The following is a 57671-nucleotide window of genomic DNA, read 5'->3' as shown; positions in this document are numbered from 1 at the left end:
CTCCGGCGGCTGCATTCCCGAATCCCTGGCCGACACCCCCGTGGACTACGAAGCCCTCGTCGAGGTCGGCGCCATGATGGGCTCCGGCGGCATGGTCGTCCTGGACGACTCCGACTGTATCGTGGAAATGGCCCGCTATTTCCTCTCATTCACCCAGGACGAATCCTGCGGCAAGTGCTCCCCCTGCCGCATCGGCACCATGCGCCTGAAAGAAATGCTCACGCGCCTGTGCAACGGCCAGGGCAAGGCCCAGGACCTGGAGCTCATGGAGCAGCTCGGCAAGGTCGTGAAGAGCCAGAGCCTCTGCGGACTCGGCAAGACCGCCCCGAACCCCGTCCTCACCGCCCTCATGTACTTCCGCGACGAGTTCGAGGCGCACGTGAACGGGAAATGCCCCGCCGGCAAGTGCAAGCCCCTCATCGACTACTGGGTCGAGGACAACTGCATCGGCTGCACCAAGTGCGCGCAGGTTTGCCCGGTCGACTGTATCGACGGCGGCCCCTACAAGATGCACCACATTGACTTGAGTATATGCACCCGCTGCGATTACTGCCTGGTGGCCTGCCCGGTGGACGCAATTAAGGCCGGGTCAAGAGGCTGACAGGAGCTATCCATGCCAACCGTGACCATCAACAACCAGGCGATCGAGGTCGAACAGGGCCAGACCCTGCTCCAGGCCGCGCGGCAACTCGGGATCGAAATCCCCACGCTGTGCTACTGGGAAGGCGTCCGCCCCATGAACTCGTGCATGCTCTGCACGGTGCGCAACACCAAGACCGGCCAGCTCCACTCCTCCTGCTCCACGCTCGCCCAGGACGGCATGGAAATCGAAACCGACACTGGCGATGTCTGCGAGGCGCGTAAGGAAGTGCTCGAACTCATCCTGAGCGAGCACATCGGCGATTGCGAAGCCCCCTGCGCGCACACCTGCCCCGCTTCGATGAATATCCCCGTCATGATGCGCCAGATCTACGAAGGCGAATTCGACGAAGCGGCGTATACGATCCACAACGGGCTGGTCATCCCCTGGACGCTCGGCTACGTCTGCCCCGCCCCCTGCGAGAACCCCTGCCGCCGCAAAAGCTACGACGAGACCATGAAAATCCGCATGCTCCACCGGAACGTCGCGGAAAAATCGCTCCAGGAGAACCCCGAACTCCTCGAATGCCCGCCCGATTCCGGCAAAAAAGTCGCCATCGTGGGCGCGGGCGCCACCGGTATGGCCGCCGCCTGGGTCCTGCGCAAACGCGGCCACGCCGTCACCATGTACGAGAAAGACGAGAAGGCCGGCGGCAAGCTGCGCGACTGGGACGATGACAAGCTCCCGAAACACGTGCTGGACACGGAGATCGCCTTCATTACGCGGATGGGTATCGACTTCCGCTACAACACCCGCGTCGACGAGGAGATGCTGGAGGCGCTCAAGGAGGATTACGACGCCGTGATCCTCGCCTGCACCAGCCTGGGCAAGGCCGCCGGCAAGGTCTTCCTGGCGAAGGAACACAAGCTCACCGTCATGGCCGTGGGCAACGGCAAGACCACCGCCGCCTGGGTCGACCGCTACATGACCAGCGTCGACCCCCAGCCGGAAAAGGAGCTCTTCGAATCGCGCATCGGCAAAATGGTGAAGGCGGAGATGGAGGACATGCGCGATCACAACGAAAACAAGGAGGCCATGCTGGTCAAGCCAATCCTGGAAGAAGAGCCGCTGGGCGATTCCAGAAAGGAAGCCGGCCGCTGCCTCCACTGCGACTGCCGCAAGCGCGTCACCTGCACGCTCCGCAAGTGGTCGCACGAATACGGCGCGGAGCAGCGAAAATACAACACCACCGAGACCAAGGATGTCCGCTTCGTCGGCCTCGGCGGCGATGTCTACCTGGAGCCAGGCAAATGCATCCGCTGCGGCCTCTGCGTCGAAATAGCGCGCATGCACGGCGAGGAAATCGGCCTCGCCTTCAGCGGGCGCGGCTTCGAAATGGAGATCAAGGTCCCCTTCGAGCGCTCGCTCGACGAGGGCCTGCGCAAGTCCGCCGCCGAATGCGTCGCGGCCTGCCCCACGGCGGCCATCGCCTTCCGGGACAAGGAAGACATCGAGAACTGCCACACCACGGTCTGGATCGAACTCTAGACCGCTCCCCCGCTGCGCCTCGAACCCTTTCTGAAACCAGGAGTACCCATCCCATGGCCCGTCTATGCGCTGTCCCCGCCCTGATCGTTCTGGCCGCCGCCGCAAACGCCGCCGATGCGCCCCAGTTCCGCGGCCCCGATCGTACCGGCCATTTCGAGGACACTGGCCTGCTGAAGGCCTGGCCCGAAGGCGGCCCGGCGCTGCATTGGGAAGTGGACTTCATCGGCATGGGTTACGCCTCGCCAACCGTGGTCGGAGACACCATCTACGTGCCCGGCATGCTGGAAGGGGACCAGGGCGTTCTCTTCGCCCTGAACCTCGATGGAAGCGAGAAGTGGCGGCTCCCCTACGGCCTCGAGAGCGACGACTCCCAGGCCCCCGGCGCACGCTCCACCCTTACCGTGGAGGGCGACGCGGGCTACCTCATCTCCGGGCCGGGCGTGGTCTACCGCTTCGACCTGAAAACGCCCGCGATCACCTGGCGGGTGGACCTCATGGACCGCTTCAACGGCACACAGATCCAGTGGGACATCGCCGAGTCACCCCTCGTGGACGAACGCTATGTCTACTGCGCGCCCGGCGGCCCCGATGCCGGCCTCGCGGCCCTCGACAAGCACACCGGCGAAACCGCCTGGACCAGCAAGGGCTTCAGCGATCCCTCCGCCTACTGTTCGCCCGACATCATCGTGCACAACGGGCGCCGCATCCTCGTCAGCATGTCCGCGAAGGGCCTGGTGGGCGCAAACCCCGACACGGGCGAGGTGCTCTGGACGCGCGACCACCCCGATCGCTGGGACATCCATGCCAATACCCCCGTCTACGAAAACGGAATCCTCTTCTTCGTCGCCGGCAGCCAGATGGGCGGCGTCGCGCTGCGCCTCTCGGAAGACGGCTCGGAAATCACCCCGATCTGGACCGACACCGAGATGGACACGCTGCACGGCGGCGTGGTCCTGAAAGACGGCTACATCTACGGAACCTCCCACCGCTCCGGCCGCGAGATCTTCTGCTTCAACCTGGAGACAGGCGAGATCATGTGGCGCTCGCCGGACGTCGCGGAAAGCGCAATCGTCTACGCCGACGGCATGCTCTACGCCTACGAAGGCCCCGCCAAAGGCATCGTGAACCTCGTCCGGGCCACCCCGGAAAAGTTCGAGCGAACCGGCCACTTCAAGGTGGAAAAAGGCGACGCAAAGCACTGGGCGCACCCCGTGATCGCCGATGGACGCCTCTACATCCGCCGCGGCGAATACCTCTGGTCCTACGACATCGCCGCAAAGTAAACCCGGGGACACAGACATACCCGCCACCGCGCACACTCAACCCGTCCGCAAAAAGTAGGATGGCCGTCCCGGCTGTCCAATGCGCCGAAGCCGCAAAGGATCGCGGACATTCGTGTCCGCGGCAACGTGAGCCCATCTCCAAAAGTTCCCCTGCCCCCCACCAAAACCACCTCGAAAGGAAAGTGGCACAGGTCCATGACGCGCCGGAGGCGGGCGTCCCGCCTGTGTACTGCGCCGAAGGCGCACAAGGCCCGCGAACATTCCGGTCCGCAAAAAGCAGGATAGCCGTCCGGCTGTCCACCGCGCCGAAGGCGCAACAGGGCCCCAGACATTCCCCCCGGCGCCCTACCAAAGACCCAGGGAATACCGCAGCGTGAAATAGAATCCCAGCCCGATGAAAACGGCCCCGGCAATCCGGCGCATCCACCGGTCCACCCCCCGCACGCGGCCCGCGAAACGCTGAAGCACGTTCGCAGCGAGCCCCGCAACGAGCACAATGCCGAGCACCGGCGCCGAGACCCCCGCCGCGTAGGCCAGCGGCAGCGCCACGCTCGACTCGTGCGACAGCGCCAGCGGGATGAGCCCCCCGAAGAACAGCGCGGCGGACGTCGGGCAGAACGCAATGGCGAATAGAAAGCCCAGGAGCACCGCCGTCGCGAAGCCGCCCCGTTTCCCCTGACGCTGTGCGAAGGCGCGAAGGCGGCCCGTGCCGAGATCGGCCCAGATCAATTCGATTAGAAACAGGCCCGCCACAATCAAGATCGGCCCCAGCACGCGAAACATGTACCGCTGAAGCCAGTACGAAACCGGCTCGATCGTCACCAGGCTCCAGATTACCGCGCCCGAGAGCAGCAGAAACGCCGCCGCCTGTCCCAGGGTGTACCCCGCGCCCGCCAGCAGGAGCAGACGAGGCCGATCAATGCGCCGCGCGATAAACGTGATCGCCGCGACGTTCGTCGCGAAGAGACAGGGGCTGATGGCCGTCATGATCCCGAGCAAGAAACACGGCCCGGCCGCCGCCAGTATCCCGCTCATTCCAGCGCCTCGGGATCGTCCAGAAAGCGCCTCACTTCGCGCTGGATATACGCCTGAAACGCTTCCTTGTCGTACACCAGCTCCCAGATGCGGCTGAGGCTCTCGTGGCGCACCGGATCCCCGTTCACCTGCCGAACCAGCACCACCGACTTCGTGTAGAGCCGGAACTCGCGAATATAGTGGGCGTTGGACGGATCATTCAGGTCGCGCCGGCGCCATTCGATGCGGCCGGACGCCAGCGCGTCCGCAAAATGCCGCTCCAGCGTCTCCCGGGTGTAGGATTCCAGGTAAAGGCACGTGGTGCAGTCCTTGCCCATGTCCATGTAGTAGACGATGAGATCCGGGGGCGCGGCCGGGTCCGCCGCGCCCGGGGACACCCCAACCGTTCGCGCGCCCCGCCCCGATTCCCCCGCCGGCCCACCGGCAATCACGTAGGCCAGACTTCCCGCCGCGAAAGCCAATAGCGCGCCCGCCGTTATTCGCTTGAGGAGAATCACTGGTACCGCCAATCCGGCCGCGGGGCCCCCGCCCGCACGCCCGGTCTGTTATTCCTGCTCTTACTTATTGGCGATGCAATACAGCGCGTCCGACGTGCGAGCGAAAAGCCTGTCGCCGGAAATCGCGATCGTGGCCTTGCACTCCCTCCCGCCGAGCATGTTCCGGGAAAGCACCTTGAATTCGTCGCCAATCGCCAGCGTAATCACTTGACCCTCCTCCGTCATACAGTACATCTTCCCGTCCGCGGCCACCGGCGACGCCCACACGCGGCTGTAGTTTTCGTTACTCAAGTCCCCGGTCCACAGCAGCTCGCCCGTCTTCGGGTCCAGGCAGAACAGGAGCCCGCGCACGCCGTTCAGCAGGTAAACCCGCCCGCCGTAATAGACCGGACACGGAACGTCCGTCGTCTTCTCGTCGAAGATCCACTTCGAATCCTTGTAGGCGATCGTCTTGCCTTCTTCCGGCAGGATCGCGAACGCGGCCTGGCCCCGCGGCTGCACCCCGATCACCAGCTCGTCCGCCGCCATCGGCGAGGGGATCAGCCGCCACATCCGGCCCATGTCCGGGTTGTGGTTCTGGCGCCAGAGTTCCTTGCCCGTCGCCGCGTCGTGCGCAATCACATAATTTGCGCCCTGGGTCAGAATCGCCGAAACGCCGCCATGCTCGTAGGGCATCGGGCTCGCGTAGGAATCCATCGCCTCGTCGCGCCCGTCGCTATTGCGGTGGGTCCGCCAGATCACCTCGCCGTTCGCCGGGTTCATGCAGATCACGTACGAGTCCTCGTCCGTGAAATCGTCGAGCTGCGCGCGATCCCACTGGCCGCGGATGATCATAATGTAAAGGTTCCCTTTGAACAACAGCGGCGTGGAGCTGTACCCGAATTGCGGGCTGATCGGGCCGTATTCCTTTTCCAGGCTCTTCGTCCACTTCACGTTGCCATCCAGATCACACGCGATCAGGTCGCCCGTGCCGAACATGAAGTACACGTGCGTGCCGTCGGAAACCGGCGAGGGGGACGCCAGCGTGTTCCGCCGCGGCTGCTCAACGCCCCGCACAAATTCCTTCTGCCACAGCACCTCGCCCGTGTCCCGGCTCAGGCACAGGCCGGAGAGTGTGGTCAGATCCGCGCTGTTGGAGGTGCAGAATATCCGGTCTCCGATAACGATGGGAGACGCGGAGCTTTGCCCCGGCATCGGGGTCTTCCAAACGATATTCTGCTGGTTCCACTGCCCCGGCAGGCCCGAGGCCTCCGCCGTTCCGTTGTGGTTGGGGCCGCGCCAATGCGGCCAGTCCTCGGCGCCCGCGCAGAGACCCGCGGCAATCGCCAACAAAGAGCACAATCCAGTCCGGTAGAGCGTTGAATACAGCATGAAGAATTCCTTTACCCGAATGGGGCTTGGTTTCCGCCCGTGTTTGGCGGACCCGGTTGGCGGCCCTGCTACCGGGCGCCCTATAATGACGCCAGAAGAGGCGGCGGAACACCCAAGCGACATACTGTGCCCGCAGCCTGAATACAACTCTAAAGGAACCGCGCCCGCGCCTGCAACATACCGCCAGCGCCCAAACGCCGCGGAATGTGCCGCAAGAACCCAAACGTCCGAGCGCGGCGCGGGAAATAAGGACACCGCCACGACATGAAGATTGTGTATATCGTTCCCGGCACCGGCGGCACCTTCTATTGCCAGAATTGCATGCGCGACATCGAGCTCGTGCGGGAACTGCGCCGGCAGGGCCACGAAGTGCTGATGGTGCCGGTCTATTTGCCGGTCCTGGTGGATTCGGACGAGTTGAGCAAGGGCGTGCCAGTATTCTTCGGCGGGATCAACTGCTATCTCCAGCAGAAATTCGCCCTCTTCCGGAAAACGCCGCGCTGGCTGGACAAGCTCTTCGACACCGCCTGGCTCCTGAAAGGCGCCGCGAAAAAAGAGGGCACAACGGAAGCCGCCGGCCTCGGCCCCATGACCCTTTCCATGCTCCAGGGCCCCGAGGGCAACCAGAAAAAAGAACTCGACCGGATGATCGCCTGGCTCGCCGATCAGGAGCGGCCCGATGTCGTCCACCTGTCCAACGCGCTGCTGCTCGGCATGGCGGGCGCCATCAAGAGCCGCCTGAATGTGCCGCTCCTGTGCAGCCTGCAGGACGAAAAGCCCTGGCTCGACGCGATCGATGATCCCTATAACCGGCTCTGCTGGGAGGCCATGGGCCAGCGCGCCGGCGACATCGACGCCTTTGTGGCCGTCAGCCGCTGGTATGCCGACGAAATGATGGCGCGCGTTGAACTCCCGCCGGAGAAGGTACACATCATCCACCTGGGCATCCAGTGCGATGACGTCCCGCAGGCCCCCATGACGCTCGAACCGCCCGTGATCGGCTACCTCTCGAAAATGACCGAGTCTCTCGGCCTGGGCACGCTCGTGGACGCCTTCATCGAGCTGAAACAACACCCGCGCCTCAAGAAACTGAAGCTCCGCGCGACCGGCGGCCAAGTGGGCGCGGACGTGACCTACGTCAAGTACCTGAAACGCAAACTTCACAAACACGGATTCGACGAAGACGCCGAATTCCTCGATGAGTTCGACGTGGAACACCGCCGCGCCTTCATACAATCGCTGTCGGCCATGTGCGTGCCAAACGCCGAGGGCGAGGCGTTCGGTCTCTTCATCATCGAGGCGTTGGCCGCCGGCGTGCCCGTCGTGCAGCCGCGCGCCGGAGCCTATCCCGAGATCGTCGAGGCGGCGGGCGGCGGCGTGCTCTACGAGGGCGGCGCACACGCGCTCGCGGCGGCGCTGGAGGGGCTGCTGCTCGATGCGGATCGGGCCCGCGCGCTCGGCCACCAGGGCCGGGAAGGCGTTGCCCGCAGTTTCTCCACCCGGCGCATGGCGGCGGACATGATCGCCCTGTATTCAAAGGTGACCCAAGGATGAAAGACAAACTGATTTCGATGGCGCCGTTTTTCGTCATCATGTTGATTGTGCTGCTCTGGGGCTTCTTCCAGGGCTGGTTCGCTCCCGTGGAGGCCCCCTCCCAACCGCCCGCAAGCGATTCCGTGGCCTCCAGCGACATGCCCCCGGCGGGCGCGCCCGATCCCGCGCCAGCGGAAGATCCCGAACCGCCAGCCGCGCAACAAGCTGCGCCGCCACAGCCGGTCGCCCTCCCCCCGGACGAGGGCCCCGATCGCGCCGCCGCGACCTGGTCCACCTATCACGGCGACGCCAACCTGGCCGGCCTCTCGAACGCGGAACTGCCCGACGCCCCCGCGCGCCTGTGGCGCTTCCAGACAAGCACGCCCATATTGCAGGGCCCTGTCGCATCGGAGTCACTGCTCCATTTCGCAACCAGCCGGGGCGAGGTGGTCGCGGTCGACTTCACCGGCAAGAAAGTCTGGTCAAAGCAACTCACGCGCCCCGCGATCAATGAAAACGCCGAGCAACCCGCGCGCATCGACGCGCCCGTCTCCTGCTTCGAATCCACCGTGTTCGTGGGCACGATGGCCGGCGTCGTGTACGCCTTTGACGCCGCTTCCGGCGACATCAAGTGGAAGCGCGACATCGAGAGCGCCATTCTCGGGGCGATCACCTACCAGCCCGCTTCCGAAGCCCTTCCCGAAGCGCGGGTCTATGTCGTCGGACAGGATGACGGCGCCCTGCACTGCCTCGCCCTCGCGGACGGGACCCCGCTCTGGAGAAGCGAGCCCATCGACCGATGTGATGGGTCCCCCGCCGCGGGTGACGGGATCATCGCCTTTGGAAGTTGCGCTTCCGCGCTGCACACCATCAGCGCGGCCGACGGATCCATCCTGAAGAACATGGCCGTCGGCGACGACTCCCAGGTCGCCGGCGGCGTGGCCATACGCGGCAATTCCGTTTTCTCCGGAAGCCACAGCGGAAGATTCATCCACGCCGACCTCGCCTCGGGCGAAATCGTCTGGACCAACGACGACACCCGCGCCGAAGTCTTCACCACACCCGCCGTAAGCCCGGATCGCGTCGTCTACGGCAGCATGGACGAGTTCGTGTATTGCCTCGACCGCGCAACCGGCGAGCAGCGCTGGAAATTTGACGCCAAGGGCCTGCCGACCTCCCCGGTCATCGCCCGCGACAAAGTGATTTTCGGCGCGGACGGCGTGCTCTACATGCTCGCGCTGGCGAGCGGCGAACTGCTCTGGTCCTACGAGGTCAGCGACGAAATCACCGCGCCTTCCATCATCAACAATAAGATTGTCGTGGGCGGTAAGGATGGATCCCTGTCGGCATTCGGCGCCCCGGGCGCCTGACACGCTGAAACCGCATCCAGGACCCCACACCATGACGAGAGGCTACAGACCGTGACCGATACCGCCCCCCTGATCGAACTGCGGGATATCAGCAAGACCTACGACCCGGCGGACCCCACCACCGCCGTATTGCAGGGCGCCAATCTGACCGTCACGACCGGTGAAACGGTCGCCATCGTGGGCCCTTCCGGCTGCGGCAAGAGCACCCTGCTGAACCTGGCGGGACTCCTCGACACGCCCACCAGCGGCGCGATCCTCTTTCGCGGCGACCGCCTCGACGGATTCGACGAGGCCCGGCGCGCCGCCTTCCGGAACAGCGCCATCGGCTTCGTGTTTCAGCACCACCACCTCCTCCCGCAGTGCACCGCGCTGGAAAACGTGCTCGTGCCAACCCTCGTCCAGCGCGACGCCGGCGACGTGGCGGATCGCGCCGCAAAGCTGCTGGAACGGGTTGGCCTGGCCGATCGGATGCATGCCCGGCCCGGCCAGCTCTCCGGCGGCGAACGGCAGCGGGTCGCCGTCGTGCGCGCGCTCATCAACCGGCCCGCCCTGCTCCTCGCCGACGAGCCCACCGGATCGCTCAGCCAGGAGGGCGCGGAGGCCCTCACGGATCTCATGCTCGAATTGAACGCGGAAGAAGGCATGGCGCTCATCGTGGTGACCCATGCCCCCGACGTCGCCCGGAAAATGGCGCGGATCTACGCCCTCGCCGGCGGCGCGCTGCGCGATGAGGCCGCCTGATGCTGCGCCTCGTCCTCGACAGCCTCCGCCACTACGCGCGCATGCACGCCGGCGTGCTCGCCGGGGTCACGCTCGCCGCCGCCGTCCTCACCGGTTCGTTGCTCGTCGGCGATTCCGTGGACTACTCCCTGCGCCGCTTCGCCGAGCTCCGGCTGGGCGGTATCGAACACGCCATCGCCACCCGCGGCCAGTATTTCGCCGATCGCCTCGCCCCGGCCATCGAATCGGAGGCCGGCGTAATGACCGCCCCGGCGCTCCACCTCCGCGGCATGGCCATCTACCAGGGCGAAACCGCTGACGAGCGCCAACAGATCAACCGGGTCGAAGTCCTCGGCGTGGACACACGATTCTGGGCGCTCGCCGCCGGCGCCGATCGCGCGCTCGGCCCCAACGAAACCGCGCTCGGCGCCAAGCTCGCCGAAGCCCTCGGCGTCGAGGCCGGCGACGAAGTCGATTTGCGGGTGGAAAAGCCCTCCCTGCTCCCGCGCGACGCCGGCCTTTCGGCCCGCGACGAGGATCGCTCCGTCCGCCGCGTGTACACGGTTGCCGCGGTCCTTTCCGACGAGGAGATAGGCCGCTACAGCCTCTCCGCGACGCAGGTCGCGCCTTACAACGCCTTTGTGGACCTGGCCTCGCTGCAGGGCTACATCGACTTGCCGGGTCGCGCAAACGTCCTCTTCGCCGCGGCGGGATCCGATACCGCCGCGCTCGAAAGCGCCCTGGCAACCGTCTGGACCCCGGAGGATCTCGGCCTCCGCTTCTCGGAGCATCCCGGCGGCATCGTGCAATTGGAGGCGGACCGGGTCTTCCTGCCCGAAGAGGCCGCCCGAGCCGCCCGCGGCTTCGAAGGGGCCCGGGGCACGCTCACCTACCTCGTCAACAGCCTCGAAACCGGCGGGCGCGCAACCCCCTACTCCTTCGTCGTGGCCGGCCCAGCCCCGGAAGACATGCGCGACGACGAGTTACTCATCAACCAGTGGCTCGCGGATGAGATCGGCGCGAAACCCGGCAATCCCATCACCATGGCCTACTCCGCGCTGTTGCCGAACAACGACTTCGAGGAGCGCACCCGCGATTTCGTCGTTCGCGCCATCCTCCCCATGGACGAGGTCGCCATCGAACGGGACCTGGCCCCCGAATTTCCCGGCCTGACCGATGTCGACAGTTGCGCGGACTGGGATATCGGCCTCCCGATGGAGGACGAGAAGCTCGCGGACGAGGCCAACGAGGAATACTGGGACGCCTACCGCCAGACCCCGAAGGCCATCGTCACCCTGGCCGCCGGTCAGGCCATGTGGGGCAATCGCTTCGGCGATCTGACCGCCGTGCGTTACACGGGCGGCGCGGATGTCGCCGAACGCGCGAAGGAACATCTCCGCGCCGAGATGGACCCGGCCTACGCCGGCATGGTCTTTATCCCCGTGAAGGAACAGGCCCTCGCCGCCGTCGATCAGGCCATGGACTTCGGCGGCCTCTTCATCGGCATGAGCTTCTTCCTCATCGCCGCCGCGCTGCTCCTCACCGGCCTCCTCTTCGTCTTCGGCATCCAGCACCGCATGGCCCAGATCGGCATGCTGCTCGCCGTCGGATTCCGCCACGCGCAGGTCCGCCGCCTCTACCTGGCCGAGGGCGCGGCGGTGGCGCTTGCGGGCGCCCTGCTCGGCGCGGTACTCGCCACGTTCTACACGCGCGGCCTGCTCTACGGCCTCGCCAACTACTGGCAGGGCGCGCTCGCGAACGCCTCAATTCAGTACCACGCCACCGGCTCAAGCCTAACCCTGGGCGCCGCCATCAGCTTCGCCTGCGCGCTCGCCACCATGTTCGCCGCGCTCCGCAAACACATGAAGCGGCCCGCCCGGGAGCTCCTCACCATCGACTTCTCCCAATCCCTCGTCGCGTCCGGGGCAGGGCGCGCGCCGCGCCTGACGTTCTATCTCGGGATCGCCGGTTGCGCGATCGCGATCCTGGTTATGCTCTTTCCGCTACTCTTCTCCGCCCACAACGCCGCGCTCATCGGCTTCGGCGCCGGCACGATCCTCCTGCTCTCCGCCTTCGGCCTCTGCCGCTATGCACTCCTCGCCCTGGTCCGCGATCGTGCCACAAGCCGGCTGACCCTGCCCGCGCTCGCCCTCCAGAACGTGGCCCGGCGGCGGGGACGCAGCCTGGCCACGGTCGCGCTGCTCGGCGGCGGCGCCTTCCTCGTCTTCGCCGTCTCCGCGATGCATGAAGACCTCTACGCCACCGCCCACCTGCGCTCTTCGGGAACCGGCGGCTTCGCGCTCCTCGCCGAGTCCACCTTTCCCCTGCTCGAAACGCCGGAACGCCTGAAGAACGACCCGGATATCGACGTCGCATCGCTGAAAGTGCGCGATGGCGACGACGCCAGCTGCCTCAACCTGAACCACGCGCAGCGCCCCGGGATCCTCGGCGTAAACGTGGCCGAGTTCGCGGCGCGCAAGGCCTTTGCTCCCGAAGACGAAGCCGAAGAACTCTGGAACCGCCTCAACACGCCGCTCGCGGACGGCGCCATCCCCGCGCTCGCGGGCGACGCGAACACCGCCATGTGGACCCTCAAGAAAACCGCGCACCCGGAGAAGGGCGACTACCTCGTCTACCAGGACGAAGCGGGACAGGAGGTCCGCGTGAAGCTCGTGGGCGCGCTGCCGATGCGCCTGAGCGTATTCCAGGGCAAGATTCTCATGAGCGACGAAAACTTCACGCGCCTCTTCCCCGCGGAGGATGGTTTCCGGATGTTTCTCATCGACGCGCCGGGCGATCGGCTGGAGACACTGACCCAGGAGCTAAACCGAGGCTTTGACCGCTTCGGGCTGGACTCCATCCCCCCCGTGGAACGCATCCAGGAATTCTACGCCGTGGAGACCACCTACCTCGCCATGTTCCTCGTGCTCGGCGGCCTCGGCCTCGCCATCGGCAGCGCGGGCATGGGCGTGGTCGTGCTGCGTAACCTGCTGGAGCGGCGCGGCGAACTCGCCATGCTCGGCGCGCTCGGATTCCGCCACGCGGCCATCGTCCGCCTGCTCTACCTGGAGTACGGTTTCCTCCTTGCGGCGGGACTCGGCGCGGGCCTGCTCGCCGCCTCGCTCGCCGTGATCCCCGCCATACTCGCCACCAACAGCCCCGTCAACGCCGCCACGCAGATCAACCTGGCCCTGCTCGTCTTCGCGCTGTCCGGCGGATGCACCGCGGCGGCCATCCTGCTCGGCTACCGGCGCGAACGCTTCGACGCGCTGCGTGGTGAGTGAAGGCGGCAATGAAATTGCAGTCAGCGCGGGTCTCCATGATACGATACCGTCCACGCATCGCGGCACGCCCCGGCGCACGCCGGCCCACGAAGGAATTCTCGACTTGAAACGCGCAAATATGGCCCGGCTTATCGACCACACCATGCTCCGGGCGTACGCCACCGAGGTGGACATCCGCGAACTCTGCGAGGAAGCCCTCCAGTACAAGTTCGCCACCGTAACCGTCAATCCCGCGTGGACCTCGTTCTGCGCCAAAAAACTGGCGGGCAGCGCGGTCGGCGTTAACGCCTGCATCGCCTTCCCCCTCGGCGCGAGCACCGCGCAGATGAAGGTGGAAGAGGCGCGCGACGCCGTCCGCAACGGCGCCACCGAAATCGACATGGTGATCAACATCGGCGCCCTGAAGTCGGGTTATCCCAGCTACGTCGAACGCGAGATCGCCGCCGTCGTCAAGGCCATTTCCGGCACGCCCGTCAAGGTCATTCTCGAGTGTAGCTACCTCACCCGCGACGAGAAGATCGCCGTCTGCGAGATGAGCCGCCGCGCCGGCGCCGCCTACGTCAAAACCGCCACCGGCTTCGGCAGCGGAGGGGCCACCGCCGAGGACGTGCACCTCATGAAGACCGCCGTCGGCGACGCGCTCGGCGTCAAGGCCGCCGGCGGTATACGCACCTTCGGCGATGCCATGACCATGCTGCGCGCCGGCGCCTCGCGCATCGGCACCAGCGCGGGCATCGAGATACTCGAAGACATCCCGGAGTAGCGGGCGGCGTTCGCGCCACAAGGGAGGATCGGGCCATTGGACAGGGCGCTGGCTGGCAAACGCGTGCTCGTGCTCGGCGGGCTGGGCTTCATCGGAAGCAACCTGGCCATCCGCTGCGCGGACCGCGGCGCGGAGGTCACGGTCTACGACTCGCTCCTCGACCACGGCGGGGGTAACCCGCACAACCTCGACGGTTCCCGCGACCGCATCCGCGTCATCCACAACGACATCCGCGACTACAACCTGATCAACCGCGCCGTCCGCGATCAGGATCTCGTCTTCCACTGCGCGGGCCACACCTCGCACAGCTACTCGCTGCAGGATCCCTTCCTCGACATCAACATCAACTGCAAGGGATCGATGAACGTTCTCGAATCCATCCGAAGGGACAATCCCGGCGCGCGCGTGGTCTATATCGGCACCAGCACGCAGTGTGGCGCGATGCGGGTCAGCCCGATTGATGAACTGCACCCCGAGTTCCCGCTGGACATCTACTCGGCCAACAAGAGCGTCGCCGAGAAGTACCACCTGATCTACCACCACGTCCACGGCGTGCGCGCGACCGTCGTGCGCCTGGCGAACATCTACGGTCCGCGCGCCAATATTCGCAGCAGCGACGCCGGCGTGCTCAACTTCTTCATCGGCCTGGCCCTCCAGGGGAAAAACCTCACCCTCTACGGCGAAGGCGCGCAGCGGCGCAACGTCCTCTATGTGGAGGACTGCGTGGAGGCCCTCATCGAAGTCGCCCTGGCCCCCGAGACCGCCGGCGAAGTCTACTTCGCCGCCGGCGACGACGAATACGCCATCGCCGATTTCGCCGAGAAGGTCGTCGCCGTCACCGGGCGCGGATCCGTCGTGCGCGTCCCCTGGCCCGACGACTGGAAGGCCATGGACGTCGGCGACGTGTCCATCTCCAGCGCGCGCATCCGCGAAGCCATCGGCTGGAGCCCCCGCGTACCGCTCGAAGAAGGCCTCGCCCGCACCCGCGACTACTACGCCGCCAACCTCAACGCCTACCTCGGCGAACGCTAGGTCGCGGAGCTGGGGAGACCTGAGCAGTGAAGCGTGACTGACGCGTTCCATGGTGCGCCAACGTGGGCTGAAAGTCCGCCGTAGGCGGATCAGGCATCTTGCCTGACACGGCGGCAGCCCAGGATCCCAATGCCCCTGCCTCCTGCCAATGCCACAGACGCATTTCGCGGTCCAGGATCGCGGGCATACCCGCAGCGGCGCAACCCCAATCCTCCAACATCGCGACAATCCCCTGTGCCACGCGATGGCGCCCCGGCGCCTTCGTGTGCCGGGAGCAACGATCACCAAAATTCCGCCAACAATCCCTCAAACGAGCGGCGCAACAGGAGGTTAGGCATCCCTGCCTGACACAACAAACGCTACAAGTCAATACAGCCGACACATTCGCCGGCAAAGTGGCGCGGCGCCATGGATACAAACCCCACGGCTGCTTTCTTTCCCGCGCTCACCTTGCGTCGGGCAAGATGCCCAACCTCCTTCGGCCGGGGCCGCGCAGACGAAATTCACGGCGAGTAATTTCAGGCCCAACGAGCCTCGCCGGATCCGGGGCGTGCCTTGCGTCAGCCTGGAAGGCTGACCCAATTTGGCCGCCCATGTAGAGACTGGAGTTATCTTCATTCGCCAGACACTAATCGGCGGTCCAAGTACGCCAAAATCGGATGAACCAGAAACCTGACCGCCGCCCGCAGCTATTCCGAATGCATTCGTGTGCATTGGTGTTCATTCGTGGTTAAAAAAAGCGCGCCGTCACTCAACCACCTTATCCATCTGCGTACAATAAATCACCCTATGCGCTCTTTGCGTTCTCTGCGGTTAAAGCGCTTCGCATTTCTTCTTCGCGACCTTCGCGCCCTTCGTGGTGATCCCCTTTTCGGTTGCGGCCAGCGGCTGCCACGTCCTGCATTCCCCACCCCCGCAACCCCCTCAATCCCCCGTCACCGTAACCACCACGGTCCGCCGCCGCGGCTTGATATCGCACTCCAGGTGAAAGATCTGCTGCCACGTCCCCAGCACCAGCGCTCCTCCGCGCACCGGAACCGTCAGATCCGGGCCCAGCAACGTCGCCTGCAAGTGCGAATGACCGTTCCCATCATGCCACGCCTTCTCGTGCCCGTAATGCGTTCCCGGGGGAAACAGGCGCCCCAGTTCGTGCGGCAGGTCGTGCGCCAGCCCCGGCTCAAACTCGATGGTCCCGATGGCCGCCGTGCTGCCCACATTAAACACGTGCGCCGTGCCCGTCTGGATGCCCGAAGCCCGCACGATCCGCGCGACCTCCGCCGTGATGTCGTGCATTTCTCCCTCGCGCCGCGTTTCCAGCGCGATATCGTCCTGGTGCGTCATGCCAATCCTTTCCGCCGCCCCCCGCCCGGCATGATACAATAGCGGGAAGAGGGAATGCAGCGCCGCCAGGCAGCCGGCGGACCACGCCGCCGAGGAGGCCACCATGACAAACGCCATGCTCGGATTGAAGGAATTGCTCGAAAACCACACGAGCACGGCCCCGCCCGCGCTCGCGATCCCCGAAAAGGACGGCGCCATACGCTGCGTCGCCTGCGGCCACCGCTGCCTCATCCGCCCCGGACGCGCCGGCGTCTGCAAGGTCCGCTTCAACCAGGGCGGCGCCCTCCACGTCCCCTGGGGCTACGTCGCCGGACTCCAGGTCGACCCCATCGAGAAAAAGCCCTTCTACCACGCCTTCCCGGGGCGCGACGCCCTCTCCTTCGGCATGCTCGGCTGCGACCTCCACTGCGCCTACTGCCAGAACTGGGTCACCAGCCAGGCCCTCCGCGACGAGGCCGCCGTGGCCATGCCCCGCTTCGTCACCCCCAAGCAACTCGTCGCGCGCGCCGTCCAGGAAGAGGCGCCGGTCATCGTCAGCACCTACAACGAACCCCTCATCACCGCCGACTGGGCGGCCGCCGTATTCGAGGAGGCGCACAAGGCCGAAATCGTCTGCGGCTTCGTCAGCAACGGCAACGCCACCCCCGAAGTCATCGAATTCCTCCAGCCCTGGGTCTCCCTCTACAAAGTCGACCTCAAGAGCTTCCAGGACCGCTCCTACCGCCAGCTCGGCTGCAAGCTCCAGACCGTCCTCGACACCATCGGACGCCTCCACACCCTCGGCTTCTGGGTCGAAATTGTCACCCTCGTTATCCCCGAATTCAACGACACCGACGAAGAGCTCGGCGACATCGCCCGTTTCCTCGCCGGCATCTCCCCCGACATCCCCTGGCACATCACCGCCTTCCACCCCGACTACAAGATGAACGACACCGGGCGCACCCCCGCCGAAACCCTCAAACGCGCCTGGGAAATCGGGCGCGAAGCCGGACTCAACTTCGTTTACCCCGGCAACCTCCCCGGCCAGTTCGGCGATCGCGAACACACCGCCTGCCCCGGCTGCGGCGAAATCCTCATCCGCCGCCACGGCTTCTACGTCGTCCAGAACCGCATGGCCGGACGCAACTGCCCCCGCTGCCAGCGCGATATCCCCGGCGTCTGGGAAGGCAACCCGCCCCTCGAAAGCACCGGAACCGGCGCCCCCCGCGCCCTGCACATCTGACAAAAGCCCCCACCCCCTTCGGGTGTGCCACGGCCAAGCGGCCCTGTCCGCCGCAGGCGGATTGACCGTGCCCTGTAGCATCCAGCCTAAAGCCTCCAGTCTAAAGCCTAAAGCCAACTGTCAACTGTCGATCTCGTTCCCACGGTCCCCCGTGGGAATGCATCCCGTTCCGCTCCTCGGAACACCCCAACAAGAACCATTCAGCATTCCGGCCCTGAAACCTCCAAAAAAAATTCAGTATTGCAATTCCCCGAAATCCGTGCCAGACTACCCAAGTACGGCAGTTGACGATTGCAAACTCAAGGTGAGGGAGTACTGCGATGAACAACCCGAGTACCCGATCCCGCCGAATCCCCGCCTTTGCCGCGATTCTCCTGGCCACCCTTCTCACGGCGGCCGCCAGGGCGCAATCGAATACAGATCTGGATCTCCTGAGATCGGTCATTGCACAGTGTGACGCAGCCCTGGACCGAACGGACCCCATGTATGTGGAGTTTACCTGGCGCAAAACATCCGGGGCCGCGCCCGATTCAACGGCCGTCAAAGACGCCCCCGACAACGCCATGATCTCCGAGGGGCACACCCGACTCTGGCGCCGGGGCGATTCCTACCATCAGGATCTGGACCTGAAGCACGTCTGGCGGGGAACCGGACGCACCAGTGATGTCAGTTGTATCGTGGTCGCAAACGACCGCTACCTGGCGATGTTCTGGAAGCGGCCCAAGTTCCTGCACATCTACCGCTATGACAGCCGGCAGGACCTATACATCCCCGTCGAGACCTTCCTCCCGATGTTTCCCAATCCCGACATACTCCAATTTGGCTTTAGCGTGGGCTCACTGCGTGTCAGCGAAGCCTATGAAATCCAAAATAAGTATGACCCCCCTATGTATAACTGGACCATAACAACTCAGGAAGCCGGCGCATCAACGCAATATCTGATCCGATCGGACCGCATCCGCGGAAAACGCACGGGACCCTGGTATGAATTCGTCGTGGATGCGTCTCGCGGCTACCTGGTGACGGAGTTCCGGGGATTTTCCCAATCTCATGAAACCACAACTGAACTACAGCAACTCCCGGGTGGACAGTGGTTCCCGAAATCCGGACGGATTTCCCGCTTTGCCAATACCGAAAATGCCGAGTTCACCGTCAACGCGGTGCGCCTCGGCGAGGAAATACCGGAGTCGCGCTTCACCATAGAGGCTATGGCCTTCGAAAAGGAAGAAACGCAACTGACCGACTTTTCCCCCGGCGGGCGGGAGCGCACGGAGAAAGCGTATTGGGCCGGAGAGTGGGTCCCTCTTGATAAGCTCCCTTCCGATGCGCGGATTGAGTTTGAAAAAGCGCGCGAGGAACTCATGCGGGGCGCAACCGATAGCTTCGGTCATGAGCCTTCGGCACTTCCTCCATTTCCTTGAATTCGGATCGAGCGCGGCGCACAAGACTGCGCTTTTGAGTACGTACCCCATGCCAAGCCAATTCGTCCCCCGGGGATATCCCGCGAATATGCGTTAACACCGAAAGCCGGAAGCCAACAATGAATACCAAGTGCTCTTGGAAACTGCCTTTGATTGCCGTGGCGTTCCTGGCCGCCGTATTCCTTCTTTATTACGCCGGGCGTGGTCGCGAACCCGAGCCGACGATTTCATCCACGGACACACGCGCAACCGTAACGCGGGCCGAAGGCGCTCCCACAAGCCAGGTTTCCGAGACGCCGCGGATCGATGAACGGAATACACCCAGCCCAACGGTTGAAGACCCCGGCGCGATCCACGGCGTCGTATATCGCCCGGACGGTTCCCTGGCCGTTGGGGCGCGGGTTCAAGCGGTGTTCGTGCCGCGAAACTGGCCGCCGGAGGCGCCCCGTGGAGAGCCGCCTGCCGCCGTGGCCGGCGACTCCGGGGTGTTCACCCTCGAATCGCTGCCGCTGGGGTGGCATCTGTTGCAGGCCAACCTCGGCGGCGAAGCGGCGCAGGAGACTGTCCTGCTGGAACCCGGATCGCCCGTCGCGAACCGCGCGATTGTGTTGCATGCGTCCGGACCCATCGCGGGCGTGGTGCTGGATCCGGCGGGAACCCCCGTCGCGGATGCAATCCTGTCGCCGCTGCTGCACGGCGGCAAGCGCATCTCCCCGCACCTCGTGCGCGGCGCTTCGGTACGCAGCGATCCGGATGGCCGCTTCGAGTTTTCCTATGTCAGCCCCGGAACCTGGGATATCGAGGCGGTCGCGGAGGGCTATGCGCCAAAGCGGATCGCGGAGGTCGCGTCCGGCACGCCGGATCTGGAAATCCGGCTCGAACCCGGGCTGGCCATTGCCGGCGCCGTCACGCTGGATGGAGAACCCGTGGAAGGCGCGCGGCTCCTTCTCAAGGGGGACGAGACGCCGTCGCCGGAGATCGCGGCCAACAGCCGCGCGGATGGGCGATTCATCTTCGGCGCCGTGGGGCCGGGCGACTACCTGTTGAGCGCGCGGAAAGACGGCAACGTAATGTCCGCCGCCCCGCTTCAGCTGACCTTGTCAAACCGTCCGATCGAAGATCTCGCTATCGAATTGACGCCCGGCGGCATAGTCCGTGGCCGCGTCTTGGACCAGGAAAGCGGGGCGGGTATCCCGGGCGTGGAAGTCACCGCGATGCCCGAGGCGGGCCGCAGCTTTCGTATCGTCTCCAGCCCGAGCGCTGAAAACGGCGCCTATGAAATCACCGGCCTGTCCGCCGGGAACTACAGCCTGAACCCGGGCCGCGTGGCCGGCTTTCCCAATATTGGCGGATCGAGAAACTTCCCCACCGCCGGCGTGGAGCCCGGCATGATCCGCGAAGGCATCGACATTTTTCTCCTGCGCGGTATCACGGTAAGCGGGCGCGTCCTCGACGCCGCCGGCGAGCCGGTGGCCGGCGCGGATGTGCGCGGCAGGGCCCAAGGCTGGCAGGACATGGGCACGAGCGGGCCAGATGGCGCGTATACGCTGGCAAACATTCAGCCGGGGCAGGAAATTACCATCCAGGCGACCGCGGCGGGCGCGGCAAGCAGCGTCTATGGCCCGCTGTTCGTTCCGCCGGAGGGGCTTGACGGGATCGACCTGGCGCTGGATGTGCCGCGGGACGGCCTTATCGCAGGCATGGTCGTGGACAGCCGCAATCGGCCCGTCGTCGCGCGGATGGCGGCCATAACGTCGGAAAAAGGGCACTTCGCCGTGCCCAACGCCACGCATACCGGCCCAGACGGGCGCTTCGTGTTTCCAAACATGCCCCCGGGCGCCTACGAATTGACCGCGACCCCGGGGCACGGCGAACAACAGACCCTGATGGCGCTCACCCTGAAGCCCGGCCAGCAAGTGAGGGATCTCCGCCTGATCTACAAAGGCGGTGACCTGCTGGAAATTTCCGGAACGACCGTCGACCAGGACGGCGCCCCTGTAATCGGAGCCTCCGTAACGCTGATGAAGGAATTGGGCGAACGCCAGTACCTGATGCAGTCCGGCACGCGATCGGGACCCGGCGGCGCATTCAGGTTTGCCGGCCTGTCGGAGGGAAACTACCGCCTCACGGCATCGCTCCAGGGCCACCCCACGAATCCTGGTGAACTGGTCTCCGCCGGCGACAGCGGCGTGGTGCTGGTGGTAAGCGGTATGGCCCGGTTGCGCGGGGTCGTCCTGCGCCCGGACGGACAGCCTGTAACCGCGTTCGAGGCCGCAGCCGTCGGGCGCGGCGCGATTCCAGGCGCCTACGGCGCCATGAACGCCGCCTGGAAGAGCTTCGCCAACGAGCACGGCGCTTTCGAACTCACCGTGGAAGCCGGCAGCCACGACATCGTCGCGCGCGCGCAGGGATACGCGGTGGGGCGCGCGCACCCGCCCGCTGCGCGGCCAGGCGGGCTGCAAGACGACATCGTCATCACGCTGACGCCCCGCGAAGCGGTTCAAGGCCGAGTAATCGGCCCAGGCGGCGCGGGCGTGGGCGGCGCCTTCGTCTTCCACGGGCCGCTGCCTCGAAACGCCATGGTTATGGCCAGCCACGCGCCCGCAACCTCCGGGCCGGACGGCGCCTTCTCCCTCCACGCCCCCGAACCCGGAAAGCCCCTGCACCTGAGCGCAATTCACCCGGTGGAAGGCGTGGGAGAGATTCTGCTCGCGAACACAGACGCGCCATTCGAAATCCAGTTGGTGTCCGCTGCGGAACTGCACGTCGCCGTCACACAGGATGGCCAGCCCGTGTCCCGCGCGATGGTGACGCTGACCTTCGACTCAGGGCCGGAAACAATCTTCACAAACGATGAGGGCGTGGCGCGCCGGCCAAATGCGCCGCCCGGACCCGTCCACATTCAGGCCCACAACGCGGATCGCTCGGCCAGCTCCACCGAAACCGAAGCGGAACTCATCTCCGGCCACGAGACCCGCGTGGAACTCGCACTCGACTGACAAAACGCCACGACGCAACAAGCCGCGAGGCCGCGTGGTCTTCTTTAGTCACCGCGAACCCCTGCCGCCCCTGCCGCCCCTGCCGCCCCTGCCGCCCCTGCCGTCCCTGCCGTCCCTGCCGTCCCTGCCGTCAACTGTCAACTGTCAACTGTCAACTGTCAACTGTCCACGCCCCACCACTTGTAAAACCGCCGCGCACGGGCTATGCTTAGCGCGGGGCCGCGCGAAAACGCGCCGGAGCCCGTGGACGCAGCCCGGAGGGGAAATTCCGACGTGTCGCCCGAACCCGCACCCGAACGCATGAGCATCCGCCCCGGTCGCGCGCAGATCCGCACGGCCTTCCAGCTTGCGGCCTACATCCGCCCCGTGCGCATCGCGGATCCGGGAGAAGTCCTCCGGGACTCCCGGCAGATCATCCTCGACTGGCTCCAGGGCAAATTCCCGGTGGACCTGCCGCCCGAGGCCTTCGCGGGCGAACCCTTCGAGTGCGACGAACACGGCCAGAAGCTGTCCGCCGCGCCCGTCCCCGAGGAGGGCGTGTGGGCCGTTCGCCTCGAACAGCCGGACGCCCCCCTGGCGGGGCAGGCCGCCGTGCCCGGGCGCACATGGACCACCGACATCGCCCTGCGCCGCGTGGAGAACCGGCTTTCCTTCGGCGTGCGCGTGCAGTGCGCCTCGCTGGACTACGCCCGCGATCCCATCACCCTGACCCGCCCCCGGGTCGTTGTGGACCTCGCGGCGCGCTTCCCGCTGGCCGAAGCGCGCCTGATCAACGGGCGCCCGTGGCATCTGGAAAACTTCGCCGCCCTGCAGGACTTCGAGGACTTCCTGCTGGACCCCACGCGCAATATGCCCGCCGTGCTCCTGACGCAGTCCGCCCGCGACGGCGCGCCCGCGTTCTTCATCGACCCGGAGAACCTCGCGAGCCACGTGCAGGGCTTCGCCTACGTCGCCACGCTCCCGCCGCACCTCGAGATGCACTGGTCCGACTTGGCGGGCGAGACCTGGGCCGCCGGACGCGGCGCCGTGCGCACCTACATGCCGGGGCTCGACTACGATGAGGACACGGCGGCCATGCACCCGCTCGCGCGCCCGGAGAAGATCCGGCGCTGGCGCCACGAAGACTACCGCGGCGAGCACGCGGGCCCAACGGCTTTCGAGCGCTTCCTCGTAGCGCGCCTGCGGGAACACGCCGCGAACAAACGGGTGAACTGGCGCGACTGCATATTCGTGCCGGAGGCGCGGACGATCCGCGCGGCCTATATCCGCAGACAAGGCGAGGACGGAGAGGCCTGGCGCGAACTCTACGAAAACGAAATCGAGGCCCTCCGGGAGCAGGCGCGGGAAGCCCGGGACGAGTCCGAAACGGCCATGGCGCTTGCCGAGACCGCTGAGCACGAGCGGGACTATTTCCGCGAGGAAAACGCGCGGCTCCGTGCGTACAACGAATCCCTGCGCGCCACACTGGCCACGCAGAATCTGCCGGAACCCGCCGCGGAGCGTCCCCTGCCCACGGAATATCGGGAGCTGGCGACCTGGATTGGCGAGCGCTTCGTGGGCCGCCTCGAACTGCACCCGCGCGCGGCACGCGCCCTGAAAAAAGCGGAGTACGACGACATCGGTCGCGTCTGCGCGGCGTTGGAACTGCTGGCCGGCCCCTACCGCGACATGCGCCTCGGCCACAACGGCGCGAACAAGCGCTGGGAGGACGGGCTGATGCGGCAGGGGCTGGAATGTAGCGGTTCCCTGCGAAAGCACCGCGCGGGCGAAGAGGGGGAGACCTATTTCGTGGACTACCCGCCACACTCGGGGTCGCGCCAGTTCCTCGAATCCCACCTCAAGCGCGGTAACGCCCGCGAGGCCATACATTGCCTGCGCATTTACTTCTTCTGGCACGAAGAGTCGCAACAGGTTATCGTCGGATGGCTCCCCAGCCATCTCGATACCCGCGCCACCTGACGCGCCCGGGCGAAGGGTCAGGCCATTACAAGTCCCGGCTCGGGCGCCGGATTGCAGATCGGGCAGAGCCCGCGAAAGATCACCTGGGCCTCGTCCACCGCAAAGCCCGGCCCGGGAAGGGACGCCTCGAGACAGGGCTTGGCATTCACCGCGCACGGCACATCGTAGATCTCGCCGCACTGCCGGCAGACAAAGTGGTGGTGCCACCGGTCATAGACTTCGTAGTAGGCCCGGCCCGGCCCCGCGTCGCACAGCATGATCAGCCCGCACTTGGTCAGGTCGTTCAACACGTTGAACACCGACGCCCGGGAAAGCCCCGCCCCCTGGACGGCCAGCCGCTGCACCAGATCGTCGGCGCTGTGGTGGCCGCCCAGGGTTTCAAGCAGCTTGAACACCTGAACGCGCGGGCCCGTGACCCGGAGTCCGGCCGTCCGGATCCGGTCTTCCACGGACACGGCGTCTATTTGTTTTCCGCCTGCAACATCCACAACGTTTTCTCCAGACCCGCCGCCGCGCCAATCAACAGATCGGCGCTGACCGGGTCGAGCTTTTCGGCTACCTCTATCCGAGCGCGGATACGCTTGACCACCGCGACTATCCGCTCGCTCAGCGCCGTCACCAGATCGCCCTTCTGGATGAAGTCCGCCGGCAAGGGCTCCACACCCGTGTGCTCGGCCACATACTGTACCTGACCGCGCGGCAATTCGCCCACCGCAAGCATGCGCTCGGCCGTCTCGTCGATCAAGGTGGCCAGTTCGGCGCCCAGTTCGTCCATGTATCCGTGGAAGGATCGGAACTCGCGGCCGACCACGGCCCAGTGGGCCTGCCGCGCCACGGACGCCAGACTGATATAGTCTACCACGGTCTCTTGAAGGGGTGCGGCCACCTGCCGGGCGATATCTTCGGGAAGGGTTTGAGAATGCAGTTTCATATTTCAGAACCTCCTTTGTTTGGACTGAATCTAATATAACATGCCCCAGCGCTTTTGTCAACTGCCCGATGACCAGGCGGTGGAATCGTGTTGGCGGCATTGAGGCGGCCGAAAGGTAGCGTGGAAGGGAAGCGGGAATCTTGCCTACCCGATATACATCGCTTATCCTTATTATTGTGTTTATTCCGCATATATTTCAATAATATCTCGTTTTAAGCCTCTATCGGTTCAACCGACACCGTCCTGGTGCGAGCCTGAAGGTATCCAAAATCATCGATATCGACGACATCCTGAATCGGTACCCCTGACTGTACTGCACTTGGCCGAATTCCTTGAAAATCGACATTTCATGTTGCCGACCTACTTATCGGTAAGTACCCCATTGACAAAAAGTGCCGATTCCATAATAATAGGGCTGAGCGAGGCGAATTCGGCTCCAGCTTTGGGGGCGTTGTAGTCGGCCTTGGACCGAAAGGAGGTGAATACTCAGCAAAGCGCCATCGAAGGCGTACCGGTCCGCCGGTGGGTTCAGCCTGACCGGATAATTCCGTGGTCATCATTGGTTTTACACTGTGTTCAACTGGAACTTATGCAAGGAACGAGAGTAATGAAACGCAAAGGCTTTACTTTGATCGAGTTGCTGGTGGTCATCGCGATCATCGGCATTCTCGCCGCGATTCTGCTTCCCGCGCTGGCGCGCGCCCGCGAGGCCGCGCGGCGCGCGAGCTGCCAGAATAACCTGAAGCAGTTGGGGTTGGTATTCAAGATGTACGCCAACGAGTCTACGGGCGAAAAGTTTCCGCGTATCGCCCAGGCTCAGGGCAAACCGGGCTACAACTGCAACGTGACCCCGGGCGTGCCGAACGCGCAGTTGCCCTTCACCGGTCGAGGCCGTACGGCGTACTTCGCGCAGCCCGATCACATTTTTCCCGAGTACCTGACCGATGCGAACGTCATTGTTTGCCCGTCGGAACCGGATCCCGGCCTGGTGAATAACCCGACCACGGGCGAACCCTGGCTGCACATCCCGTGCAACTCGTTCAGCCTGTCCAATTATGGCGGCCAGGCGGCCGGCTGGGCAGCGGCGGACGAGAGCTATTACTACATGGGCTGGCTGCTCGATCAAGCGGACGCCGAAAACGTACCCGGCGCCGTGCTGGTGGCCTTCGGCAGCGCGCCGCCTCCCGCGGGCACCATGATCTCCGGCCAGATTCTGGGTGCGTTCGCATACATCGCAGGCGTTCATGCGACGATTCCGACCGGCTCCGCCAACGAAGTCAATTACAATCTCCAGGCGGCGAAATTTGATTCGGACATCAACCTCTGCGGTACGGAAGTGAACGCTATAGCGGGCGCGCTGGGCGTTTCACTGTGCAACCAGAACTTCGGCAGCGGCGGTTCGGGCAACACCATCCTGCGCCTCCGTGAAGGCGTCGAGCGCTTCCTGATCACGGACATCAACAATCCGGGCGCGTCCGCGCAGGCCCAGAGCCAGATTCCGATGGTGAGCGACCTCATGGGTACGGTGCCGGAACTGTACAACCACATTCCCGGCGGCTCCAACATCCTCTACATGGATGGCCACGTGGCGTTCGAAAAGTATCCCGGTAAGGACTTCACTTCCCCCGCGATGGCGTGGGTGGTTGGCGCGGCCGGCTGATCGGTCTGCCTTGCGCGATTTCGCGGCTGGACGCCCCCGGGCGTCCAGCCGCTTTTTTTTCGCTATTCCTCGCCCAGGTGAACCGGGCTGCCGCCCCGGCGGCTGTGCAGCGCCTTTTCCCGCTCGGCCAACATGCGGTTGGCGATCTTGCGCACCTGGAGCCGGAGCCACATGGCGGTTTGGCTGTGGCTGGTGTAGTCGGCGGGGCCGTAGGCGTCTACGCGGTCCGCGTGAAGCAGATCCACGACCTGGGCAAACTGGGATTCCGATTCCTGCTGGAAAACCGCATACGCGAGGCCGCCGTGCTTGCGCACCACGGAAAAACTCGGGATATCGCTCGGGCCATCCGCCACGTAGATCATGTTCTTCATGGGCACGCGCCGGTCTTCCTCGGGAATGAGGTCATTCACCGACACGCCCTTGAGCTTGTGCACCCCCTTGTTGATTTCGAAGATGGCGCGGGTCTTCGTCGTGTTATCCAGAAAGCCGGCGATCTGTGAAATCGGCCCGGATCCGGGCATTCCGTCCAGGTCTTCGCCGGGCCGCGCGGGCGCTTCGATGAATTCCGAGGCCCAGATGCCGCTCAGGTAATCGGCAATGCGGGAACCGCGGATCATTTCCGCGATCCCCGTGCTCACCACGTAGTGCTCGAGCCGCAAGTCGCCCTCCTGGTACTCCGGCGCGAGCAAAATATCCTTCAGCTCCCCGAAGAGCTGCGGGATCCCGGGGAAGAACTCGATTTCAGCCCCGAGTTCGCGCAGGCGCGCGTTGGTGAGATCGGGCATGATGCCCTCCTTCACATACGTGAGGAGATGGCCAAGATAACAGGTGTCGGGATGCAGGTGCACCCCGGCGCGCTGGTAGAAGGCGGGGAGCCGGTTCACCTCTTTCCAGAACTGCTTCTCGTTCACGCCGTACGCACGAAAAAGCGGCGCCTGCATGTACTGCGGGGTCAGGGTCTTGTCGAAGTCCCAGATAATCGCAATGATGTTCTGAAGAAAGAGGCCCTTGTCGCTCATCGGCGGGATCCTTGTGAAGTGTTATCGGGTCGCATTACGGTAGCGCACGCCCGACTACGCTTCAAGCCCGGCCGCGTCGCGCCGCCGCGACCGCGTCACACGTCTGTGGGATCGACGGCGCTCAGAATCTCGAGCACGCGGTCCGGCGCCAGTTCGTCATCCACCATCTCGGCCGCGACGACATCGGGGTAGAGCACCTCGGCGCCGAGCTTCGCGAACCAGGCGTTTCGTTCGACCGCGCCCGGAAAATGGCGGGCCGCCCAGGGACTGAGATAGCCCATGCCCCCGACGCTCTGCAACACGGTGTGGGCGTGCAGGATAAACGCGCCCCGCTGGAAGCTATCGAACAGCGGCGCCATCTCGGGCGCGTCGAAATTGTCGGCGAAGGGCTGCCCGTGGGCGTTAAGCTCGGTGCCAACCATGACCGGCAGGTTGCGATCGCTCGCGATGCGCACGACATGGTGAAGGGCTTCCACTTTTTTCGCGCGCACCGCCGGATCGGCGATGTTCCAGTTGCGATCAGGAATGATGTTCAGCGCGGCGGCGCCCTTGCCCATCGCCAGGTCCAGCAACTCCTCGATGGCCTGTTCCCCGTCCGAAAGGCCATCGAGCCAGGTGTGCATGGGAAAGCCGCCCGACTCGACCGCGAACTGGTTCACCTGCTCCATCCGGGGGAAGTCCGCGCCATCCGGCTGGACATACCCCACGCCGCCGGACTTCATGGTCTTGGAGCGGATGAGCCCCTGAAGCGCGGGCCCGTCATCGAGAATTGCCGCAATCTTCTCCACCGGCGTATCGAGCTTCTTCGCCCAGTAGGCGGCGCGGTCGGCGGGATCGGGAAACGCGGCTTTCGCCCGGGCGTCGTATGCCGCGCATACATGCCGCTCGGTCGCGTTGCCGTTCGGCGTAAGCGGCAGCACATCGGCCTCGAAATCCAGGGCGGTGGCGTCGAGCAGGGTATTCACGCGCTCGACCAGATTGCGGGTGCGCCCGGCGGAGATCCGCTTGAGCTCGTGCACCAGGGCGCCGTCCGAAACGTTGGAGGTCGTAAGCCCGGACGCCATGTAGTAACAGATGCCCGGCTCGCCGGGAGAATTGATGACCCGGTCGGCGAATTCCGGAATGAAGATGCGGGTTTCCATGCCCGCGCCGGCGCGGATGCCCAGCAGCTTGCAGGCGGAGAGGAATTCGTCCACGCCGTCCACCACGTCAAAGTCAACGATACCCAGCGCGGACAGCCCTTTACACCGGGCGATCCAGGCGAGGGCTGTGGGTGAATAGCCGTAGCCGTTGAAGGAGAAAAAGGAGTGGCAGTGCAGGTTAAAGGCCCGGGTTGGTTCCGGCAGTTCAATGAGGCCGTCCGCGGCAAGATCGAGCAGCGCATCGAGCGCCTCCTCGCGCTTTTCGGCGGAGAAATCATTCAACTGGGCTTCGAGCGCGTCGCGGTTTGCGGACATGGAAACAGAACCTCGTGTGGGGATTATGTGTGGAATCACGCGCCACTGATCGGGCGCGTGGAGCGAACCGGTATTGTACCGTGTCCCGGGCGCCGGAATCATCCGCCGCGCTGAACCGCGCATTGAAGGCCGCGCGGCGTCTGGTGTATATCGGGGGCAGGAGATAGTCTGGAGGGTAGCCCCATGTTTCTTAACTTGGCCGTTGGCGGGCGTGAGAACAGCCATGCGCCGTTCCTCGCGCAGGCCCGCTGCTCCGAGGGGGAAGAATCAAAGCGCATGGGAATTTCGGCAACCGCATCGTTATTGAATCCCTATCCTCCCACAGCCGAACTATACCGCCCATAAGTGCCGGCCTGTTTCTGACCGCTTTCCTGGTGTACATCGCCGCACTGATTGCCCTGAGCGTCCGCCTCTCCCGCCGGCAGGCATCGGGGGAAGATTTTCTGCTCGGCGATCGCCGCGTGCCGCTTTTTCTCATGCTCGGCACCACCGTCGCCACGATGGTGGGCACCGGGTCGAGCATGGGCGCGATCGGTAAAGGGTACAGCGACGGCTGGGCCGGTTCCCTCTATGGCATCGGCGGCGCGGCGGGCATCCTGCTGCTGGCGGCGCTGTTTGGTCATGTGCGGAGGTACAATTTCATGACCTTTGCGGAGGAGATCGCTTTTTATTACGGCGCCAACAAGACCCTCAAAAGCCTGATCGCCCTGATCATGGTGCTTGCCTCGGCGGGCTGGCTTGGGGCGCACATCCTGGGCGGCGGCATGTACCTGGCCTGGGTTGTGGGCATCGACCTGCTCTACGCCAAGATCATCGTCGCCCTGGGATTTGGGGTTTATGTCGTTATCGGCGGCTACATGGCGGTGGTGTGGACCGACACCTTGCAGGCCGTCGTTTTGTTTGTGGGCTTCTTGCTCATTGCGGGCATGGCCGTCGCGGGGACAGGCGGATTCAGCGGAGTGGTCGACTTTGCGCAGCCGGAGCAATTTGCTTTTCTTCGGGGCGGGCAATTGTTGCCCTCGGCGTCACTGGCGTTCGCCATTTTTGTGGGCGTGATGGCCACCCCGGCATTTCGCCAGCGCATCTATTCGTCCGACTCCGAACAGACGGTCAAGAGGAGCTTTTACCTGAGCGGCCTCCTGTATCTTCTTTTTTCCTTCATTCCCGCCATCATCGGCATGGCCGCTTTCCAACTCGACCCCGGCCTCGAAAACGCCAATTTCGCCTTCCCCTTCGTCGCCTCGGAGGTGCTGCCCGCCGGCCTGGGTCTCGCAGTCCTGATCGCCGGGCTGAGCGCCACCCTGTCTTCAGCCAGTTCGGATGTCATTGCGGCGGTGTCCATCCTGCTGCGCGACGTATGGATCCTGTTTGCCGGTCGCATGCCCGCCCGCGAAAAGGCCGTCGCCGCGTCGCGCTGGGGTGTGGCGGGCATTACCGGACTGGCGCTGCTCTTTACCCTCGCCGCCACCGGCATCATCGACTACATCCAGTACATGATATCGCTGGTGCTGAGCGGCCTGTTTGTCTGCGCCATGATGGGCCGGTACTGGAAGCGGGCCACCTGGCAGGGCGGTATCGCCGCCTTGGCCGGTGGCGCCCTCTGCGCCATTGTAGTCCTGAACGTGCCCGCCTGGATCGCTTTCTGGGGCAACCCCAGCATACCGGCCGTGATTTGCGCGGCGCTGGCGGGGGTGCTGGGCAGCTACCTCAGCCCGCCCAATGCCGTACCGCCGGCGGAGGCGCTCGACATCCTGGCAAGAGAGCGCGCCGAGATGGAGATGCGGGGGGAGTGAAGAAATGGATCATCCGGTTTGAGCGTACGGGACTATTCACAGGCGTTTCTCCGTGCCCGAATTATCCGGAACCGCCAATGTATGCTGGTTGGGGCCTCTGTCGGAGTAATCGTATCGACTGGTCTTTCGGCCCGAAGGGCCAGTGCAGCTCCCAGCCCTGGGCAACGCCCGGGGAACACGGGGACACCACGTTCCCCGCCCTGAAAGGGCAGCGCAGTGGTGATCCAGTCCAGCGTTTCTGAAGTTCAACTGTGCTGCCCTTTCAGGGCGTACAACAAACCCGCCGCTCAAACCCCGGGCGTTGCCCGGGGCTGAAAACTGCGTTGGCCCTTCGGGCCGAAAGAATGCGTTTCTGCTGCCGAGTATACCGTCTGCGCTACAGACAAGCTCCAGAGAATCTTCTATCCGCTCATAGCATCGCCGCCCGGAAAAGAGAACCCAGCAAACTACTCCTATTTGCCGCCATCGTTGCCGATGTACCCTCAAACCGGATGAGCCACAGGAATGCCGGGCTATATCGCCATGGCATCGATATCCCCCACCGGATCGCCGTGCTTTCGCGCCTTCACAATCAACTCGCCCCGGGCGATGTACGCGTGGTCAAGGATTTCAAAACCCCGCGCCCGCAACGCGCTGGTGAGCGTCTCGAATGTATAGGGGTTCACGTGCTCCTGCCCATAGGCGTCCGGCACGACCCGGTCGTATACCCACTCCGTCACGCGCCATTCCCACCGCCCGTAGTCCGGCGTGCCGATGATCAACTCTCCGCCGGGCCGCAGCACCCGCGCGAACTCGTCGAGCAGCGCGCCGCCCTCGTCCGGAATGTGTTCGATGACCTGCGAATTCACGATGGTCCCCACGGTGGCATCGGCAAACGGCAGCCGGCAACCATCGGCCTGGAGCCGCGGCTTCCCGGACCGCCGCTGGAAGCGGAGCTTCCCCAGGTGCATATCCACCCCCACGGCGCCGGGCGGCAGCATCCCCAGGATTCGCGAACTCCCGCACCCCACATCGATAAGCGGGAGCTCACCGGCGGTGAAGCGCAGAATATGATGGACCCGCCGGTGGTGCCACCAGCGCTGCAACGGAATCCGGCTTCGGTAGGCGCGCCAGTCGTAATCGGGAAAGGTGCAGGAATTTCGTATGCGCCACATCTGGTGGAAGAGCCGGCAGTACTCGATGCCGAACAGGATGACGCGCGCGTTGGAGACGCCGTGGTCGCGGGGTGCGTATTGGAATGGGATTTCTGCGACGTCGCGCCCGTCCCGTAGCGCGTGGAGGAGGACTTCCACAAGCATCACGAAACTCGTGTATTTTGGCTCAAACCGACGAAAAACGCGGCTGTGATACAGTCGAAAACCGCTGGAAAGATCCGACGCAGGCAAATCCAGACCAATCCGAAAAAACGCGTTGAGCAGCTTGCTCAGACACAACCGGATAAAGGGCTGATCCGCGCTGCCGCCGACCGTATAGCGCGAGGCGATGATCAGATCCGCGCGCTCCCGCGCATGCCAGAGGTCGGAAATAAACCGTGCGGGATGTGAATGATCCGCGTCCATGGTCAGAATATACCTACCGAGGGCATGGCGCGCGCCGGTCAATATGGCGTTGCCATATCCTGTTCCCTGTTCCGCCAGGTATCGGGCGCCATGCGAGGCGACAATATCCGGCGCGCCATCGTCCGACGCCGCATCGACGACCAGGATCTCGGCGTGAATATCGAGTTCCCGCAGGGCCTCCTGAAGGGCGGGCAACAACGCGTCGAGGTTCGGCCCTTCGTTCTTGCTGGGTATGATGATCGATAGGTCGATGGCGGCGTTTTGGGTGGTGCGTGACATGGCGCACACTCTACCATGAGTGCGGTCTCGGGATCCGCCCGGGCCTGTTATACTGGATTATATTCTTTCGTTGCGGCGCCACTCGGGCATGCCCCGGGCGAAACCGCCGCCACTGTGGAGGCTTTGCAGGATGCGTATCGCCGAACTCCGCCGCCGGGCGCCGCTGGCCCTGATATTTGTGCTGGGTCTCGCCCCGGGCGCCTGGGCGCAGGGCCAACCCGATCCCGGCACGGGCGCGCCCGCCCTCGAAGGCGATTACGAGACGCCCCCGGTGCTGAACGCGGCGGACCTGCTCCCGGAGTACCTCCTGACGGGGGAGTTGTTCACCGTGGACCCCGAGGTTCGCAACGATGGCGCGACCAACCACTACGTGATCCGGTCGCCGCTGGGCGACGCCGAGGCATTGGGAAAAGACGCGCTGATCGTGGCTATCCAGGAGTTGCGCGCGCTGGACCTGCTTCAGGATACGCCCAAGCGCACCGGGGCCCTCGTGGGGTTCAACTACAGCATGAAGCAGCTCGCGTCAGCGCCGTACCGAAAGCTGAAGCGGGTTGTATTTGACCCGCTGTATGCGATCGAGGCGGTGCCCAGCGAAATCGCGGACTACGCGGGGAAACTTGCGGCGGCGGGTGACCTGTTCGAGTACGGGCCGCGGGTGTACATCCGCCGGAGCCTGGGGATAGATGGCGCGCGGAAGCTGCTTGCCCGACGGCTGAATGTGGATGACGATACGGACAACGCGGCCCTGCGCGACGAGTTAAGACGAGTCGGGTGGGGCGTGTGGATGGGCGGCCTGGTTCCCGAGGTGGGCGACGCCTATGTGGATATAACCTATGATCTCAGCACCGAGGTGGGAAACATCGGCGACGGCAACCTGGGCCGGGCCGTGGCCGCGCTCCGGAAGGACGTGTTTCCGCGCACGGCGCGGCGCATGCTCCGAAAAATCGACGTGCCGCGCGGCATGATTCAGGAGTTCCGGAATCACCCGCATTTCAGTGGACGGATGCGCGAGGGCGTCGCCGAGGCGTTGCGCGCGATGCCGGGCGTGGCGGATCGGGCGGCGTTTGTGGACTGGGCCAACACGATTGACAGCGCGGAATACGCACGGACCGCCGTGCGGCTCGCGCAGGTGCTCGCGCTGCACCACAACGGCGCCGAGCCCCTGGAACGCCTCCAGCACTGGGATGGCGTCCTGGTCTTCGAGATTGAGGACGGCCCCGTGGTCGCCCCCATGATTCAGGACTACCTTATCTGGACGCGCGAAGCGGATATCCATTTCTCCATGGCTTCGGAGATGGGGCGGGACTTCGCGCCCGACGCGCCTTTCGCGGTGTGGACGATGGGAGACTTTTCTCCGCGCCTGAAGCACGAGCTGGCCGCGCGCGACGTCGCGTTTCGGGTCGAGGTGGACGAGGACTACGGCCGCTTCGTGCGCCAGCGCAAGGGCCTCGGCCGCCTCGAACAGCGCTACGAGGATCGGATTGCCAACCCGATCAAACAGCAGGTCCGCGAGCGCCTGGACACGGAGGGCCGGCAGCGCCTCACCCTCCCGCCGCTCGGGCCGCAGTCCGCGACGACTCCGCCCCCCGGGTCCCCGGCGGGCCAGGTTTCCCGCCCATCCGCCCCCTCCGGATCGGTGAGGCCCGTCACGGCGCGGGGGGACCACGCGCCCGCGCACGCGGCGCATCCCGCGGGCTATCCGACGGCGGAAAAAGTCCGGATGCGGCTCAACCGGTAGCCGGGGTTGTGGCCGGTTGTGGGTCTACCGCGATTGAATGACCCGCGCGTACGTGGCGCACGTCTGCTCGGCGCAGCGCCGCCACGTGAATTCGGAGGCGCGGCGCAGTCCGGAGACGGACAGCCGCGCGCGCGCTTCATCGTCGAGGCAGATCGCGCGGATCGCCCGGGAAAGGGCCGCCTCATCGTTGGGATCGACCAGCACCGCCGCGTCGCCGGCGACCTCGGGCAGGCTGGAACAGTCGGCGGTTATCACGGGCGCGCCGCACGCCATCGCTTCGAGCACGGGAAGGCCGAAGCCCTCGTAGCGGCTCGGCCAGACAAAGGCGCGCGCGCCGCTGAGGAGCGCGGGCAGGTCCGCGTCTGGAATAAACCCGGTCAGCAGGATGCGTTCCCGGTGGCGCGCGGCGCGGATTGCTTCATGCAGGCCCGACGTCTTCCATCCCGCGCGGCCGGCGATCACCAGCGCGTCGGGAATGTCCTTCGCCGCGGCGTCCCACGCGCGAACGAGGGCGGCCAGGTTCTTGCGCGGCTCCAGGGTGCCCGTGTAGAGCACGAAGCGTTCCGGGAGTCCATGCCGCGCGCGCGCGGCGGCAATCTCCTCCACGGGCGCCGGGCGAAATCGATCGCTGGCGGCGAGCGGAACCACGTCAATGCGATCGCGCGGGATACCCATGTACGCCGCCACGTCGCCGGCGGTCGCCTCCGAATCGGCGATGATGCGCCCCGCGCGCCGCGCGCTCCGAAGCCCCGCCCAGCGGTAATAGCGCGCGCGTTCCCACCGGAACCATTCCGGATGCCGCATGAAAATGCAATCGTGGACCGTCAACACGACGTTGTCCCCCCCGTCCAGCGGGCCGATGCTGGCGGGGTAGTGCACAATGTCAAAGCGGTCGCGGGCCCGCTGCGCCGCCCGCTCCAGGGCAAGCCGGTTCCAGAGTCCGCGCCGCTGCGGGACGAGATCCACGCGATCGGCCCAGCTGGGCGCGGGCGCCCGCTCCGGCCACCACACGGTAAGTTCGGGCGGGTTCTCGAGCGCTAGCAGGTGCGGGATGAGCTCCTCCACGTAGCGGCCCGTGCCACTCTGGTTGCCAGCCTGCATGGCGTTGAACAGGACGCGCATCAGCGCACGGCCTCGTAGCCGCCCGGGACGCCCCGGGGCGAAAGCACCATCTGCCAGACGTTGTTGTAGCGCGCGCGGAAGGAGCCCGCGGTGTAGTGCAAAAAGTAACGCCACATGCGGTAGAAGCGATCGCCATACTGATCGCGCAGTTCGGGCCAGTGGCGGTCGAAATTCTCCCACCACGCCAACAGCGTCCGGTCGTAGTCCGCGCCGATGTTGTGCACATCCTCCAGGACCAGCCGCCGCTCCAGCGCCGCGCCGAGCTGGCTGGGCGTCGGCGTCATGCCATTGGGAAAGATGTATTTCGTGACCCACGGATCGCCCCGGCGCACCGGATAGCGCCCCACGATGCTGTGTACGAGCGCCAGGCCGTCCGGCGTGAGCCACCCGCGCACGCGGTCCATGTACGCCGCGTAGTTCTTGACGCCGACATGCTCCAGCATGCCGATGGAGACGACCCGGTCCCACTGGCCGTTGCAGTCGCGGTAGTCCTGGAGATGAATGCGGACCGGATGCCCCGCGCAGCGCGCTTCCGCCAGCGCCCGCTGCTCGACCGAGATGGTGATGCCGTCCACCTCCACCCCGTACCGTTCCGCCGCGAAGGCCGCAAAGGATCCCCAGCCACACCCGACATCCAGAACGCGCATGCCCGGTTGCAGCCCCAGTTTGCGGCAGACCAGGTCCAGCTTGTGTTCCTGGGCGGTCGCCAGATCCGCCGCGTTCTTCCAGTAGGCACAGGAATAGACCATGCGCGGGTCGAGCATCTTCTCGAAAAGATTGTTCCCGAGATCGTAGTGCCGCTCCGCCACCTCCCGCGCGCGCGATCGGCGCTGGGGGTTTTCGAGATGGGCCCGCAGCACCGGTATGATCACGCGCCACCAGTCCACGCGATCGGTGAAATCGGCGCGAAGCACCCGGTTAAACAGCTCCGCCAGGTCGTCGCAATCCCAATCGCCGTCCATATAGCTTTCGCCCAGGCCGAGGCGGCCCTCCCGCAGAAAGCGGCGGTAGACCCGCGGATCGTGCACGCGAAGATCCCAGGGACGATCGCCGTTCTCGCGGATGTCCACCGTCGCCAGCAGGTCCCGCACCGTATCCCGGGGCGAGCCGGCGGCGCGAAACACGATTGGGGCCTGACCATGATGTTCCATTCTGTACCGTACCTCCCAACCCAAAGCAACAACTAAACCCGATTGAACCCGACGAAGGCCTATCCTTATATCGACCGCCGGGCGCCCGGCGCAACGTGCCCGGCGACTGCGCGGGACCGGGGCGGTTGGCTCAGGGCAATCGAATTCAAACGTCCTGCCCGAGCCGAGCGCCATACGAACCACCTGAAATGTAAAAAAGAGCGCGTGTTGGAGCGCTGGCATCCTTGCCGGCAAAGATGCCGGCGCTCCAACACGCTCACTTTCATTGATTCAAGGCTCCAAATCAACTCAAGTTTACGCCCAAATACCTTGATCGGGCTTAAATGATTGCCCTGGCAGTTGGCTTGACACACCCTCGGGCGTATGTTAGACTTGGGTCAGCTGTTAGCACTCGAACAGGATGAGTGCTAAACCCAGGTACCCCGCCATGACGGATGTGCGCGATCTCAATGAACGTGAACAGCTTATACTGCAGGCCGTTGTAAACAGCTATATTCTGTCGGCCGAGCCCGTAGGCTCTCGCTCCGTGGTAAAGCGATTCGATCTCGGGCTCAGCCCGGCCACGGTCCGCAACGTGATGGCGGATTTGGAGGAGCTGGGGTTTCTCCAGCAAATCCACACCAGTTCGGGGCGAATTCCCACGGACGCCGGGTACCGCTACTATGTGAATTATCTCATGCAGGTGCATGAACTTACGATTCGCGAGCGGAGCCGCATCGAGGAGGAATTCACCGAACGGCTCAGCGACGCGGACGATGTGTTGCGGCATACGAGCCAGCTCCTGGCGCTGATCTCCAATCAGGCGGGGCTGGCCGAGGCGCCCAGCGACGATCACGCGTATGTGAAACGCCTGGAGGTTATGCAGGTCGGGCCCGAGCGGGTCGCGATCCTGATAGTGGACAACTACAGCCGGGTTCGGACGCTTACCGTCCAGTTGAAAGAGGGGATTTATCCCGAAGAGTTACAGAAGCTTACGCAGTTCTTGAATGATCACTTGTATGGCGCGCGGCTTGACGGGCTTGCGAAGACTATCGAAAGCCGGCTCAAGGACTTCCTGGACGAACAGCGCAAGATTGCCGAGTTGGCGCTCAGGGTGCTTGGTCTGGCGCCGCCCCAGCGGCCGGCGCAACTGTACCTGGAGGGCGCGTCGCACTTGTTTGATCAGCCTGAATTCCAGGACCTGGGCAAGGCGCGCGAGGTGCTGGGCCTGATGGAGGAGCGCACTGTTCTGCTGGACATGCTCCGCCACGCGCTCTCCGATCGGGATCGGGTCAACAGTTCGATTCATATCGGGCGCATCGAGGGCGCGTCCGGCCTGGACGACATCAGCGTGATTGCGTCGCCCTATTACTGTAAGGGCGAGCCGGTCGGCATGATCGGCGTGCTGGGGCCGCGCCGGATGCCCTATTCGCGGCTCACCGCCATAGTGGACTACACGGCCGGCATGGTCGGGCGGATACTGACGCGCCTGTCGCAATGAGCCCGCGCAATGTCCCCTACTCCCCGGCAGGACGCCGGTCAACAGAAGAGTTGTAATGAAGAAGCGCAAGAAGAAGAAAGCCATGGAGTTGAACGAGAAACTGGAAACTCGGCGGGAAGCGCCGCTGGACGAGGAAGCGCCCGGCGAAGCCGCGCCCGAGCCGGAATCCGAGGACGAGACCATCCCCGAAGCCGAGATATCGGAAGCGGGCGAGGGCGAGAACGTACTGAGCGCGGCGGAAGCCGCGCTGGAAGCGCTGGAGCGCGAGCGCGACGAGTTGAAGGATCAGTTGCTGCGCGCGCGGGCGGAATTCGACAACTACCGCAAGCGGATGTTGCGCGAGGGCGAGCAGCTCCGGAAAACGGCCGCCCAGGGCCTGATGCGCAGCCTGCTGCCGATTGTTGACAATCTGGAACGCGCGTTGAGCCATGCCGACATCAAGAGCGACGGCTTCGCGCAGGGCGTCGAGATGATTGTGAAGCAGTTTTCGAATGTATTGGCGGATCAGGGCCTGGAACCGATCCCGTCGGTCGGCGAAAACTTTGATCCAAACGTACACGAGGCGCTGACGCACCAGCCCTCGGACCAGTATCCGGCGGACACGGTGATGGAAGAATTCCAGCGCGGCTACCGCCTGGGCGACTACGTGCTCCGGCCAAGCCAGGTCGTGGTGAGCAGCGGCGCCCCGGCGCCCGTCACGCCCCTTGAACCGGACGAAGTCAGGGCGGGTGACGCGCCGGGCGGCGGCGAGCCGTAATCGCGCGTCCCGGCGGGCGCTGAACCCCGGTTGATATACATGCTAAACTTACAAACCCGGCTCGGGATGAATCCGAAGGAGGCTGAGAAACCATGGGCAAAGTAATTGGAATTGACTTGGGCACCACCAATTCCTGCGTAGCGGTGATGGAAGGCGGTGAGCCCGTTGTCATCGCCAATTCCGAGGGAAACCGCACCACGCCATCGGTGGTTGCGTTCAACAAGGACGGCGAGCGGTTGATCGGCGCCGTGGCCAAGCGCCAGGCGGTAACCAACCCGACCAACACCATCTTCTCGATCAAGCGATTCATGGGCCGCCGGCACGATGAAGTGAAGGAAGAGGAAAAGATCGTGCCGTACAAGGTCGGCGAGACCTCCTCGGGCGACTGCCAGGTCGAAATCATGGGCGAGAGCTACCGCCCGCCGGAGATTTCCGCCATGATCCTTCAGAAGATGAAGGAGACGGCGGAATCCTACCTGGGGACGACGGTGACCCAGGCGGTCGTCACGGTGCCCGCGTATTTCAACGACGCGCAGCGCCAGGCGACGAAAGACGCGGGCCGGATCGCGGGCCTCGAAGTGCTGCGGATCATCAATGAGCCCACCGCGGCGGCGCTGGCCTACGGCCTGGAGCGGAAGAAGGACGAGAAGGTGGCGGTGTATGACCTCGGCGGCGGGACCTTCGATATCTCCATTCTCGCGATCGGCGACGACAGCTTCGAGGTGCTGAGCACGAGCGGCGACACGCACCTGGGCGGCGACGACTTCGACCAGGTCATCATCAATTGGCTGGCCGAGGAATTCCAGAAGGAGCAGGGCATCGACCTGCGCAAGGACCCCATGGCCCTCCAGCGGCTGAAGGAAGGCGCCGAAAAGGCCAAGTGCGAGCTTTCGAGCGCGATGAGCACGGACGTCAACCTGCCGTTCATCACGGCGGACGCGTCGGGCCCGAAGCACCTGAACTACACGCTGACGCGCGCCAGGTTCGAGCAGCTGGCCGACCACCTTCTCCAGCGGAGCAAGAACCCCTGCTTCCGCGCGCTGGAAGACGCCGGCCTGAGCGCCTCCGACATCGACGAAGTCATTCTCGTCGGGGGCATGACCCGCATGCCCGCCGTCGGCAAGGTGGTGGAGAGCATCTTCGGCAAGGCGCCCCACCGCGGGGTGAACCCGGACGAAGTCGTGGCGATCGGCGCGGCGATCCAGGCCGGTGTGCTCTCCGGCGACGTCAAGGATGTGCTCCTGCTCGACGTCACCCCGCTGTCGCTCGGCATTGAAACGCTCGGCGGCGTCTGCACGAAGCTGATCGACCGGAACACCACCATCCCGGTGACGAAGCGGCAGATCTTCTCGACTGCGGCGGACAACCAGACGGCGGTCACGATCCACGTGCTGCAGGGCGAACGCGAGATGGCGTCGGACAACCGCACGCTGGCGCGCTTCGACCTGATGGGCATTCCGTCGGCGCCGCGCGGCATCCCGCAGATCGAAGTTTCCTTCGACCTCGACGCCAACGGCATCTTTCACGCCTCGGCGAAGGACCTGGCGACCGGCAAGGAACAGAAGATCAAGATCGAGACCTCCAGCGGATTGTCGGAGGACGAGATCAACAAGATGGTGAGCGAGGCCGAGGTCCACGCGGACGAGGACAAGGCCAAGAAGAAGAAGATCGAAACGCGAAACAACGCCGACAGCCTGGTGTACCAGACGGAAAAGCTGCTCAGCGAAAACGCGGACAAGATCGGGGCGGCGGAGAAAAGCGAGGTGGAGGCCGCCATCGCGGGCGTGAAGAAGGCGCTGGAAGGCGAAGACACGGCGGCTATTGAAGCCGCGGCCGAGAACCTGACGAAAGCCTCCCACAAACTCGCCGAGGCCATGTACAAGGCGGGCGGCGCGGGCGGCCAGGACGGCGGCGCGGCCCCGGGTCAGGCCGGCGCGGCGGAAGGCCCCGCTGACGACGCCGGCGACACGGTGGACGCCGACTTCACCGTGGTGGACGACGACGACAAGAACAAGTAGCGCTTGACACGCACTTGGTGTAGACTTGCCCATGGCCGGCCGCGCGCGGGCCATGGGTTTACCTTCTACAACGTGTCCTGGAACCGGAATCCATGCCAAAATCGACTGACCTATACGAAATTCTCGGCGTTGACCGGTCCGCCACGCAGGAGCAAATCCGCAAGGCCTACCTGAAACTCGCCCACAAGTACCACCCGGACAAGACCGGGGGCGACAAGGAGGCGGAAGAGAAGCTCAAGCAGATCAACGCCGCGTACGACGTGCTCAAGAGCCCCGACAAACGCGCCCAGTACGACCGCTTCGGATCCGCCGACGGCCAGGGCTTCAGCGGCTTCGGGGGCCAGGGCTTCGGCGGCGGGGGCGGGGGCGGCTTCGAGGCGCCATTCGAAGATTTCTTCGACATGCTCTTCGGCCAGGGCGGCAAGCGCGGGCCGGGTGGCTCCCAGGCGGGCAACGACCTCGAACTGCGCCTCTCCATTACGCTGGAGGACGCCGCGTTCGGCACGAAAAAGAAAATCCGCTACAACCGCCGGGAAGCGTGCGGCGACTGCAAGGGATCCGGCGCCGCCCCGGGATCCCGGCCGGAAACCTGCCCCCACTGCCACGGCGCGGGCCAGGTGCGCGTCGCCCACGGCTTTTTCAGCGTGACCCGCACCTGCCCCCACTGCCAGGGCGCGGGCAAAACGATTTCCAAGCCTTGCGGCGCGTGCAACGGCAAGGGCCAGACCAAAGGCACGCGCGAACTTTCCGTGGACGTGCCCGCCGGTGTCGATTCCGGATCGCGGCTGCGCGTCACGGGGGAGGGAGAAGCGGGCCACGGCGGCGGTCGGCGGGGCGACCTGTACATCTTCATCGAGGTCCAGAAACACCCGTTTTTCGAGCGCGACGGCGCCACCATCCACTGCGAGATACCGGTGACCTTCAGCCAGGCCGCGCTCGGGGCCTCCGTGCGGGTACCCACCCTCGAAGGCGAGGCGGAGCTCAAGATCCCCGCCGGCGCCCAGACGGGCGCCCAGCTCCGATTGCGCGGGCTGGGTATGCCGGATCTGCGCGGCTACCGCCAGGGCGACCAGATCGTGCGGATCGTCGTGGAGACGCCCCAGAAGCTTTCGAAAAAACAACGCGACCTGCTGCGCGAGTTCGACGAGCAATCGGATTCCCGAACGTACCCGCTTTGTGACAAGTTCACGCACGACGCGGAAAAAAGCCAGCGGCAATAGCGCGGCCCCACGGCCCGGCCGCGCATGCCCGGGGCGCGGGAAGTGCGCATGGAATTGTTAAACGGCGTAAACAGCTGTATAGCGATTCCGTTGATACCGTGGCGGATCCATTGTTAGAATCAACTCAGGCTGAGTCGATTTCGGCCCGCACATAACTTTGATCAGACCCGTGTCGCGGACTAACCGCGATAGACCAGGAGAATGTATCATGGGTTTTGTTGTTACCGAACCATGCATCAAGTGCAAATACACCGACTGTGTGGACGTGTGCCCCGTCGCGTGCTTCCACGAAGGTGAAAACATGCTCGTTATCGATCCGGAAGAATGCATCGATTGCGGCGTATGCGTCGACGAGTGCCCGGTGACGGCCATTTTCTCCGAAGACGAAGTCCCCGAGAAGTGGCAGAGCTACATCGAGCTCAACAAGCAGTACGCCGCCGAGTGGCCGCTCATCGAAGAGGGCAAGGACCCGCTCGACACCGCCGACGAGTACAAGGACAAGGAGGACAAGGCCTCCGAGTTCAGTCCAAACCCGGCAAGCTGAGCGGCGCGCCAGAGCGAGTAAACGCCCGCGGGGAAGCACTTCGGCTGCTTCCCCGCGTTCTTTTTTGCGCCTTCGGCGCCATGCGGGCGGGCCGTCCACCACGGCGCATCTTCGACCCGTGCTCCCATTGGCCCGCGCTGCCGTTGCGGAGCGGGTTTGTGTCGTGGAAGAATCAATCCAGACTTCATTCCGCTGAATGCTTACAACGATCCAGCGCCCAATTCAGTGCTATCGCCCGGTTATTTTTTGCGGCTGCGCGCCGCGCCGGGTACAATGCGCACAAAATGACCCGCAATTCTTAACATGTTGGGGAAGTCTCCGTTCACGTGCCGAATGCCGACGACAGCCTGCTCTGGGGGGCCACCCTGAATGCCCATGCCGTGGAGGGCCGGGATTTCGACTCGGACTGGTGGCGTTTCGAACAGCGCCCGGGCCGGATCGCGGGCGGCGCGACCTCCGAGGTTGCGGCGGATCACCTCAACCGCGCGCGCGACGACATCGCGCTGGCGCACAAGCTCGGGCTGAGCGTCCTTCAATACAGCCTTTCCTGGGCGCGCGTCGCCCCCGCGCCCGACCGCATCGATGAAAGCGTGCTGGCCCATTACCGGGACGTATTCCAAACGATGGGCCGCCAGGGCGTCACACCCGTCGCAGTGCTCCAGGAGCAAAGCCTGCCCGCGTGGTTCGCCGATGCCGGCGCTTGGGCGAATCCGGCGGCGGGGGATTGGTTCCAGGGCTATCTGGAGCGGGTTTTCGAAGCCCTCTCACCCCACTGCCGCCACTGGGGTCCGATACACGATCCCGCGTTGTGGCGGCGGATGGCCTATGGCGATTGCCGCTGGCCCCGGCCCGCGGGCGCCCGCCGATTCACCCGGAAGGCGGCGGCGCAACTTCGCGCGGTCCATCTGCGCGCGCGCAACTTCCTCCGCGAGCAAGGCGGCGCGCACCAGTTGGGCATTTCGATCGCCGCGCCTGCCCTGGAACCCCTCGATCCGCACAGCCCCTGGGATCTCCGGGCCACGCGCTGGCAGCAATGGGCCCGGGAGCGGGAATACGCGGATGCGCTGGCGGCGGACCTTGGCAGCGCGCCCCCCTTCGACTTTGTCGCCCTCTCCCTTCCCGGGCGGCGCTCGGTTTTCGCCTCCCCCACGCGCCCGGCATCGCGCTTTGCCCGGTACGCGGGCCCGGATGGACGCGCGGCATTTCCGGATGAAGGCCTCCCCGCGCCGGACGCTCTCCCGGGCGCACTGGATCGCGCCGGACACTGGAACGTCCCCATCCTGGTAACTTGCGGCATCGCCACCGAGGACGATGCGGAGCGCTGCGCCTTCATTGCGGACCATGCCACCGCCGTGCTGGAGGCGCGCGCAAGGGGCCACAGGATTCTCGGATACTGCCACCGTTCGCTGCTGGACGGCTTCGAGGGCTGTCACGGCTACCGGCGCCGCTACGGGCTGGTGCACGTGGATCGCGAGACGCTCGCCCGAACGCCGAACCCGAGCGCATTTCTCTTGAACGATATTGCGAAGCACGGGACGTTGCGCCCCGGCGCAATCGCGCGCTACTGCCCCGGCTGGAACGCGCCGGGCAGGGAGGCCTCCTGATGGGGTGGTATCTGGCAATCGAGGGCGGCGGCACGCGGACCACGGCCGGGCTCTACGACGGCGATCGCCTCGTGGCGGAGACCGAGGCCGGCCCTTCGAACCCGCTCGCCTACGGCGTGGCCACCACGGCCGGCGTTATCGCCTCACTCGCACGCGAACTCATCCCGTCGGATCAGACCGGCGTCACCGTGCTCGCCGGTATAGCCGGGGTCATGTCGCGGCGCATCGGGCAGGATATCGCCGCCCAGCTTGCGGCGGTTCCGCGCCTGGGCGCGCTTTGCATCACCACCGACCTGCATCCCCTGGCGTACGCGCACTTCCCGGACAGCCCGGGCATGCTCGTCATCGCGGGCACGGGCGCATCCATTCTCATCCACGACGGACAGCAGCACTTCCACCGCGTGGGCGGGCGCGGCCCGGTCATGGGCGACGAAGGCAGCGCGTACCACATCGCCGTGAGCGCGCTGCGGGCCATTGCGCGCGCCGAAGACCGCGCGGGCGCCCGAACATCGCTGGAGCAGCGCATCCCCGAAATGCTCAAGCTCGACGATACCGAGGAGTTGATCCCCTGGTCCCTGGCGGCGACCCGGCAAGAGCTGGCCGCCCTGGCGCGGACCGTCTGCGAGGCGGCGGACGAAGGCGACGCCGTTGCGCGCGGCTGTATCACGGCGCAGGCCCGGCAGCTGGCCTCGTTGACGCTCGCCGCCCTCTTCCAACTGCCCGGCGCCGATCCCGTGCCCCTGATTACGCAGGGCGGCGTCATCGAACATTGCGGCCTCTTCCGCGAAACCTACTTCAACGCCGTGGGTATGGAACGCCGCCTCGTGCCCACGCCCCTGCGCCACCGAAGCCACCGTGCCGCCGTCGAGCTGCGAAATCTGTCCGGCAATGAGGACTGGTGTCACCTGTTCTCCCCGGATGTCTCGGCGCAGTCCCCGACGGAAGGGGTGTGCCGTGGCCAGGATCCGATCGACAGCATGACGCCGGAGGCCTTCGTGGACGCGATGATCGGGCACGAAGCCATGGTCGGGCGCGCGTTGCGGCAACAGGCCCACAACCTGGCGGCGGCCGTGCGGCGCGCGGGCGACACCCTGCGGCGCGGCGGGCGGCTGTTTTACCTTGGCGCGGGCACCAGCGGGCGGCTCGGCGTGCTGGACGCCTCGGAATGCCCCCCGACCTTTGGCGTACCGGCGGATCGCGTGGTGGGTATTATGGCGGGCGGCGATGGGGCCCTGCGCGACGGGGCCGAGGGCGCGGAGGACGACACGGAGCTCGGCGTGAAGGATCTGTTCGCCCACGCGCCGGGGCCGGACGACTTCGTCGTGGGCATTGCGGCCTCGGGCACGACCCCCTATGTGCGCGCGGCGCTCGAAGCGGCCCGGCGCGCGGGCATTCCCACCGCCCTCCTCTGCTGCAACCCACAGATCCCGGAGAACACGGCGGATTACTGCATCACATTGCCCACCGGCCCTGAACTCCTGCCGGGCTCCACCCGCCTCAACGCCGGCACGGCGACGAAGGTCGCCCTCAACATCATTTCGACCGGCGCCATGGCCCTGGCAGGCTTCGTCTATGAAGGGCGAATGGTGTCCATGCGCGCGTCGAACGCCAAGCTGCGCCGCCGCGCCGAGGGTATGGTGGCCGCGCTCGCGCGTACCAGCCCGGAAGCCGCTCGGGACGCCCTCGAACACGCGGACTACCGCATTCCGGTCGCACTGATCGCCCTGATGCGCGGCGTTTCCATCGCCGAGGCTGATCGCCAGTTCGCGGAAGCCGGCGGTCAGCTGCGCCAGGCACTGCGGGACGCCCCGTGAGGAAATACGCCATTCAAATAATGCAGTCGTATGGCCGTATTGCGCGCCTGGCGTTTGCTGTGGCCCCCGTGGCGGCGATCCTTATTCTTTCCGGCTGCGGCCACTCCAGCAGCCCACCGCCGCGCCGCGATACCGGGGCCACTCCGCCGCCCACCCGGGAGGACACCGTGGAGGCCGGTTTGCGCCCGCCGGCGCGCGAGAGCTTCCGCGTCCGCTTGCAATACCTTCAGTCCACCCAGGAAGAAGTACTCATCGCGGAGCAGGAACTGGTGGTGTCCGCCCACGATATCGGCCTCAGACGCCTCCCGGCGGGAACCTGGAAGGTCTCCGCGCGGACACTGGGCCCGGCGAAGAAATCGTGGCCCGTCTTTGTGAAGGCCTTCGAACACCACGAAACGGCGGCGCTGCGCGATGCCCTGGAGCACTGGCGCAAGCAGGGTTTCGCGCCCAGCGTGACCACCATGGGACATGCGGTCGCCGGAAGCGGAGGCGCGCTGCACGACAACCGCCTCTACTGGCTCGCGGTGCGGCGCTGCGCCTCGGAAGCCGAGGCGGAGGCCCTGAAGAAGCAGTTGCAGGGCCAGAAGGTCTGGGCCTGGAGCCGCGAAGAAGTCGACAACCGCGCCCGGGCGAACATCACCTTCCGGAGCGCAACCGGCGGCGAGGTGCTGCACGCGGCCTCGCCGGTGACGGTTCGCTCCGAGGGCCTGCTGACCCTGCCGGACGCGCGCAAGGGCCATCCGCCGGTCACGGTTCCCGCTCCCATGGAAATTCTGGCCGATCATACCGGGCACACCGCGTTTCTGGGCGAGGTCGCGCTGGAGGAGTACCTCCGCGGCATCCTCCCCGCCGAGATGTACGCCTCCTGGCCGCTGGAGGCGCTCAAGGCCCAGGCGGTCGCCGCGCGGAGCGAAGTCCTGGTGCACGCGCGCGGAAAACACTTTTTCGACGGGTACGACTTCTGCATCGAGCAGCACTGCCGCGCGTTTGGCGGGCGCGGGCTCTACGATCCCCGCACGGATCAGGCCGTGAAGGAAACCGAGGGCATCATTCTCGTCGCGGCGGACAAGAGCATTGTACCGACCGTTTTTTCATCGAATTGCGGCGGCTGGACGGAAAGCAACGAGAACGTGTGGGATGGCGCGGCCCAGCCCGCGCTGCGCGGGCGGCCGGACTCGCGCGATGGCGAACGGCGGGGGTCCCATAACCACGCCGAGCGGTGGCTGAATTCGGGTGGCCATGCCTACTGTGCGGGCGACAAGGACTACTACCGCTGGACCCGGTCGATATCCCTCGCCAAGCTCTCGGCGCAATTCAACCGCGACTACGGCATCGGCAACCTTCGGTCGATTGAGGCGCTGGAGCGCGGGGTTAGCGGGCGCCTGAAGTCGGTTCGGGTGGTGGGTGATCGAAAGAGCGCGGTAATCAACAAGGAGTTGAACATCCGGCGGGCTTTCGAAAACCTGCCGAGCGCGCTGTGCACTTTTTCAATTCAAGGTGGAACAGTGCATATTCGCGGCGCGGGCCGGGGCCACGGCGTGGGCCTGTGCCAGCACGGAGCGAATGGCATGGCGCGGGAAAACCTGGGCTATGAGGCCATTCTGCGGCATTATTTTTCCGGGGTGGCCCTGGCGCGCCTGTAGGGGGACGCCCATCCGGGTGGCGCAACACCACGTGGCGTTGCGCTGGATTTTGGAACAGAAATTGACTTGACGCCTCCGCATATGCTATTAATAATCATTCTTATTTAGGAATGCGCCATGAATTCACCCCTACAGCGGATGACCCGGCAGCGAACGGTGATACTGGAGACGCTCTGCCGGCTCCACAGCCACCCGACCGCCGACGAGCTGTATGAGGAAGTCCGGCGGGAGTTGCCCAATGTCAGCCTGGGCACGATCTACCGGAATCTGGATGTGCTCGCCCGGTTGGGCCGGGTTCGGCGGCTGGAATCGGGTGGGGCGCAGGCGCGCTTTGACGGCGAGACATCGCCCCATTATCACGTGCGCTGCCAGCGGTGCGGCAAGGTGGACGATGTCCCCATGACGGCGGGCACGCGGATACGGCGTCCCCGGAAGAGCGCGCATGGATTTCAGATTCTGGAACACCGCATAGAATTCGAGGGGCTGTGCCCCGCGTGCCGATAGTTCGGCCGAGCAAACGTACCGGTTCAGCAAGAAGGGAAACGCCATGATCAGCCAGGCCATGCAGGATGCGTTCAACAAGCAGATCAACGAAGAACTCGCCAGCGCCTACATCTACGCCGCCATGGCCAACTATTTCGATCACTTGAGCCTCAAGGGCTTCGCGCACTGGATGACGCTGCAAACCCGCGAAGAACTGGGGCACGCGCAGCGCCTGGTCAAGTTCCTGAACGACCGGGGCGGCCGCGTTATCCTGGAGGCGATACCCGCGCCGCCCGCGGAGTGGCCCACCCCCCTCGCCGCCTTCGAAGACGCCTACAAGCACGAGTGCCATATCAGCAAGTGTATCAACGAACTTTCGACGATGGCGGTGAACGAAAAAGACCACGCGAGCCACGCCTTTCTAGAGTGGTTCGTGACCGAACAGGTTGAAGAGGAGTCGAACGCCGACGGCATCGTCCAGCAATTGAAACTGGTCGAGGGCGCGCCGAGCGGCCTGTTCCTCATCGACCGCGAGCTGGCGCAGCGCCAGGCCGCGGCGGATTCGCCCGCCGCGTGATAGACTGCCCCACCGGCGTGTCGGGGATGCCGGCCGGGGTTCCGTAATTACCTGCCATACGGGCGGGATCCGTCCGAACGCGGGGCAAGTGTGTAAACACCTCTTCCAATCTGGGAGAGATCTGTATCCAGATACCGTTTCAACGACCCAAAAGGAGTACGAATGCCATGAGTGTACATGTAACCAGGCCCGCGCCGGACTTCACCGCCACCGCCGTGATGCCCGACAACAGCTTTAACGAATCCTTCAGCCTGTCCGGCCTCCAGGGCAAGTATGTCGTGCTGTTCTTCTATCCCCTCGACTTCACCTTCGTGTGCCCGTCGGAGATCATCGCGTTCGACAAGAAGCTCGACGAGTTCAAGAGGCGCAATTGCGAGGTCGTGGGCGTTTCGGTGGACTCGCACTTCTCGCACTGGGCGTGGAAGAACACGCCGGTGAACAAGGGCGGCATCGGCAATATCCAGTACCCGCTGGTGGCCGATCTCACGAAGAACATCGCGCGTGAATACGGCGTGCTGGTGGACGACGCCATCGCCCTGCGCGGGCTCTTCCTCATCGACCGCCAGGGCGTTGTGCAGCACGCGCTGGTCAACAACCTGCCGCTGGGCCGCAACGTGGACGAGGCCATCCGCCTGCTCGACGCGCTCCAGTACACCGAAGAGCACGGCGAAGTCTGCCCGGCGAACTGGAACAAGGGCGACGCGGCGATGACGCCCTCCGCCGACGGCGTGGCCGATTACCTGGCGAAGCACGCTTCCTGATTTCGCTTACCGGCACGATAGTGCGCGCCGCGGGCCCCCGGGGTCCGCGGCGCTTTTGTTATCGGTGTAACATTTTAGCCGTATGAAGTGGCGTCAGTTTTTTTAGTTGTGTTGCCACGATCCTGCGACGAGAGTGCGCAAGGCTGGGAGCGCAGGTCGAAGACGCGCCGTGGAGGGCGTCCCCGCCTGCAATGCACCGGAGGTGCATGGAATGTCCGCAGGATCGGCACGTTTGACTGGCGAGACGATTTGGCCCGGGCTATCATCACGTATCTAATTCGCGCCTTCGGCGCGGTGCGGGCGGGCCGCCCGCGCTCCCATTGGTCCGCACTTACATTGCGGCGCGGAATTGTGCCTCAGACGATTCAAGCCAACTTCATTCCGCTAAAGTATTACTTGGGGGCCTATTCGATGACGAATTCCACAAAGCGCGTCTCGCCGGACGGTATTTCGACCGTGTACGGCGCGGGGAGCGGGACCGCGCCATCGGCGGTCCACTCGCGCGCCTCGCGGACCCGCGCGCGCGGCGTCAGCGTCACCGAGAGCGCCCGGGTCGGGTCAACCACCGCGGGCGTGTCGCGCTGCTTGATGACGCCGTCGTTGTTTACCAGTTCCACGACCCACCCGGCGGCGTTGCGGTTGATCTGGTACTGCACCGGGTCGCCCGACACCGCTACGGGAAGCAATTCCTCCACCAATTCGGCCAGGCGCGCGTTCGAGATCGCCGCGGGACGTCCCGTCGCCGGATTTTCCCATTCCTCCAGCACTTCGACGGTCCCCGTCCCCTGCAGCCGCGCGAAATCCCCGCCGAGCGCCTCGGCGTGGCGCGGGAGCATGAGGAGCCGCGTTCCCGCGCGCAATACGTCGAACAGCGACGCCACGAACCGCGGGTCGAAGTCCATATCACCCGCCAACAGCAGCACCGGATAGTTCGCGAGGGCTTTCGCCGGGGCCGAGCTCAGCAGTACATCAAAACTCCCGCCGTAGGGCGTCGGGCGCAGGTAGCCCGCCTCGGGGTTTTCGGGATCCACCGGCGGCGCGTGGAAGAGGTCCGTTCCGGGAAACAACTGCTCCTCGAAGAGGTCGGTGATCTCGGTGTCGCCCGGCGTGGGTTCCAGAATGCCCCAGGGCTTCGCCATGAACCCGTTGTAGCCCGCGTACTCGTCGAGCACCACGGCAATCGGTGTGTACGGCGTACCGCGGTCGTGGTTGCGCATGAAGGCAAACACCTCCTTTGCGCGTTCGCCGTGGGACGTCAGCCGCCACCTGGGCTCGCCGGGTTCGAAGAAAATGGCCAGACTATTCTCCGGCGTCACCATGGCCGCGCCCGCAAACCAGGCGTGGAGCCACATCCGCGTGTAGAAGCTGAGCGAATGGCCCGCGTCCAGCCCGCGCGCGCTGCCGCCCACCCCCGTGAGCGGCCCCGCCGTTGTGCAGGCGCCGTGGAACCACGGGCTTACCTGCACGGACCAGGGCACGCCCGATTGCCGGGAGGCGCCGCGCGCGAAGGCAAGCTTCGACTGCGCGAAGGCGATGTTCTCCCCCACTTCCAGGCCGATCAGCCGCGCACCCCACGCCGGCGCATAGGCTTCGTAGTGGGAGTGGCCCGTAACGCTCAGATTCCACCCGCGCATGGTCCGCTGCCGCGCGAGGAAATAGCGCCGGAGCACATCGCGGGCCTCCTTCTTGCTCGCGGGCATCGCGTCATAACCCGCCAGTCCCTTCGGCTTCATTTCGTGGCGGTACTGGTCCAGTTTGTCGCCGAACTGCGCGCGCCAGTAGCCTTCATCCATCGAGAGGTTGTGGAAGTAGTAGCCCCACTCGCCCAGCTGCACCGCGAGGAAGTTGCCCGACGCCGCAAAGCGCTGGAGCACGGCTTCGTCGGCGTCCGTAAACGCACAAACCCCGCCTTCAATCTGAAAGCCCGGATAGCCGGGATACAGCACTGCGGGCCAGCCAAGGGTGGCGAGGTATTCGAGTAGTTCCGCCGAATTCGCATGCGCCGCCGGGCCGGGGTCGAAGCCATTGCCCAATTGCTCGCGCTGCATCACGGCCACCAGTTCCTTCAGGCCGTCCAGGTCGCTGGGTGTACTGTACATCGTGAAGGTGAACTCGGAATGGCCGGGAAGGAGGATGGGCGTCCAGGCGTCGGGGATGGGGTGGGCTGAGGTTTGGGCGAGGGCGGTGAGGAGAAGGGCAAGGAGGGTGTGTCGCATGGGGGTACTTCCGGGTTTGGCGGCCATTTTGGAAAATGATAACAGAAGTAGCTTGTCTTGAAGGGGTATCCAGCAACCCGCACCCGCAGGCTTGCCACGAATGCCCCGCTCAAGCCCACCACGGGCGCCACCCTCAAGCGGAGGAGCGTAGCGACGGAGCTTGTGGGTGCGGTTCCCACGTTTACGGCCTGCCCCCTCAATACGGATAAGTATCAAGGTCCAACCGCAGATGACCGGAACCGGGTTGCTGCCACTCTCGGGCACTGGACCATTCCCACTGCGCGGGCTCTTCCACCAATCCTCGCCGTACCGGGTTGTTGTGGATGTAGCTCACCATGGTATCCAGGGTTTCCTTCTTCTTTCCATTGCGATCATAACCAGGGCCGTCCATCCAGAATGCATAGGGCGTGTTGGGCATGCCCGTGGCCAAATGTTTCAAACCGTCGGGATTATTACGCCGCAGATAATTAATCGCCCGCCGGGCGACGGACTGTTTGAAGGACTTCAGGAAGGCAGACATGTCGTACTCGTCCGGACGAGGAAAGACGATCAGGTGAACATGCTCCGGCATGATGACATAGGCCCAGAGGTCAAACTCGAATTGCCCGGGAAAGCGGGACAAAGCATCTATAACGTACCATCGCGTCCGATCTCTGTGCAGAAACTTTCGGTATTTGAAACACGTGAAGGTGAGTTCGTGGGGTTCGCCGGGGGTGTTAAATGTCTCGCGCTGCTTTCGGTGCGGAATGCGGTTCATAGGTAGCCACCCATATTGTGTGTAACAACCAAGCTGCCGTCTTGCAGACAATGGAAGTTTACTTCATGGTGTTTACACCCACAAGCTTACGCCGGTTCCCGGCGACGCTTGAGGGTGGCACCCTCAACCTCTCCACGGGCAACACCCTCAAGCCCACCACGGGTGCCACCCTCAAGCGGAGGAGCGTAGCGACGGAGCTTGTGGGTGCGGAGTCCGCCAACACCTGCTGCCCGGCTCAAGAGAGTCCCGAACCTGCAAGTGTGCCACGCGATCCGACAACGTCGGTCGAAGATTCGCCGCAGGAGAATTCGTGTGCCCGTTGTGAAAACCGCCTGGACCGCCAGCGAATGCCTGGACCAACCCTCTTGCAGCCCGGATGAGCGCAAGCCGCTCGCCCGCGCCAATTCCAAGTCTTGAGATCACCTGAACACCGGCACACGAATCGGCGTAGCCGAATCGCGTGGCACAGGTGATGGGTGGTGCGTCAGACTACCTGGCACACCCGAGAGCTCCATCCCGAAACACCTCCGTTCTATTCTGAAGCACCAGGCACAATCGCCCCGCCCTAAGTCGTTTATTTCCAATGACAAAACCTTGGCACGACTCTTTCTCCTATACAACCGAACAAAACTGCACGAGAGAGGAGCAGCGAACCATGAGACTTGACAAACTGACCATCAAAGCGCAGGAGGCCCTGTCCGAGGCGGTAGGCCTCGCTTCCGACGCCAGACATACGGAGGTGGCGCCGCTCCACCTGCTCCAGGCCTTCCTGAGCCAGGACCAGGGCGCGGTCGGCGCTATTCTGCAACGGATCGGCGTGAACGCCGGCCAACTGCGCCAGGCGCTGGCCGAGGCGATGGCGAAACTGCCGTCCGTCACCAGCGGCATGGTGCAGCCGCACCTGAGCGCGGAGTCGCAGGCGGCGCTGGAGGCCGGCTGGAAGGCCGCGCGCCAGCTCAAGGACGAATACCTCAGCACGGAACACATCCTGCTGGGCATTCTGGACCAGAAGCGGGATGCGGCGGCGCAGGTGCTCTCGCGCCTGGGCGTCACCGCCGATGCCGTGATGAAGTCCCTCAAGGAGATCCGCGGCAGCCAGCGCGTGACCGATCCCAACGCGGAGGCGACCTATGACGCGCTCCAGAAGTACAGCCGCGACCTGACGCAGCTCGCGCGGGACGGCAAGCTGGACCCGGTCATCGGGCGCGACGAAGAAGTGCGCCGGGTGATCCAGGTGCTGTCGCGCCGCACGAAGAACAACCCCGTGCTCATCGGCGAGCCGGGCGTCGGTAAGACGGCCATCGCCGAGGGCCTGGCCCAGCGCATCGTGGCGGGCGACGTGCCCGAGGGCCTCAAGCGCAAGCGCGTGGCCACGCTGGATATCGCCTCCATGATCGCGGGCGCGAAGTTCCGCGGCGAATTCGAGGAGCGCCTGAAGGCGGTGCTGGCGGCGGTGCAGGAGGCGGAGGGCGACATCATCCTCTTCATCGACGAGATGCACACCCTTGTAGGCGCGGGCAAGGCGGACGGCGCGATGGACGCGTCGAACATGCTCAAGCCCGCCCTCGCGCGCGGTGAACTGCACTGCATCGGCGCGACCACGCTCGACGAGTACAAGAAGCACATCGAGAAGGATCCCGCGCTCGAACGGCGCTTCCAGCCGGTCTTCGTGGGCGAGCCGGACGTGGAAAACACCATCGCCATCCTGCGCGGGCTGAAGGAGCGCTACGAACTGCACCACGGCGTGCGCATTCAGGACAGCGCGCTCGTGGCGGCGGCCTCGTTGAGCCACCGCTACATCGCGGACCGCTTCCTGCCGGACAAGGCCATCGACCTGATGGACGAGGCGGCGTCGCGGCTGCGCATTGAAATCGACAGCATGCCCTATGAGATTGACGTGCTCGACCGGAGCATCCGGCGGCTGGAAGTGGAGCACCTGGCCCTGAAAAAGGAGAAGGACGCGCCCAGCCGCGAACGGCGCGACGCCATCGCCCGCGAAATCGCGGATATGAAGGAGGTGCTGAACGCCAAGAAGGCGCAGTGGCAGGCGGAGAAGGACGTGCTCGACGGCATCCGCGCCATCAACGAGGAGATCGACGCGGCGAAGGTGCAGGAGGCGGCGGCGGAGCGCCAGGGCGATCTGGCGAAAGTGGCGCAGATCCGCTACGGCACGCTGAACGAGCTGCAGAAGAAGCTCGAAGCGCAGAGCGCGCGCCTGGCCGAAATGCAGGCCGCCGGCAGCTTCCTCAGCGAGGACGTGACCGAAGAGCACATCTCCAAGATTGTGTCGAGCTGGACCGGCATCCCCGTGGACAAGCTCCTGGAAACCGAGATGGATCGCCTGCTCAAGCTCGAAGAGCACCTCGGCAAGCGGGTCATCGGCCAGGAAGAAGGCGTGCGCGCCGTGGCCGATGCGGTCCGCCGCGCCCGGGCCGGCCTGAAAGAGCCGGAGCGCCCCATCGGCTCCTTCATCTTCCTCGGCCCCACGGGCGTCGGCAAGACCGAGCTCGCGCGGACCCTGGCGGACTGCCTGTTCGACAGCGAAGACGCCATGATCCGCATCGACATGTCGGAATACATGGAGAAGCATTCCGTGGCGAGGATGATCGGCGCGCCCCCGGGCTATGTGGGTTATGAAGAAGGCGGCCAGCTCACCGAAGCGGTGCGGCGTCGGCCCTACAGCGTGATTCTGCTGGACGAGGTCGAAAAGGCGCACCCGGATGTATTCAACATCCTGTTGCAGTTGCTCGACGACGGTCGATTGACCGACAGCCAGGGCCGCACGGTGGACTTCCGGAACACGGTGGTCATTATGACCTCCAACATCGGCAGCCAGATCTTCAATGCGCCTGGCGGCAGCGAGACGGACAAGGAGGAGGCGGTGCTGGCGGCGCTGCGCGGGCACTTCCGGCCCGAGTTCCTGAACCGGGTGGACGATATCGTGGTGTTCCACCCGCTGACGAAGGCGGAGATCCGCCAGATCGTGGAAGTGCAGCTGGGCCGGCTGAGCAAGCGGCTGAGCGAACGGCGCCTGAAGCTGGAGCTGACCCCGGCGGCGCTGGACCTCCTCGCCGATCAAGGCTACGACCCGGTCTACGGCGCGCGGCCACTCAAGCGGGCCATCCAGCGCATGATCCTGGATCCCCTGGCCATCAAGCTCCTGGAGGGGGCCATTCACGACGGCGAGCTTGTGATTATAGATGTGGACGGCGACACTCTCGCCTTCCGTAGCCCACACTCCGCGGCGGCATAGGGCAGACGCGGTTAAGGCGGGGCCGGGTTGAGGCTGGCCCCGCCATAGATCTGAGGCGCCCGCGCGAGATTTCGCGCGGGCGCTTTTTTATCTGGTGTACGGGGTGGACTCGCCGCGGCGAGTGGACGGAGTAGACATCGTTGGTTGTCCACTCTGTCCACTTCGTCCAGCATTCAATTGACAGGCACGCCACATAAAGTACATACTTAAAGTGCACACTAAAAAAAGGGCCAGCCATGAAGGCAACCATTCTGGATATGCGGCGCAACCCCAAAAAGATTCTGGACGCCATCGCGCGGAACGAGACGGTCACCCTTACCAACCGGGGAAAATCGGTGGCGCGAATCGAGCCCATCCGGGATACCAAGAAGCGCCCCAGCATAAAAGACCTCGAATTCTTCGGCATGTGGGCGGACCGGGATGATATCTCCGACCCCGTCGCCCATGTGCGCGCCCTGCGCAAAGGCCGTTTCGATGATCTTTGACACCGATGTCCTCATCTGGGCCATGCGCGGCAATGCCCGGGCGGCGACGGCCATCGATAAGGCGGATAGCCTTGCGCTTTCCGTGGTGAGCTACATGGAGCTCCTCCGGGGCGTTCGCAATAGGCAAGAGTTACAGGCCACCAAGGCGGTGCTCGCTGAATTGAACTTTGAAATCCTCCCGCTGACGGGAAATATTGGCCACCGCGCCTCAATCTACCTGGAAGAGTACGCGCTGAAATCGAATATCGGCGTCCCCGACGCGCTCATTGCGGCCACCGCGGTGGAAGATGGCGGTATGCTCTGCACGGCCAACGCCAAAGACTACCGGAGCATCGCCGAGCTCAAATTAAGCGTATTTCGGCCCTAGCAGCCTGCTGGACTCCCACCGGCAATAGGTGTATGCTGAAAGTCAGTTCTGGGGAATAACCTTCCATCCCAGGAAGGAGGTGGTATCGTGGGAATGCCTGCCGCACTGATTGCCGTCGTGGGGATCGCCTTTTTTTCCGCGGGGGCCAGTCCGCCGCCCGCCCTCACCGTCGCCGAGGAAGGGGACTCCATCTGGATTCGCCACGGCGACGCGCCCCTCCTCCGCTACCGCTTCGATGGCGTTCCCTTCAAGCCATACGTCCAGGAGTGGTATTCGCCCGCCCGTGTCCAGGTGCTGCGCGACGCCCCCCACGACCACCTGCACCACCACGCGATGATGTACGCCATCAAGGTGGATGGCGTGAACTTCTGGGAGGAACGCGAGACGCCGGGCCGCCAGGTCCACCGTGCCTTTGAAGGGCTGGAAACCGGCGAACGCGGTGGGGTTGCGTTTGCGCGCTTCACCCAGCATGTCGACTGGACCGGGCCGGACTCGGGCGAACCGCGGCTACAGGAAGCGCGGAGCATCACGGTCTTTGCGGGTCCCTCCCCCGCCCTGCTGACGTGGGAATCCCGTTTCACGGTCCCGCCCGGGAAGGAGAAGGCCACGCTCGGCGGCTCCCACTACCACGGGCTCGGCGTGCGCTTCGTGGAATCCATGGATACGGTGGGCGCCTTCATCACGCCCGGCGGCGAGCTCGGCGAGCTGGTGCGGGGCGACGAACACCTCACGCCGGGCGCGTGGTGCGCCTATACCGCGCCCGCCGGAGAAAAGCCGGTGACCGTCGCGATGTTTGATGCCCCCGGAAATGTGCGTCCGGCGCTCTGGTTCACGATGAAGGAGCATTTCGCGTACCTCTCGGCCACGATCAACCTCTGGCGCGAGCCGCTGGACGTCACGCCGGATAAGCCGCTGGTGTTGCGCTACGGCGCGGCGCTGTGGGACGGCGAGGTCAGCAAGGAGGCCATTGAAGCCGTGTACCGGGAGTGGCTACGGTTGGCGGAGGCAGAATAGCGGCACGCTAT

At 64.9% G+C, this 57671-nt stretch carries 44 protein-coding genes (1 of these 44 running past the window's edge); 31 read left to right on the top strand and 13 right to left on the bottom strand.

Annotated features, from left to right (window positions below; translation table 11 throughout):
• The 3 genes in view from nuoE to KF886_14935 are tightly spaced (at most 53 nt apart) and all read left to right on the top strand, a layout consistent with a single transcriptional unit that may run on beyond the window.
• On the top strand, nucleotides 1–601 hold the final stretch of the coding sequence (gene nuoE / locus KF886_14945) for an NADH-quinone oxidoreductase subunit NuoE (GenBank protein MBX3178655.1). It extends 1850 nt beyond the left edge of the window; the window shows 601 of its 2451 coding nt (coding positions 1851–2451); the start codon falls outside the window, past its left edge; it ends in the stop codon at nucleotides 599–601.
• A gap of 12 nt (nucleotides 602–613) precedes the next feature.
• Nucleotides 614–2128, top strand: a complete 1515-nt coding sequence (locus KF886_14940) for a (2Fe-2S)-binding protein (GenBank protein MBX3178654.1) — start codon at nucleotides 614–616, stop codon at nucleotides 2126–2128.
• A gap of 53 nt (nucleotides 2129–2181) precedes the next feature.
• Nucleotides 2182–3411, top strand: a complete 1230-nt coding sequence (locus KF886_14935) for a PQQ-like beta-propeller repeat protein (GenBank protein MBX3178653.1) — start codon at nucleotides 2182–2184, stop codon at nucleotides 3409–3411.
• A 345-nt stretch (nucleotides 3412–3756) separates the two neighbouring features.
• Here KF886_14935 and KF886_14930 read toward each other — a convergent pair whose 3' ends face one another.
• Genes KF886_14930 through KF886_14920 form a run of 3 tightly spaced genes read right to left on the bottom strand, consistent with a single transcriptional unit; the run spans nucleotide 3757 to nucleotide 6314 of the window.
• On the bottom strand, nucleotides 3757–4446 hold the full coding sequence (locus KF886_14930; GenBank protein MBX3178652.1) for a sulfite exporter TauE/SafE family protein: 690 nt from the start codon (nucleotides 4444–4446) through the stop codon (nucleotides 3757–3759).
• On the bottom strand, nucleotides 4443–4943 hold the full coding sequence (locus tag KF886_14925) for a hypothetical protein (protein ID MBX3178651.1): 501 nt from the start codon (nucleotides 4941–4943) through the stop codon (nucleotides 4443–4445). The genes KF886_14930 and KF886_14925 overlap by 4 nt, the downstream gene beginning before the upstream one ends.
• A 60-nt stretch (nucleotides 4944–5003) precedes the next feature.
• Nucleotides 5004–6314: a PQQ-like beta-propeller repeat protein gene (locus KF886_14920; GenBank protein MBX3178650.1), complete on the bottom strand. Its 1311-nt coding sequence runs from the start codon at nucleotides 6312–6314 to the stop codon at nucleotides 5004–5006.
• A gap of 264 nt (nucleotides 6315–6578) precedes the next feature.
• On the opposite strand from KF886_14920, the gene KF886_14915 reads away from it, so the two are divergent.
• From KF886_14915 to KF886_14890, 6 genes are all read left to right on the top strand, one after another.
• The gene (locus tag KF886_14915) at nucleotides 6579–7868 is read left to right on the top strand and encodes a glycosyltransferase family 4 protein (GenBank protein MBX3178649.1); all 1290 of its coding nucleotides are present in this window, start codon (nucleotides 6579–6581) and stop codon (nucleotides 7866–7868) included.
• Complete coding sequence (locus KF886_14910; protein ID MBX3178648.1) at nucleotides 7865–9217, top strand: PQQ-binding-like beta-propeller repeat protein; 1353 nt, start codon at nucleotides 7865–7867, stop codon at nucleotides 9215–9217. Before KF886_14915 ends, KF886_14910 begins: the two co-directional genes overlap by 4 nt.
• Before the next feature lie 51 nt (nucleotides 9218–9268).
• Nucleotides 9269–9958 (top strand): ABC transporter ATP-binding protein, encoded by a 690-nt coding sequence (locus KF886_14905; protein MBX3178647.1) that lies wholly within the window; start codon nucleotides 9269–9271, stop codon nucleotides 9956–9958.
• On the top strand, nucleotides 9958–13221 hold the full coding sequence (locus KF886_14900; protein MBX3178646.1) for an ABC transporter permease: 3264 nt from the start codon (nucleotides 9958–9960) through the stop codon (nucleotides 13219–13221). The genes KF886_14905 and KF886_14900 overlap by 1 nt, the downstream gene beginning before the upstream one ends.
• Nucleotides 13222–13339: 118 nt before the next feature.
• Nucleotides 13340–13984 carry a deoxyribose-phosphate aldolase gene (gene deoC, locus KF886_14895; GenBank protein ID MBX3178645.1) on the top strand — a complete coding sequence of 215 codons (645 nt, stop codon included), beginning with the start codon at nucleotides 13340–13342 and terminating at the stop codon, nucleotides 13982–13984.
• A 27-nt stretch (nucleotides 13985–14011) separates the two neighbouring features.
• Entirely contained in the window at nucleotides 14012–15016 is a 1005-nt protein-coding gene (locus KF886_14890; protein MBX3178644.1) for an NAD-dependent epimerase/dehydratase family protein, read from the top strand.
• Between the two features lie 924 nt (nucleotides 15017–15940).
• Here KF886_14890 and KF886_14885 read toward each other — a convergent pair.
• A complete protein-coding gene (locus KF886_14885) occupies nucleotides 15941–16357 on the bottom strand; it encodes a secondary thiamine-phosphate synthase enzyme YjbQ (GenBank protein MBX3178643.1) in 417 nt (138 codons plus the stop codon).
• Between the two features lie 115 nt (nucleotides 16358–16472).
• On the opposite strand from KF886_14885, the gene amrS reads away from it, so the two are divergent.
• The 4 genes from amrS to KF886_14865 all read left to right on the top strand — a co-directional run bounded on the left by amrS (nucleotide 16473) and on the right by KF886_14865 (nucleotide 23958).
• Nucleotides 16473–17579 carry an AmmeMemoRadiSam system radical SAM enzyme gene (gene amrS / locus KF886_14880; protein MBX3178642.1) on the top strand — a complete coding sequence of 369 codons (1107 nt, stop codon included), beginning with the start codon at nucleotides 16473–16475 and terminating at the stop codon, nucleotides 17577–17579.
• Nucleotides 17580–17899: 320 nt separating this feature from the next.
• Nucleotides 17900–19000 (top strand): hypothetical protein, encoded by a 1101-nt coding sequence (locus KF886_14875; protein MBX3178641.1) that lies wholly within the window; start codon nucleotides 17900–17902, stop codon nucleotides 18998–19000.
• Nucleotides 19001–19119: 119 nt separating this feature from the next.
• On the top strand, nucleotides 19120–21999 hold the full coding sequence (locus KF886_14870; protein ID MBX3178640.1) for a carboxypeptidase regulatory-like domain-containing protein: 2880 nt from the start codon (nucleotides 19120–19122) through the stop codon (nucleotides 21997–21999).
• A 273-nt stretch (nucleotides 22000–22272) separates the two neighbouring features.
• Nucleotides 22273–23958 carry a hypothetical protein gene (locus KF886_14865; protein MBX3178639.1) on the top strand — a complete coding sequence of 562 codons (1686 nt, stop codon included), beginning with the start codon at nucleotides 22273–22275 and terminating at the stop codon, nucleotides 23956–23958.
• A gap of 17 nt (nucleotides 23959–23975) precedes the next feature.
• On the opposite strand, the gene KF886_14860 is transcribed toward KF886_14865, so the two are convergent.
• The gene (locus KF886_14860; protein ID MBX3178638.1) at nucleotides 23976–24422 is read right to left on the bottom strand and encodes a transcriptional repressor; all 447 of its coding nucleotides are present in this window, start codon (nucleotides 24420–24422) and stop codon (nucleotides 23976–23978) included.
• The gene (locus tag KF886_14855) at nucleotides 24419–24889 is read right to left on the bottom strand and encodes a DNA starvation/stationary phase protection protein (GenBank protein ID MBX3178637.1); all 471 of its coding nucleotides are present in this window, start codon (nucleotides 24887–24889) and stop codon (nucleotides 24419–24421) included. The genes KF886_14860 and KF886_14855 overlap by 4 nt, the downstream gene beginning before the upstream one ends.
• 607 nt (nucleotides 24890–25496) lie before the next feature.
• Here KF886_14855 and KF886_14850 point away from each other — a divergent pair.
• Nucleotides 25497–26549, top strand: a complete 1053-nt coding sequence (locus KF886_14850) for a DUF1559 domain-containing protein (GenBank protein MBX3178636.1) — start codon at nucleotides 25497–25499, stop codon at nucleotides 26547–26549.
• 62 nt (nucleotides 26550–26611) lie between these two features.
• On the opposite strand, the gene KF886_14845 is transcribed toward KF886_14850, so the two are convergent.
• Together KF886_14845 and KF886_14840 are read right to left on the bottom strand one after the other, a co-directional pair.
• A complete protein-coding gene (locus KF886_14845) occupies nucleotides 26612–27568 on the bottom strand; it encodes a haloacid dehalogenase-like hydrolase (GenBank protein MBX3178635.1) in 957 nt (318 codons plus the stop codon).
• A 95-nt stretch (nucleotides 27569–27663) separates the two neighbouring features.
• Entirely contained in the window at nucleotides 27664–29025 is a 1362-nt protein-coding gene (locus tag KF886_14840; protein ID MBX3178634.1) for a hypothetical protein, read from the bottom strand.
• 341 nt (nucleotides 29026–29366) lie between these two features.
• Between KF886_14840 and KF886_14835 the strand changes: the two genes are divergently transcribed.
• Nucleotides 29367–30818: a sodium:solute symporter family protein gene (locus KF886_14835; protein ID MBX3178633.1), complete on the top strand. Its 1452-nt coding sequence runs from the start codon at nucleotides 29367–29369 to the stop codon at nucleotides 30816–30818.
• Between the two features lie 512 nt (nucleotides 30819–31330).
• Here the strand turns inward: KF886_14835 and KF886_14830 are convergent.
• Complete coding sequence (locus tag KF886_14830) at nucleotides 31331–32656, bottom strand: glycosyltransferase (protein MBX3178632.1); 1326 nt, start codon at nucleotides 32654–32656, stop codon at nucleotides 31331–31333.
• Between the two features lie 130 nt (nucleotides 32657–32786).
• Here KF886_14830 and KF886_14825 point away from each other — a divergent pair, with 130 nt between their 5' ends.
• On the top strand, nucleotides 32787–34394 hold the full coding sequence (locus KF886_14825; GenBank protein ID MBX3178631.1) for a hypothetical protein: 1608 nt from the start codon (nucleotides 32787–32789) through the stop codon (nucleotides 34392–34394).
• A 24-nt stretch (nucleotides 34395–34418) separates the two neighbouring features.
• Here the strand turns inward: KF886_14825 and KF886_14820 are convergent, their stop codons facing one another.
• Both KF886_14820 and cfa read right to left on the bottom strand, forming a co-directional pair.
• Nucleotides 34419–35516, bottom strand: coding sequence for a glycosyltransferase family 4 protein (locus KF886_14820; GenBank protein MBX3178630.1), 1098 nt, complete (start codon nucleotides 35514–35516; stop codon nucleotides 34419–34421).
• Nucleotides 35516–36667 carry a cyclopropane fatty acyl phospholipid synthase gene (gene cfa, locus KF886_14815; protein MBX3178629.1) on the bottom strand — a complete coding sequence of 384 codons (1152 nt, stop codon included), beginning with the start codon at nucleotides 36665–36667 and terminating at the stop codon, nucleotides 35516–35518. Before cfa ends, KF886_14820 begins: the two co-directional genes overlap by 1 nt.
• Before the next feature lie 427 nt (nucleotides 36668–37094).
• Here cfa and hrcA point away from each other — a divergent pair, with 427 nt between their 5' ends.
• The 11 genes from hrcA to KF886_14760 all read left to right on the top strand — a co-directional run bounded on the left by hrcA (nucleotide 37095) and on the right by KF886_14760 (nucleotide 49568).
• Entirely contained in the window at nucleotides 37095–38147 is a 1053-nt protein-coding gene (gene hrcA / locus KF886_14810) for a heat-inducible transcription repressor HrcA (protein ID MBX3178628.1), read from the top strand.
• Between the two features lie 55 nt (nucleotides 38148–38202).
• Complete coding sequence (gene grpE, locus KF886_14805; GenBank protein ID MBX3178627.1) at nucleotides 38203–38904, top strand: nucleotide exchange factor GrpE; 702 nt, start codon at nucleotides 38203–38205, stop codon at nucleotides 38902–38904.
• A gap of 92 nt (nucleotides 38905–38996) precedes the next feature.
• Nucleotides 38997–40922, top strand: a complete 1926-nt coding sequence (dnaK, locus tag KF886_14800; GenBank protein ID MBX3178626.1) for a molecular chaperone DnaK — start codon at nucleotides 38997–38999, stop codon at nucleotides 40920–40922.
• A 92-nt stretch (nucleotides 40923–41014) separates the two neighbouring features.
• Nucleotides 41015–42142 (top strand): molecular chaperone DnaJ, encoded by a 1128-nt coding sequence (dnaJ, locus tag KF886_14795; protein MBX3178625.1) that lies wholly within the window; start codon nucleotides 41015–41017, stop codon nucleotides 42140–42142.
• Between the two features lie 208 nt (nucleotides 42143–42350).
• Nucleotides 42351–42686 carry a ferredoxin family protein gene (locus KF886_14790; GenBank protein ID MBX3178624.1) on the top strand — a complete coding sequence of 112 codons (336 nt, stop codon included), beginning with the start codon at nucleotides 42351–42353 and terminating at the stop codon, nucleotides 42684–42686.
• 326 nt (nucleotides 42687–43012) lie between these two features.
• On the top strand, nucleotides 43013–44290 hold the full coding sequence (locus tag KF886_14785) for a family 1 glycosylhydrolase (protein MBX3178623.1): 1278 nt from the start codon (nucleotides 43013–43015) through the stop codon (nucleotides 44288–44290).
• Entirely contained in the window at nucleotides 44290–46104 is a 1815-nt protein-coding gene (locus KF886_14780) for an N-acetylmuramic acid 6-phosphate etherase (GenBank protein MBX3178622.1), read from the top strand. Before KF886_14785 ends, KF886_14780 begins: the two co-directional genes overlap by 1 nt.
• A gap of 20 nt (nucleotides 46105–46124) precedes the next feature.
• Nucleotides 46125–47747, top strand: a complete 1623-nt coding sequence (locus tag KF886_14775) for a SpoIID/LytB domain-containing protein (GenBank protein MBX3178621.1) — start codon at nucleotides 46125–46127, stop codon at nucleotides 47745–47747.
• Between the two features lie 117 nt (nucleotides 47748–47864).
• A complete protein-coding gene (locus KF886_14770; protein ID MBX3178620.1) occupies nucleotides 47865–48251 on the top strand; it encodes a transcriptional repressor in 387 nt (128 codons plus the stop codon).
• 43 nt (nucleotides 48252–48294) lie between these two features.
• Nucleotides 48295–48807 carry a ferritin gene (locus KF886_14765; GenBank protein MBX3178619.1) on the top strand — a complete coding sequence of 171 codons (513 nt, stop codon included), beginning with the start codon at nucleotides 48295–48297 and terminating at the stop codon, nucleotides 48805–48807.
• Nucleotides 48808–48974: 167 nt separating this feature from the next.
• Nucleotides 48975–49568 carry a peroxiredoxin gene (locus KF886_14760; GenBank protein ID MBX3178618.1) on the top strand — a complete coding sequence of 198 codons (594 nt, stop codon included), beginning with the start codon at nucleotides 48975–48977 and terminating at the stop codon, nucleotides 49566–49568.
• A 404-nt stretch (nucleotides 49569–49972) separates the two neighbouring features.
• Here KF886_14760 and KF886_14755 read toward each other — a convergent pair whose 3' ends face one another.
• Both KF886_14755 and KF886_14750 read right to left on the bottom strand, forming a co-directional pair.
• Entirely contained in the window at nucleotides 49973–51784 is a 1812-nt protein-coding gene (locus KF886_14755) for a hypothetical protein (GenBank protein MBX3178617.1), read from the bottom strand.
• A 196-nt stretch (nucleotides 51785–51980) separates the two neighbouring features.
• Complete coding sequence (locus KF886_14750; GenBank protein MBX3178616.1) at nucleotides 51981–52541, bottom strand: transposase; 561 nt, start codon at nucleotides 52539–52541, stop codon at nucleotides 51981–51983.
• Between the two features lie 655 nt (nucleotides 52542–53196).
• On the opposite strand from KF886_14750, the gene clpB reads away from it, so the two are divergent.
• The 4 genes from clpB to KF886_14730 all read left to right on the top strand — a co-directional run bounded on the left by clpB (nucleotide 53197) and on the right by KF886_14730 (nucleotide 57660).
• Nucleotides 53197–55794 carry an ATP-dependent chaperone ClpB gene (gene clpB / locus KF886_14745; GenBank protein MBX3178615.1) on the top strand — a complete coding sequence of 866 codons (2598 nt, stop codon included), beginning with the start codon at nucleotides 53197–53199 and terminating at the stop codon, nucleotides 55792–55794.
• A 236-nt stretch (nucleotides 55795–56030) separates the two neighbouring features.
• Entirely contained in the window at nucleotides 56031–56279 is a 249-nt protein-coding gene (locus tag KF886_14740; protein ID MBX3178614.1) for a type II toxin-antitoxin system prevent-host-death family antitoxin, read from the top strand.
• Nucleotides 56269–56646 (top strand): type II toxin-antitoxin system VapC family toxin, encoded by a 378-nt coding sequence (locus KF886_14735; protein ID MBX3178613.1) that lies wholly within the window; start codon nucleotides 56269–56271, stop codon nucleotides 56644–56646. Before KF886_14740 ends, KF886_14735 begins: the two co-directional genes overlap by 11 nt.
• 93 nt (nucleotides 56647–56739) lie before the next feature.
• Nucleotides 56740–57660: a PmoA family protein gene (locus KF886_14730; protein ID MBX3178612.1), complete on the top strand. Its 921-nt coding sequence runs from the start codon at nucleotides 56740–56742 to the stop codon at nucleotides 57658–57660.
• Nucleotides 57661–57671: the final 11 nt, after the last annotated feature.

This window comes from Candidatus Hydrogenedentota bacterium (assembly GCA_019637335.1).
Lineage (GTDB): Bacteria > Hydrogenedentota > Hydrogenedentia > Hydrogenedentales > JAEUWI01 > JAEUWI01.
Note: the sequence above shows the minus strand (reverse complement) of the source record. Positions and strands in the feature narration are given on the sequence as shown.

What these genes read in the sequence shown, in the direction of transcription:
- KF886_14940 (MBX3178654.1), top strand. Translation starts at nt 614, where the DNA reads ATGCCAACCGTGACCATCAACAACCAGGCGATCGAGGTCGAACAGGGC.
- KF886_14935 (MBX3178653.1), top strand. Translation starts at nt 2,182, where the DNA reads ATGGCCCGTCTATGCGCTGTCCCCGCCCTGATCGTTCTGGCCGCCGCC.
- KF886_14930 (MBX3178652.1), bottom strand. Translation starts at nt 4,446, where the DNA reads ATGAGCGGGATACTGGCGGCGGCCGGGCCGTGTTTCTTGCTCGGGATC.
- KF886_14920 (MBX3178650.1), bottom strand. Translation starts at nt 6,314, where the DNA reads ATGCTGTATTCAACGCTCTACCGGACTGGATTGTGCTCTTTGTTGGCG.
- KF886_14915 (MBX3178649.1), top strand. Translation starts at nt 6,579, where the DNA reads ATGAAGATTGTGTATATCGTTCCCGGCACCGGCGGCACCTTCTATTGC.
- KF886_14910 (MBX3178648.1), top strand. Translation starts at nt 7,865, where the DNA reads ATGAAAGACAAACTGATTTCGATGGCGCCGTTTTTCGTCATCATGTTG.
- KF886_14900 (MBX3178646.1), top strand. Translation starts at nt 9,958, where the DNA reads ATGCTGCGCCTCGTCCTCGACAGCCTCCGCCACTACGCGCGCATGCAC.
- deoC (MBX3178645.1), top strand. Translation starts at nt 13,340, where the DNA reads ATGGCCCGGCTTATCGACCACACCATGCTCCGGGCGTACGCCACCGAG.
- KF886_14885 (MBX3178643.1), bottom strand. Translation starts at nt 16,357, where the DNA reads ATGACGCACCAGGACGATATCGCGCTGGAAACGCGGCGCGAGGGAGAA.
- amrS (MBX3178642.1), top strand. Translation starts at nt 16,473, where the DNA reads ATGCTCGGATTGAAGGAATTGCTCGAAAACCACACGAGCACGGCCCCG.
- KF886_14875 (MBX3178641.1), top strand. Translation starts at nt 17,900, where the DNA reads ATGAACAACCCGAGTACCCGATCCCGCCGAATCCCCGCCTTTGCCGCG.
- KF886_14870 (MBX3178640.1), top strand. Translation starts at nt 19,120, where the DNA reads ATGAATACCAAGTGCTCTTGGAAACTGCCTTTGATTGCCGTGGCGTTC.
- KF886_14855 (MBX3178637.1), bottom strand. Translation starts at nt 24,889, where the DNA reads ATGAAACTGCATTCTCAAACCCTTCCCGAAGATATCGCCCGGCAGGTG.
- KF886_14850 (MBX3178636.1), top strand. Translation starts at nt 25,497, where the DNA reads ATGAAACGCAAAGGCTTTACTTTGATCGAGTTGCTGGTGGTCATCGCG.
- KF886_14845 (MBX3178635.1), bottom strand. Translation starts at nt 27,568, where the DNA reads ATGAGCGACAAGGGCCTCTTTCTTCAGAACATCATTGCGATTATCTGG.
- KF886_14840 (MBX3178634.1), bottom strand. Translation starts at nt 29,025, where the DNA reads ATGTCCGCAAACCGCGACGCGCTCGAAGCCCAGTTGAATGATTTCTCC.
- KF886_14830 (MBX3178632.1), bottom strand. Translation starts at nt 32,656, where the DNA reads ATGTCACGCACCACCCAAAACGCCGCCATCGACCTATCGATCATCATA.
- KF886_14825 (MBX3178631.1), top strand. Translation starts at nt 32,787, where the DNA reads ATGCGTATCGCCGAACTCCGCCGCCGGGCGCCGCTGGCCCTGATATTT.
- KF886_14820 (MBX3178630.1), bottom strand. Translation starts at nt 35,516, where the DNA reads ATGCGCGTCCTGTTCAACGCCATGCAGGCTGGCAACCAGAGTGGCACG.
- cfa (MBX3178629.1), bottom strand. Translation starts at nt 36,667, where the DNA reads ATGGAACATCATGGTCAGGCCCCAATCGTGTTTCGCGCCGCCGGCTCG.
- hrcA (MBX3178628.1), top strand. Translation starts at nt 37,095, where the DNA reads ATGACGGATGTGCGCGATCTCAATGAACGTGAACAGCTTATACTGCAG.
- grpE (MBX3178627.1), top strand. Translation starts at nt 38,203, where the DNA reads ATGAAGAAGCGCAAGAAGAAGAAAGCCATGGAGTTGAACGAGAAACTG.
- dnaK (MBX3178626.1), top strand. Translation starts at nt 38,997, where the DNA reads ATGGGCAAAGTAATTGGAATTGACTTGGGCACCACCAATTCCTGCGTA.
- dnaJ (MBX3178625.1), top strand. Translation starts at nt 41,015, where the DNA reads ATGCCAAAATCGACTGACCTATACGAAATTCTCGGCGTTGACCGGTCC.
- KF886_14790 (MBX3178624.1), top strand. Translation starts at nt 42,351, where the DNA reads ATGGGTTTTGTTGTTACCGAACCATGCATCAAGTGCAAATACACCGAC.
- KF886_14780 (MBX3178622.1), top strand. Translation starts at nt 44,290, where the DNA reads ATGGGGTGGTATCTGGCAATCGAGGGCGGCGGCACGCGGACCACGGCC.
- KF886_14775 (MBX3178621.1), top strand. Translation starts at nt 46,125, where the DNA reads ATGCAGTCGTATGGCCGTATTGCGCGCCTGGCGTTTGCTGTGGCCCCC.
- KF886_14770 (MBX3178620.1), top strand. Translation starts at nt 47,865, where the DNA reads ATGAATTCACCCCTACAGCGGATGACCCGGCAGCGAACGGTGATACTG.
- KF886_14765 (MBX3178619.1), top strand. Translation starts at nt 48,295, where the DNA reads ATGATCAGCCAGGCCATGCAGGATGCGTTCAACAAGCAGATCAACGAA.
- KF886_14760 (MBX3178618.1), top strand. Translation starts at nt 48,975, where the DNA reads ATGAGTGTACATGTAACCAGGCCCGCGCCGGACTTCACCGCCACCGCC.
- KF886_14755 (MBX3178617.1), bottom strand. Translation starts at nt 51,784, where the DNA reads ATGCGACACACCCTCCTTGCCCTTCTCCTCACCGCCCTCGCCCAAACC.
- KF886_14750 (MBX3178616.1), bottom strand. Translation starts at nt 52,541, where the DNA reads ATGAACCGCATTCCGCACCGAAAGCAGCGCGAGACATTTAACACCCCC.
- clpB (MBX3178615.1), top strand. Translation starts at nt 53,197, where the DNA reads ATGAGACTTGACAAACTGACCATCAAAGCGCAGGAGGCCCTGTCCGAG.
- KF886_14740 (MBX3178614.1), top strand. Translation starts at nt 56,031, where the DNA reads ATGAAGGCAACCATTCTGGATATGCGGCGCAACCCCAAAAAGATTCTG.
- KF886_14735 (MBX3178613.1), top strand. Translation starts at nt 56,269, where the DNA reads ATGATCTTTGACACCGATGTCCTCATCTGGGCCATGCGCGGCAATGCC.
- KF886_14730 (MBX3178612.1), top strand. Translation starts at nt 56,740, where the DNA reads ATGCCTGCCGCACTGATTGCCGTCGTGGGGATCGCCTTTTTTTCCGCG.